Source organism: Phycisphaeraceae bacterium, assembly GCA_019636675.1.
Lineage (GTDB): Bacteria > Planctomycetota > Phycisphaerae > Phycisphaerales > UBA1924 > JAHBXC01.
Genome location: JAHBXC010000001.1, coordinates 1,147,853 through 1,205,523, shown reverse-complemented (window position 1 = coordinate 1,205,523; position 57,671 = coordinate 1,147,853). Strand labels below are relative to the sequence as shown.

The 57,671-nt window shown below is 67.8% G+C and carries 43 protein-coding genes and 1 tRNA gene (2 of these 44 running past the window's edge); 23 read left to right on the top strand and 21 right to left on the bottom strand.

Features of this window, described 5'->3' with window-relative positions; genetic code table 11:
* From KF684_05215 to KF684_05190, 6 genes are all read left to right on the top strand, one after another.
* A protein-coding gene (locus tag KF684_05215; GenBank protein MBX3352312.1) for a SpoIIE family protein phosphatase crosses the window boundary here: on the top strand, positions 1-144 show its end. 447 nt of this gene lie to the left of the window's left edge; only the last 144 of its 591 coding nucleotides appear in the window; the start codon falls outside the window, past its left edge; its stop codon occupies positions 142-144.
* Complete coding sequence (locus KF684_05210) at positions 141-1,382, top strand: SpoIIE family protein phosphatase (GenBank protein ID MBX3352311.1); 1,242 nt, start codon at positions 141-143, stop codon at positions 1,380-1,382. Before KF684_05215 ends, KF684_05210 begins: the two co-directional genes overlap by 4 nt.
* 23 nt (positions 1,383-1,405) lie before the next feature.
* A complete protein-coding gene (locus KF684_05205) occupies positions 1,406-2,173 on the top strand; it encodes an EAL domain-containing protein (GenBank protein MBX3352310.1) in 768 nt (255 codons plus the stop codon).
* Positions 2,174-2,237: 64 nt separating this feature from the next.
* On the top strand, positions 2,238-4,586 hold the full coding sequence (locus tag KF684_05200) for a copper-translocating P-type ATPase (GenBank protein MBX3352309.1): 2,349 nt from the start codon (positions 2,238-2,240) through the stop codon (positions 4,584-4,586).
* A gap of 30 nt (positions 4,587-4,616) precedes the next feature.
* Positions 4,617-5,420, top strand: coding sequence for a hypothetical protein (locus KF684_05195; protein MBX3352308.1), 804 nt, complete (start codon positions 4,617-4,619; stop codon positions 5,418-5,420).
* Positions 5,421-5,784: 364 nt separating this feature from the next.
* Positions 5,785-6,849 (top strand): formylglycine-generating enzyme family protein, encoded by a 1,065-nt coding sequence (locus KF684_05190; GenBank protein MBX3352307.1) that lies wholly within the window; start codon positions 5,785-5,787, stop codon positions 6,847-6,849.
* Between the two features lie 188 nt (positions 6,850-7,037).
* Here KF684_05190 and KF684_05185 read toward each other — a convergent pair whose 3' ends face one another.
* From KF684_05185 to KF684_05155, 7 genes are all read right to left on the bottom strand, one after another.
* Positions 7,038-7,418 (bottom strand): nuclear transport factor 2 family protein, encoded by a 381-nt coding sequence (locus tag KF684_05185; GenBank protein ID MBX3352306.1) that lies wholly within the window; start codon positions 7,416-7,418, stop codon positions 7,038-7,040.
* A 134-nt stretch (positions 7,419-7,552) separates the two neighbouring features.
* Positions 7,553-7,951 (bottom strand): tetratricopeptide repeat protein, encoded by a 399-nt coding sequence (locus KF684_05180; protein MBX3352305.1) that lies wholly within the window; start codon positions 7,949-7,951, stop codon positions 7,553-7,555.
* Positions 7,952-7,972: 21 nt separating this feature from the next.
* Complete coding sequence (locus tag KF684_05175) at positions 7,973-10,804, bottom strand: serine/threonine protein kinase (GenBank protein MBX3352304.1); 2,832 nt, start codon at positions 10,802-10,804, stop codon at positions 7,973-7,975.
* Between the two features lie 18 nt (positions 10,805-10,822).
* Positions 10,823-11,149 (bottom strand): hypothetical protein, encoded by a 327-nt coding sequence (locus KF684_05170; protein ID MBX3352303.1) that lies wholly within the window; start codon positions 11,147-11,149, stop codon positions 10,823-10,825.
* Between the two features lie 39 nt (positions 11,150-11,188).
* Positions 11,189-11,455, bottom strand: coding sequence for a hypothetical protein (locus KF684_05165; protein ID MBX3352302.1), 267 nt, complete (start codon positions 11,453-11,455; stop codon positions 11,189-11,191).
* Positions 11,456-11,816: 361 nt separating this feature from the next.
* Positions 11,817-13,550, bottom strand: a complete 1,734-nt coding sequence (locus KF684_05160; protein ID MBX3352301.1) for a hypothetical protein — start codon at positions 13,548-13,550, stop codon at positions 11,817-11,819.
* A 247-nt stretch (positions 13,551-13,797) separates the two neighbouring features.
* Positions 13,798-15,537: a hypothetical protein gene (locus KF684_05155; protein MBX3352300.1), complete on the bottom strand. Its 1,740-nt coding sequence runs from the start codon at positions 15,535-15,537 to the stop codon at positions 13,798-13,800.
* Between the two features lie 224 nt (positions 15,538-15,761).
* Here KF684_05155 and KF684_05150 point away from each other — a divergent pair, with 224 nt between their 5' ends.
* The gene (locus KF684_05150) at positions 15,762-16,103 is read left to right on the top strand and encodes a group III truncated hemoglobin (protein ID MBX3352299.1); all 342 of its coding nucleotides are present in this window, start codon (positions 15,762-15,764) and stop codon (positions 16,101-16,103) included.
* Here the strand turns inward: KF684_05150 and KF684_05145 are convergent, their stop codons facing one another.
* Positions 16,104-17,792: a DUF1338 family protein gene (locus tag KF684_05145; protein ID MBX3352298.1), complete on the bottom strand. Its 1,689-nt coding sequence runs from the start codon at positions 17,790-17,792 to the stop codon at positions 16,104-16,106. It lies immediately after the preceding gene.
* Positions 17,793-17,925: 133 nt separating this feature from the next.
* On the opposite strand from KF684_05145, the gene KF684_05140 reads away from it, so the two are divergent.
* From KF684_05140 to KF684_05105, 8 genes are all read left to right on the top strand, one after another.
* On the top strand, positions 17,926-18,318 hold the full coding sequence (locus KF684_05140; GenBank protein ID MBX3352297.1) for a hypothetical protein: 393 nt from the start codon (positions 17,926-17,928) through the stop codon (positions 18,316-18,318).
* Between the two features lie 100 nt (positions 18,319-18,418).
* Positions 18,419-19,798, top strand: a complete 1,380-nt coding sequence (locus KF684_05135) for a TolC family protein (protein MBX3352296.1) — start codon at positions 18,419-18,421, stop codon at positions 19,796-19,798.
* Complete coding sequence (locus KF684_05130; GenBank protein MBX3352295.1) at positions 19,788-21,194, top strand: efflux RND transporter periplasmic adaptor subunit; 1,407 nt, start codon at positions 19,788-19,790, stop codon at positions 21,192-21,194. Before KF684_05135 ends, KF684_05130 begins: the two co-directional genes overlap by 11 nt.
* Before the next feature lie 13 nt (positions 21,195-21,207).
* A complete protein-coding gene (locus tag KF684_05125; GenBank protein ID MBX3352294.1) occupies positions 21,208-21,918 on the top strand; it encodes an ABC transporter ATP-binding protein in 711 nt (236 codons plus the stop codon).
* Positions 21,915-23,066 carry an ABC transporter permease gene (locus KF684_05120; GenBank protein MBX3352293.1) on the top strand — a complete coding sequence of 384 codons (1,152 nt, stop codon included), beginning with the start codon at positions 21,915-21,917 and terminating at the stop codon, positions 23,064-23,066. The genes KF684_05125 and KF684_05120 overlap by 4 nt, the downstream gene beginning before the upstream one ends.
* An 8-nt stretch (positions 23,067-23,074) precedes the next feature.
* The gene (locus tag KF684_05115) at positions 23,075-24,244 is read left to right on the top strand and encodes an ABC transporter permease (GenBank protein MBX3352292.1); all 1,170 of its coding nucleotides are present in this window, start codon (positions 23,075-23,077) and stop codon (positions 24,242-24,244) included.
* 33 nt (positions 24,245-24,277) lie between these two features.
* Positions 24,278-24,823, top strand: a complete 546-nt coding sequence (locus tag KF684_05110; protein ID MBX3352291.1) for a hypothetical protein — start codon at positions 24,278-24,280, stop codon at positions 24,821-24,823.
* 70 nt (positions 24,824-24,893) lie between these two features.
* Positions 24,894-25,955: an NAD(P)-dependent alcohol dehydrogenase gene (locus tag KF684_05105; protein MBX3352290.1), complete on the top strand. Its 1,062-nt coding sequence runs from the start codon at positions 24,894-24,896 to the stop codon at positions 25,953-25,955.
* 81 nt (positions 25,956-26,036) lie between these two features.
* On the opposite strand, the gene KF684_05100 is transcribed toward KF684_05105, so the two are convergent.
* From KF684_05100 to KF684_05045, 12 genes are all read right to left on the bottom strand, one after another.
* Positions 26,037-26,729, bottom strand: coding sequence for a hypothetical protein (locus KF684_05100; GenBank protein ID MBX3352289.1), 693 nt, complete (start codon positions 26,727-26,729; stop codon positions 26,037-26,039).
* A gap of 143 nt (positions 26,730-26,872) precedes the next feature.
* Complete coding sequence (locus tag KF684_05095; GenBank protein ID MBX3352288.1) at positions 26,873-28,297, bottom strand: PP2C family protein-serine/threonine phosphatase; 1,425 nt, start codon at positions 28,295-28,297, stop codon at positions 26,873-26,875.
* A 67-nt stretch (positions 28,298-28,364) separates the two neighbouring features.
* Positions 28,365-28,874: a VOC family protein gene (locus KF684_05090; protein MBX3352287.1), complete on the bottom strand. Its 510-nt coding sequence runs from the start codon at positions 28,872-28,874 to the stop codon at positions 28,365-28,367.
* A gap of 105 nt (positions 28,875-28,979) precedes the next feature.
* Positions 28,980-29,053, bottom strand: a tRNA-Asp gene (locus KF684_05085).
* Positions 29,054-29,143: 90 nt separating this feature from the next.
* The gene (locus KF684_05080; GenBank protein ID MBX3352286.1) at positions 29,144-31,123 is read right to left on the bottom strand and encodes a polymer-forming cytoskeletal protein; all 1,980 of its coding nucleotides are present in this window, start codon (positions 31,121-31,123) and stop codon (positions 29,144-29,146) included.
* A 196-nt stretch (positions 31,124-31,319) separates the two neighbouring features.
* On the bottom strand, positions 31,320-35,108 hold the full coding sequence (locus KF684_05075) for a hypothetical protein (GenBank protein ID MBX3352285.1): 3,789 nt from the start codon (positions 35,106-35,108) through the stop codon (positions 31,320-31,322).
* 21 nt (positions 35,109-35,129) lie between these two features.
* Positions 35,130-37,094, bottom strand: a complete 1,965-nt coding sequence (locus KF684_05070; GenBank protein ID MBX3352284.1) for a hypothetical protein — start codon at positions 37,092-37,094, stop codon at positions 35,130-35,132.
* Positions 37,095-37,298: 204 nt separating this feature from the next.
* Positions 37,299-39,356 carry a hypothetical protein gene (locus KF684_05065; protein MBX3352283.1) on the bottom strand — a complete coding sequence of 686 codons (2,058 nt, stop codon included), beginning with the start codon at positions 39,354-39,356 and terminating at the stop codon, positions 37,299-37,301.
* A 34-nt stretch (positions 39,357-39,390) separates the two neighbouring features.
* Positions 39,391-41,472, bottom strand: coding sequence for a hypothetical protein (locus KF684_05060; protein ID MBX3352282.1), 2,082 nt, complete (start codon positions 41,470-41,472; stop codon positions 39,391-39,393).
* A 197-nt stretch (positions 41,473-41,669) separates the two neighbouring features.
* Positions 41,670-44,624, bottom strand: coding sequence for a DNA polymerase I (polA, locus tag KF684_05055; protein MBX3352281.1), 2,955 nt, complete (start codon positions 44,622-44,624; stop codon positions 41,670-41,672).
* A gap of 120 nt (positions 44,625-44,744) precedes the next feature.
* Positions 44,745-45,281, bottom strand: coding sequence for a hypothetical protein (locus tag KF684_05050; GenBank protein ID MBX3352280.1), 537 nt, complete (start codon positions 45,279-45,281; stop codon positions 44,745-44,747).
* 355 nt (positions 45,282-45,636) lie between these two features.
* Positions 45,637-46,797, bottom strand: a complete 1,161-nt coding sequence (locus KF684_05045; GenBank protein ID MBX3352279.1) for a hypothetical protein — start codon at positions 46,795-46,797, stop codon at positions 45,637-45,639.
* 204 nt (positions 46,798-47,001) lie between these two features.
* Here KF684_05045 and KF684_05040 point away from each other — a divergent pair, with 204 nt between their 5' ends.
* Positions 47,002-47,691: an HAD family phosphatase gene (locus tag KF684_05040; protein MBX3352278.1), complete on the top strand. Its 690-nt coding sequence runs from the start codon at positions 47,002-47,004 to the stop codon at positions 47,689-47,691.
* 135 nt (positions 47,692-47,826) lie between these two features.
* Here the strand turns inward: KF684_05040 and KF684_05035 are convergent, their stop codons facing one another.
* Entirely contained in the window at positions 47,827-48,429 is a 603-nt protein-coding gene (locus tag KF684_05035) for a biotin transporter BioY (GenBank protein ID MBX3352277.1), read from the bottom strand.
* A 174-nt stretch (positions 48,430-48,603) separates the two neighbouring features.
* Between KF684_05035 and KF684_05030 the strand changes: the two genes are divergently transcribed.
* The 7 genes from KF684_05030 to KF684_05000 all read left to right on the top strand — a co-directional run.
* Positions 48,604-49,965, top strand: coding sequence for an efflux RND transporter periplasmic adaptor subunit (locus KF684_05030; protein ID MBX3352276.1), 1,362 nt, complete (start codon positions 48,604-48,606; stop codon positions 49,963-49,965).
* Positions 49,962-53,222 (top strand): efflux RND transporter permease subunit, encoded by a 3,261-nt coding sequence (locus KF684_05025; protein MBX3352275.1) that lies wholly within the window; start codon positions 49,962-49,964, stop codon positions 53,220-53,222. Before KF684_05030 ends, KF684_05025 begins: the two co-directional genes overlap by 4 nt.
* 203 nt (positions 53,223-53,425) lie before the next feature.
* Entirely contained in the window at positions 53,426-54,553 is a 1,128-nt protein-coding gene (locus KF684_05020; protein MBX3352274.1) for an IPT/TIG domain-containing protein, read from the top strand.
* A gap of 57 nt (positions 54,554-54,610) precedes the next feature.
* Positions 54,611-55,792, top strand: a complete 1,182-nt coding sequence (locus tag KF684_05015) for an IPT/TIG domain-containing protein (protein MBX3352273.1) — start codon at positions 54,611-54,613, stop codon at positions 55,790-55,792.
* 91 nt (positions 55,793-55,883) lie between these two features.
* The gene (locus tag KF684_05010; GenBank protein ID MBX3352272.1) at positions 55,884-56,060 is read left to right on the top strand and encodes a YqaE/Pmp3 family membrane protein; all 177 of its coding nucleotides are present in this window, start codon (positions 55,884-55,886) and stop codon (positions 56,058-56,060) included.
* An 84-nt stretch (positions 56,061-56,144) separates the two neighbouring features.
* Positions 56,145-57,230, top strand: a complete 1,086-nt coding sequence (locus KF684_05005; GenBank protein MBX3352271.1) for an NADH:flavin oxidoreductase/NADH oxidase — start codon at positions 56,145-56,147, stop codon at positions 57,228-57,230.
* Between the two features lie 195 nt (positions 57,231-57,425).
* Positions 57,426-57,671, top strand: the 5' portion of a protein-coding gene (locus KF684_05000; GenBank protein MBX3352270.1) for a tryptophan 7-halogenase. Its footprint extends 1,521 nt past the window's final position; 246 of the gene's 1,767 nt are visible here — the first part of the coding sequence; its start codon is at positions 57,426-57,428; its stop codon lies beyond the right edge, outside the window.

Here is a 57,671-nt window from a genome sequence, read left to right as displayed (position 1 = left end):
GACGGTGTCACCTCGCGATTCGCGGTCGACGACTACCCGAGTCTCCGGGCCGAAGACGCGGCGGTGATCCCCCGGGAGCTGATCCGTCGTTTTGGCAAGAATCACGACGACGCCGCCTGCATCGCGCTGAGGCGGATGGGATGATCTACCTCGGCACACTCACCGTGCGAGATCGGGGATCGGTCGTCGAGATCCGCGACAAGGTCCTTTCGATGCACCGTGCGCTCGGCGCGGGCGAGATCCCCGCGACGCGAGCCGCGACGGCGCTGTCGGAAGTCGCCAGGCGCCTGCTGCTCGTCGGGCCGGGCGCGCCCATCGTGGTCTCGCTCGTGAGCGAGGGCGAGGGCGCTGGCGCAGAGATCAGGTTCGACATCGGCGCGCACGGGGCGTCGGTCGATCCGTCGGGGCTCGCTGCATTCTTCGACCGCGTGTCGTGCCGAACGGGCGATGACCGCGTGGCGGCGTCGTTTCGCCTCCCGGCGCTCGTGGTCGATCCTGCGATTCTGGACCGCGTGCGTGCGCGCCTCGCCAGCAAATCGCGATCGCAGCTGATGGAGGAACTCCGCGAGACGAACCGGCAGCTTGAGCAGTACAACGAGAGTCTCGAGGCGACGGTCGCCGCCAGGACCGCCGAGCTACGAGACGCGAACACGCGCCTGCAGCGAGACCTCGACGCGGGGGCCGAGTACATGCTCGGGCTGATCCCGCCGCCGGCCAAGGGCGCGGTCTCGACGGACTGGCGATTCATCCCCTCGACCAACCTGGGCGGCGACTCGATCGGATACCACTGGATCGACACCGGTCACTTCGCGATCTACCTCATCGATGTCACCGGGCACGGCCTGGACGCGGCGCTCCTCGCGGTCACGATCACAAGCATCCTGCGCGCCGGCTCATTGACCGGCGTCGATATGCGTCGCCCCGAACAGGTTCTGTTCGCCCTGAACAACGCGTTCCAGGGCGAGCGGCACGGCCAGAAGTACTTCACGATGTGGTACGGCGTCTACGCTGTCGCGACGCGCCGTCTCGCGTGGTCGGGTGGCGGGCATCACCCGGCGGTTCTCCTGCTCCCCGGGTCGCGCGAGCCGGCGCTGCTCGAGTCGGGTGGGCCGATCGTCGGCTGCGTCGAGGGGATGGACTACGACGCCGAGTCGCTCGAGGCGCCGGCGGGGTCGCGCCTGCTGGTGTTTAGCGACGGGGTCTTTGAGATCCTGCGCGACGGCGCGCTGGTCTGGAATCTTCGGGGCGTGCTCGAAGACCTCGCGGGGCGGGCGTCCTCGGACGATGGTGTGATGGACGATCTGCTCTCCAAGGCACGCACACTTCGTGGCGACGATCGGCTGGACGATGATTTCTCGATTATCGAAGCGGTCTTCCATTGACACTTCTCCCGGAGCACTCTGGCATGAACCAGCGCACGCCGATCGATATTCCCCAGGTCAGGATGCACTACCAGCCCATCGTGGACCTCAACACGGGCGAGGTGGTCGGCGCCGAGGCGTTGCTGCGCTTCGTCCGGGCCGACGGCTCGCTGGCGTCGCCCACCGAGGGCGGGCTTATCGAGCGCATTGAGGACGACGCGCGCGCGCTCGACCGGTTGTCCGAGTTGATTCTCGAGTCGGTCGCCCGCGACGCGATACCGCACTTCGATCGACACCCGAGGTTTTACATCAGCGTGAACGTGCCGCCGGTGACGCTTGGCGCCGGGGTGATCGCCGGCATCATGGATCGCGTTGGGTTGTCAGAGTATCGAACACGCCTCGTTGCCGAGATCACCGAGCGTCAGGCGCTGACTCAGGTGGGGCGAGACGCGCTGGCCCGTGCGCGTGCGGCGGGGATCCGCGTCGCGGTCGACGACTTCGGGACCGGCATGAGCGGGATCGGGCAACTCATGGAGCTCGAGTTCGATGTTCTGAAGATCGATCGGGGACAGGTCACGCCCCTGACAACGAGCGTGACGGCGGACCGTCTCGTTCGCGCGCTGGTGGCGCTGGCGGGCGCGCTGCGGGTGCGGCTGACCGCCGAGGGCGTGGAGACCCGCAGGCAGGCGCAGTTCCTCCGCGCCGCCGGCGTGGATTACGGGCAGGGCTGGTACTGGAGCAAGGCGCTGCCGATCGAGGGGTTCGTGGACGCGCTGGAACGCGGGTTCGCGTCGCACCAGGCGTGGGAGTGAGATTCGCCGGCCGGTGTCTCGTCGCTCGCGATAGAATCGCGATAGGAGACCCTGCGTGATGGCGATGCGATCTCACGATCCTGCAGGCCCGGGCACGCCCGAAAGAACCGGCGGCGGCGCGGTGCGGCTCGACCTGCCGATCGAGGGCATGTCGTGCGCCTCGTGCGCGAGCAGGGTGGAGAAACGGCTCGCGTCGCGGCCCGGGGTTGCCTCGGCGAGCGTGAATCTCGCGACGAAGGTGGCGACGGTGAATTTCGACCCGGGCGCGACCGACCCGGCGTCGCTCGCGAGGGCGGTGGACGAGATCGGGTACCGCGCCGTCCTCCCACGCCAGAAGGATTCCCACGCCGATCACACTCACGGTGATGACACTGACGATCACTCGGCGCACCTCGCGGTCGGGGAAGCCGAAGCGAGGGAGCTGCTCGTTCGAACGATCGTCGGCGCGGCGCTCGCGCTCCCCGTGCTCGTGATCGCGATGTCCCACGGGCGCATCCCGGCCTTCGACGCGCCGTGGGCGAACTGGCTGCAACTCGCGCTGACCACTCCGGTGATGTTCTGGTGCGGGTGGCGGTTCTTCCGGTCGGCGTGGAAGGGCCTGCTGCGCTTGTCTGCCAACATGGACACGCTCGTCGCGATGGGCACCGGCGCGGCGTATGTCTACTCGCTCGCGGCCACGCTGTGGCCCGGGTTCTTCGTGCGCGCCGGGGCTGGCGCCCATCACGGCGCCGGCGCGCCGGTGTATTTCGAGGCGGCGGCGGTGATCATCGTGCTGATCCTCCTTGGCAAATACCTGGAGGCCCGCGCGACGGGGCGAACATCTGAGGCGATCCGTCGGCTGATCGGCATGCAGGCGCGCACGGCGCGCGTCGTGCGCGACGGCGTGGAGAGCGACATCCCGATCGACCGGGTGCGTGTGGGCGATCGCGTGCTCGTGCGCCCGGGCGAGAAGATCCCGGTCGATGGGCGAGTCGAGGACGGGCGATCGGCGGTCGACGAATCGATGCTCACCGGCGAAAGCGTCCCGGTCGAGAAGTCGCCGGGCGACGAGGTCTTCGGCGCGACGATGAACACGACGGGCGCGCTGCGCGTCGAGGCCACACGCCTCGGCGAGGACAGCGCGCTCAGCCAGATCGTGCGGCTCGTGCAGGAAGCGCAAGGGAGCAAGGCGCCCATCGCGCGCCTCGCGGACAAGATCAGCGGCGTGTTCGTGCCGGTGGTGATGGTTATCGCTCTGGCGACCTTCGTCGCGTGGTGGTTCGCGGCGCCGGCGGATGCGCGCCTCACGATGGCCCTGACGACGAGCGTCTCGGTGCTGATTATCGCCTGCCCCTGCGCGCTCGGGCTCGCGACGCCGACGGCGATCATGGTCGGCACCGGGCGCGGCGCCCAGCGGGGCGTGCTCATCCGTGGAGGCGAGGCGCTCGAAACCGCGCACCGGATCAGCGCCGTCGTCCTCGACAAAACCGGCACGATCACCGAGGGCAGGCCCGCGCTGACCGATGTCGTGCCTGCGGAGGGGTTCGATTCCGACGACGTGCTGCGCCTCGCCGCGGGCGCCGAGCGTCGCAGCGAACACCCGCTTGGCGCGGCGATCGTGCGCGGCGCGGCCGAGCGTGGCGTGACGGTCGCGGAGCCGGAGGGGTTCGTCGCCGCCGTGGGCCTCGGCGCCGAGGCGACAATCGAGGGCGTCTCTGTGCTCGTGGGCAAGGCGTCGTGGCTGGAGGAACGGGGGATAGTCGTGACGATGCGTTCCATCGCCGAATCGCTGGCGACGCACGGGCGTACGCCGGTGTTCGTCGCGATCGGAGGGCGCGAAGCGGGGGTCGTCGCGGTCGCGGACCGTGTGAAGGACTCGTCGCGCGACGCGGTCACGCGCATGCACGCCCTCGGGCTGCGCGTGGTGATGATGACCGGCGACAATCGGCGCACCGCGGACGCCGTCGCGGCGCAGGTCGGCGTGGACGAGGTCTTCGCCGAGGTGCTGCCCCACGAGAAGGCGGAGCGGGTTGCGGCGCTGCGCGACCAGGGGCACACGGTCGCGATGGTTGGCGACGGCATCAACGACGCGCCGGCGCTGGTCGCGGCGGACGTTGGCATGGCGCTCGGCGCAGGGACCGATGTCGCGATCGAGGCGTCCGACATCACGCTGATGCGCAACGATCTGCGCGCGGTCCCCGAGGCGATCGCGCTCTCGCGGGAGACCATGCGCACGATCCGGCAGAACCTGTTCTGGGCCTTCGCGTACAACGCCGCGTGCATCCCGGTCGCGGCCGGCGTGCTCTACCCACTGACCGGCTGGCTGCTGTCGCCCATACTTGCCAGCGCCGCGATGGCCCTGAGCAGCGTGAGCGTCGTGCTCAACAGTCTGCGACTGCGCGGCCGTCGGGCAGGCGCCGGTGTTCTGAGTTAGACTGGCGCTCTCACGCACTCAGGACCCGCTATGCGCCCATACCCAGAGCACCCGACCATCCAGAGCGCCGGGGCCCGACTCGGTCAGGCGATCGAGCGGCAGTTCGAGTCCTTCCTCCGCTCGCACCTCCGAGGTGAACACTGCACACTCGCCCCAGGTTTCGTGCGATTCCAGACGGGCGAGATGCACCCTTTCGCAAACTTCGCGGCGATCAGGGAGTCGACCGACATCGCGTCGTTGCACGACGCCATCGCGCCGCTCTGCCGGTCCGGTGCGCCCTCCGCCGTCATCGTTCCCGGCGCGATCGACCCGCCGCTGCTGACGCTGCTGACTTCAGAGGGATACGAGGTCGCAGAGCCGATGCCCGTGATGGCGGTGGATCTCGACGGCGTCGCGGAGATCTCCCTGCCCGCTGGCTATTCGTTCGAAGAGGTCGGCCCCGATCGCGATGGACCGTGGTGCGACGCGATGGCGCGCGGGTACGGGATCCCGCGAACTTCCGCCGACCAGATGGGACCGAGCGCGATGTCCGATGCGCGAGCGGGTGAAGGATCACGCTCTTTCGCGATCGTGAAGGGTGGCGAGATCGTCGCGACTTCAGCGATGTTTCTCGAGGGCGGGCTCGCCGGGATCTATTGCGTCGCGACGCTCGAGCAAGAGCGGGGGAAAGGGCTCGGCGGCGCGGCGACAGCGCTCCCGCTCGCCCTGGCGCGCTCGCTCGGGTACCGGACCGGCATCCTGCAAGCGTCGCGGATGGGCGAATCGGTGTACAGGCGCCTGGGTTTCGAGACCTTCGGCGGGCTGACGCTGTTCGCTCGGATGCCGCAGGCCTGAGTGCGCGTCAGCTCAGGGCTCGGGCGAGGGTACGTCGTTCACGATGTCGTTCGGTGTCGGTTCGCACGGTTCGATCGAGACTGTGGGCGACCCGAGAAGCATCGGACAGGGCGGTCCGCGCCTTGGGGGGCCGGGTGCATGGTGAGCGTTTCTCTGCACACTCGTTGACTTGCTGAAGAGCGTCTTGTAGCGTGCTCGCGAAGGCGGTCGTTGAATGGCTTCGCTGCTGACAGTGTGGCTCTCGAGCGTGGCTGTTTTCCTCGCAGCGTCCCCGTGCGACGTCACAAGGGCCGTCGCGCAGGGACAGATCGGACCGGAACAAGATTCCGACACGTTGTGCTGCGCTCCCGGCGACGATCGCGCGATGAGCCGGGCGAACTCCGCTGGTTTCACCGGATCTGCTGCGCGTTCTACGACGAGTGAGGCGGCGGCGTCCCGATCGCTCGCCGGGATGGTCTGGATCCCGGGGGGAGAGTTTTTGATGGGCTCGGTCGGTCCGCTCTCGCGCCCCGACGAAGGTCCGTTGCACGCCGTGCGTGTCGACGGGTTCTGGATGGACGCGACCGAGGTGACGAACGCGCAGTTCCGCGCGTTTGTCGAGGCGACCGGGTACGTCACGGTTGCGGAGCGCCCGCTCGACTGGGACGAACTGAAGAAGCAGTTGCCCGAGGGGACGCCCAGACTTCCGGATGAGGACCTGCTGCCGGGTTCGCTGGTCTTTACTCCGCCCGATCACGCGGTGGATCTGCGCGACGCGTCGCGGTGGTGGTCGTGGGTTCCCGGCGCGAGCTGGCGTCACCCCGAGGGGCCAGCGAGCGCGCTCGACGGGCGCGACGACCACCCGGTCGTGCACATCGCGTTCGAGGACGCCATGGCCTACGCGTCGTGGGCTGGCAAGCGCCTGCCGACCGAAGCCGAGTGGGAGTTCGCGGCCAGGGGCGGGCTGTCCGGCAAGATGAACGTGTGGGGCGATGACCCGGTCGACGCGACGCGAGCGAACATCTGGGAGGGGCGATTCCCCTTTGAGAATACCCTGAACGACGGCTTCGCACGCACCGCCCCGGTGCGATCCTTCCCGCCCAACGGCTACGGGCTCTTCGACATGGCCGGGAATGTGTGGGAATGGTCCGCCGACCTGTACCACGAGAGGGCGTACGCGGCGCGCGCGCCTGGCGGCGTCGTCGTGAACCCGACCGGGCCGGATGAGTCACGCGACGCGCGCCACCGGCACGAGCCGGCGCTCCGCGCTATTCGCGGCGGCTCGTTCCTGTGCAACGATTCATACTGCGCGAGCTATCGACCCAGCGCGCGCATGTCCACTTCCCCTGACACGGCGCTCTCGCATCTTGGCTTTCGCTGTGTCGTCTCGCCGGACGCGATCGACGGCGATGGTGGTTTAGCGCCCGCTCCTGAGAAGCCATTGAAGTGATGACACGCGGCATGCTCGTTCTTCTTAGCGCGGTCTTCGTTCCTGTTCGGGTACCGAGTAGTTGGCTGGGACTACGAGCGCGGAAGCGGCCCTGACCGCGCCGTCTGGGACCTGATTCAGCACGGGCTGCTGCTCGGGCTGACGCTCCGTTTCTGAACTCGTCACGCCGCCTCTGCTGTGGGGCACGCTCAGAGCGTTGCGTAGGTGAGTTTCTCGGCGATCTTCCCGTCGCGGATCGTGAACAGGTCGGCGCCTCGGGCCGAACCTTCGCTGCCGTCGGGCTGGCGCCAGCGGAGGGTGTACTGGCACGCGGCGCGGCTCCCGGTCGCGAAGATGTCCGTCATCTCCAGCGTGTAGTCGGGGAAGTGCTGTTCGAGCGATTCGAAGACCGCGCGGACCGCCGCGCGTCCCCGGTGGCGTCCGACGCTCGCGGAGGGCGGCGCGACGTGCTCGAAGACGGGGTCATCGGTCATGCAGGCCATGATCGCGTCGAGGTCCCGGCTGTTGAACAGGCTCTCGAAGCGTGTGACGAGTTCGAGCGTGGCGTTGGACATGGCGGTTTGCGTCAAGGCGGTCTCCAGGCAAGGGGGGATCAACTACTCTACCGCGTGATCCGCAGGCCCGCGGCGGGGGATCGGGGGCGACTGCCCCGGCGCCTGATCAGCGCCGCCGGTGCGCATACGCGGGAGGAGCGGGTGATCGTTCACCTGACTGCTGCTGCGCGACGCTCGCGCCACTGCGCGGCGCGCTGGTCGTGGCCTTCGTCCGGCTCCGCCTCGTGCCACATGTCGTAGAGCGCCGAGAGGTGATCGATCGCCTGCAGCGTCCGGGGATGCGCAGAGCCCAGCGACGCGACGAGCATCGCGTGGCCCTCCTGATACCCGGTCGCGGCCTCCTGGAACCGGCGCATGAACCGCAGGGTGTACGCACGCTGGAGGATGTAATCCGCCGTCGACGGATGCCCCTCAGGCAGCGTGCGACGCGCGCGAGCGATCGTTTCGGCGTTCAGAGACTCCGCTTCGTCGAAGCGCCCCTGCGAACGACGCAGCGACGCCATCGAGTTGAGTGAACTGAGCGTGCGAGGGTGCGACTCGCCGAACACGCGACTGTTTATCGCGAGCGCCTATTCGTAATACGCCGACGCTTCGTCGTGCCGACCGAGCGAGTTGAGGATAACGCCGAGATTCGTCACGGCGTTGAGCGTGTACGCGTGCTCGTCCCCCAACACGCGACGACAGCGCTCGAGCGCGTCTCGGACCAGGATCTCCGCCTCGTCGAACTCGCGCTGCATGCGGAGCAGGATGCTCAGATTCACCGCAGAGATCAGAGTGTTCGGGTGATCGGGACCAAGGATGCGCCGCTGCGCTTCGAGCGCCCGTCGCAGCAGGGGGATCGCCTCGGGGGTTCTCCCCAGCGACTGGAGCAGGTGCGCGTAGTTGTTCATCGTCGTCAGCGTGTCGAGATGATCCTCGCGCAGTGTTCGAAGATGACCCTCCATCGCTTCCCGGAACTCGGGCTCCGCTTCCGCGACTCGCCCGAGCGCGAGGAGCACGGAGCCCATCGAGTTTCGTGCCGAGAGCGTGTCGGGGTGGGACTCTCCCAGCCCGCGCCGGCTCGCGTCGAGCACATCGCGCATAAGCGCCGACGCCTCTTCGAGCCGGCCCGCCTGTTCATACACCCGACCCAGCGTGCTGCCGATCAGGAGCGTGCTCGGATGCTCTTTTCCGAACGCCCGAACATGCGCGTCGTAGACCTCCTGGTACAGCGCTGCGCCCTCCGCATCGCGGCCGGAAGTCAGATCGATTCGCGCCTTGGATGCGAGGGCGCTGAGCCGACGGGGGTCACTGTCGCGCAGCGTTCGGCGCGCGGCGCCCGCGGCTTCGTACGCGATGGTCGTCGATTCTTCGAGGCGTCCCTGCGCGTGGCGCAGGAGTGCGAGGCGCGTCATGCTCACGATCGTGTCGGGGTGCTCGGGCCCAAGCACGCGGCGTCTGCTGTCCAGCGTCGAAATCAGCAGGGCGTCCGATTCGGGCAGCATCCCCCGTTCGCGATAGATATCCCCCAGCAGGGACCCGCTGTTGAGCGTGTCGACATGCTCTTCTCCAAGGAGCGCCGCTCGCAGCGAGACCGCGCTGCGCTGGATCTCCGAGGCGCGCTCCAGGAGGCCCAGCACGCGCATGGTCGACGCTAGCGTGTGGAGCAGGCGAGCCTGCACCAGGGGCTGGTCCGCGAATTGCGAGCCGATCGCGTCGATTGCGCGGCAGAAGATCGTTTCGTCCAGCGTGTCGAGGGCGACATCCGTGAAGTTCACGCCGACCAGCGCGGACTCGAGTTCCCGCAGACGCTCCGCGCTCGCTTCGGGATCACTCGCGTCGTCACCGAGAGCGCTCCTGCGTCGATCGCCGATCATCTCACGCAGCCGAATGCCCATGCGCGGGACATCGATCCCCGACAACTGACTCGCCTGGAACTCCACGACCTGCTCGAGTTCCGCGGCGCGATGAGACGCGACCGCTTCGGCCCGGCGCGCGAGACCCGCCTCCGACTCGGCCCGCTCCGCCTCGCGCTCGGCGCGCTGGGCTTCCTCCACAGCGCGGCGCTCGCTCGCTTCGGCTCGCGCGCGTTCACGATTCGCGTTGACCAGCCCGATGCTCGTCCCGACCACGCCGAGGACAAGACTCGCCGCCACGGCGCCCGCCACGATCACGCCGACGCGATGACGCGTGACAAACTTGCGAACTCGATACGTCCTCCCCGGCGGCGCCGCGATAACCGGCTCCCCAGCGATGAAACGCAGCACATCGAACGCCAGACCGTTGGCGCTGTCGTAACGCCTGTACCGGTCCTTCTCGAGCGCCTTCATCACGATCCAGTCGAGTTCCCCCCGCACGATCAGGCCGAGTTTCTTCGGCTCGGCGCGCCGTCGCGCCGCGATCCCAGCGATGCGCTCTGCGCTCTGCGACAGACGCGTGCTCGGGTTCGGCGGGTCCACCTCGCGGATGATGCGCTGGATCTCTCCATACGCGGCCGATCGCAGGGACCGCCCCTCGAAGGGCGTCGAACCCGTCAGCAGTTCGTACAGCAGCACCCCGAGCGAGTACACATCGGTTCGCGTATCGATGTCGAGCGAGCCCTCCGCCTGTTCGGGGCTCATGTACTCGGGTGTGCCGATGAGTTGCTTGTGCTCCGTGAACAGCGTCTTCTCGGTCAATCGGCTCGACGTCGCCTTGGCGATGCCGAAGTCGATTATCTTGGCGTGGGCCCGCCCGTCCTGCGTCGAGACGAGCACATTGCTTGGCTTGATGTCGCGATGGATGACACCCTTGTGGTGCGCGTGCTGCACCGCGTGGCACACCTGCACGAACAGATCGAGGCGTTCCTGGATCGTCAGCGAGTTCTTGTCGCAGTACTCGGTGATCGGATCGCCTGCGCACAACTCCATCACGAAGAAGGGGCGACCAGACTCGGTGACGCCTGCGTCGAAGACCTTCGCGATGTTCGGATGGTCCATGATCGCCAGAGCCTGACGCTCCTGCTCGAAGCGCGCGACGACCTGGCGCGTGTCCATCCCCAGCTTGATGATCTTGAGCGCGACCTTGCGCCGCACCGGCTTGTCCTGGTCGGCCATGAACACGGCGCCGAACCCGCCCTCGCCGATCTGCTGCAGCAGTTTGTACGGGCCGATCGTGGTCCCGGGCCCTTCTGTTCTCACGCCAACCACGCCCCCCGGCGCTCCGGACGGCTCTTCGAGAGCCATCGTGGCCTCGACCACCCCGGTCGGCGACGCCAGGAACGCGGGCGAGCCCTCCAGAGCCGCGAGCAGCGACTCGACCTGCGCCCGCACCGCGCCGTCTCCCTCGCACACGCGATCAAGAAACGCGCTTCGCTCAGACGCAGGCAACTCGGCCGCGACGTCAAAGATATGGCGTACACGCTTCTGGTCGGGGGTGCTCATCGGGTCCTCGTCATGCGCTCATTCTGGCGAGACATCCTCGCCCAGCTCTCTCGCGAGCCACGCTCGGGCATACGTCCACTCCCTGATCACCGTGCGTTCGGACACTTCCAGCACGAGCGCCACATTCGCGACGCTGAGGCCCGCGTAGAACCGCAGCCGAACCACGGCCGCGGCGTCGGGCATCACCCCCTCCATGCGTTTGATCGCCGAGTCGAGTGACAGGATTTCCGATTCGCTCGCGTCGGACACCAGGTCGGCCACGCCCGTGAGACTCAACAGGGGGCGTCCTGCGCCCCGTTTGGCCGCCCCACGCTTGCGCGCGTGTTCGATCAGGATCCGACGCATCGCCTCGGCCGCCGCACCGTAGAAGTGCCTCCGGTTGCCTCAGGCGACCTTGCCAGACTCGGGCCCGAGCAGGCGAAGGTACGCCTCGTTCACCAGCGCCGTTGGCTGGAGCGTGTGCCCGGCGCGCTCCTGCCGCATCTGCCCGCGCGCCAGCTGGTGGAGTTCCTGATACACCAGCGGCAGCAGTTCATCGACGGCTCCATTGCGCCCCCCGGCCGCCTCGTCGAGCAGTCGGGTGATGCGCGAGCACGCGGGCGCATCCTCGGCAGATCCGTTCGAGACACCCGCGTCGTGGTCCTCAGTCATATCCCCATGGTAAAGCATGGTCCCCTGAGACGCCAGAGTGAATAAATCTGCCTCACGGACTCTTGCGGTGATCACGGCATACTGAGTGAGACGCCGCTGTGTATGGTTCCCGACAGGGCGCGTCCGATGGCGTTCGCTCGTCGTTCGCTCGCGGCGTCCGGTCCTGCCGCGTGTGTCTCTGACTCGCTTTCTCGGGAGTCGCGTGACGACACGGGATGCTCATCGGCCATGCGTCAGACTCCGCATACGTCGAGCAGACCGATCGCTTCATCGACGGTGTGAGACCCGCTGATGTAACAACGCCGCGGGCGAAGACCACCCACGGCGTCGTGATGCGCTGGACCCGTTGTCGGCTGATTCGTCAGTTGCCGCAGTCGACGCCGAAGTTCGAGAGCACCTGGTTGAGGTCGGCGAAGTCGACGTCGCCGTCGAGGTCGAGGTCGCCGGGGATGACGTCGCCGAGGTGGCCGAACGCGCCGAGGACGGCGTTGAGGTCGGCGAAGTTGACGACGCCGTCGCCGTTGACGTCGCCGGGGCATGTGCCCAGCGGGGAGGCGACGATGATGGCCTGCGTGCCGTCGGTGAAGACGACCTGCATGGCCACCTGGCCGAGTTCGCTGACGCCAGACGGGGTTCCCGATTCCGAGCCGGCGCTCATCGTGGTGACGAAGTGCTCGACGGTCTTGACTTGGCCACCCACCGTCATGCTCTGCCCCGTGCGGAGGAGCATCGCCGGCGGGGCGCCCTCGCGCGAGATCCAGACAGAGTCGTTGTTTCCGGCGTGGACACCCGGCCCGGCGAGTTGCGAGCGGAAGGCGATGCGTCCGTCGTCGAGTATCTGGCTGAAGCCGTACCCCGGGTGCAGGAAGGCCACGCCGTTGAACAGCCCGGGGGCCTGATCGCCCTCGCGCACGATGAGGGTTTCGTTCCCGTTGGGAAGTCTTCGGATCAGAACGGTGTCCTCATCGTGGGCCGCGCCGTCCAGAACCCCGATGTACGCGATGACGCCGTTCGCGTTGACCGAAGGGCTGTAGGTAGTCGGTCGGTTATAGGTCATGCCGCTCGGCGCCGGCATGCCCTCGAAGCACACGGCCTGGATCGGCGCGTTGCTGTTGATCCAGAGACCATCGCGCTGGTCACCCTGATTGTCCTCGACGATCTGCACGAAGACGGCGTCGCCGGCGTTGTTGAACGCCATCTCACCGTAATTGAAGAACTGCCCGAAGAACAAGCCCCCGACGGGCGCAAGCATGTTCTCGGCTGCGACGAGCGACACGGCGCCGGGCTGTCCGCGCCATACGCTCCAGTAGGTGTGGTTGGAGTTGAGATCGCGCACGAAGTTACGGGCGAGGATCTCGCCCTCGTCGTTCAGGTGGATGCGCGTATAGATCGTCGAGCCGAACTCGACGCCGAAGGTTCCTGGCGGGATGTCGCCCTCTCGCAGCGCGACCTGCGTGGTGTTCCCGTCGCTCACGATCAGGAGGTGATCGTTGTCCGAGTTGACGCCGGTCCCGTCGATCGTGGTCCTGAACCCGACCTGACCCGCGGCGTTGAACGCGAACAGACTCGTTCCGATGTCCGCGAGCCAGCGCTGGCATACGACCCCGCCGCAGGGCAGCGAAACGAGCTGGCCCGGGACAGCGATGCTCTTCACGCCGTTCGCGTCGTGCACGAGGATCGCGTAGTCGCCGTACTGCGTCTGCGTGCCCGAGATCGCCACGGAGAACGCGATCTCCCCGGAACTGTTCATCACGATCCCGGCGCTCGGGATGATCGAGTCGATGAAGTTACCCATCGCGCCGGGGATCGGGTCGTTCCTGCGCACAACGGGCTCGAGGTTGTTCATCCCCGAGACGCCCTCGGACCACACGCCGTGATTGGCGAGCACGCCAACGACCGACGCCTTGAACGCGACGCGCCCGGTCGAGGAGATCACCGGCGAGCCGAAGGAAGAGAAGAACCCGCCCCCGGGCGCGAACTGGCCGCTGCGAGCGACGACGCGGTAGGTCGCTTCTTGGGCGAACACTGAGGAGGAAAGACCCGCCGCGAGAACCATCGCGACGGAGGGGACGATGCGAGCGCTGAATCGAGGCATGACGAAACTCCTGTGATGAAACAGTCGGGTTTGACGGCGCGTGGTGCGCACACGCCGGTTATCCCTTCCCGCGGAAAGCCAGCCGGGATCGCGTCATGATTTGTTCGATTGCGCCCACGGATTCTCCCGCGTGGGCTTTGCTTCAGCCCTGACCCTCCCGAGCAACATAGTGACCGTTTCTCCAATGCAACAGGGCCGCGGGAGTGCGCCCGCGGCCCTGCAAGGAAGGGAGCGTCTGTCCGTCGCGTCAGATCCCGCAGTCGACTCCGAAGTTGCTCAGGACCTGGTTGAGGTCGGCGAAGTCGACATCGCCGTCGAGGTCGAGATCGCCGGGGATGACGTCGCCGAGGTGTCCGAACACTCCGAGGACTGCGTTGAGGTCGGCGAAGTTGACGACGCCGTCGCCGTTCACGTCGCCCGGGCATGCGCTCTCGGGCGAGGCGACGATGATGGCCTGCGTCGCGTCGGTGAAGGTCACGCGCATCACGACCTGGCCGAGTTCGCTGACCGCGGTTCGGCCGCCTGTTTCCGGGCCGGCGCCGAACGAGGCTCCGAAGTCCTGCACACTCTTCAGCTGTCCACCGATGACCATCGTCTGACCCGTGCGGAGGAGGAGCGCAGGCGCTGCGCCGTGGCGCGTGATCCACATCGCTTGGTCGTTGCCGGCGTGGACGCCGGGCCCGGACAGCCCCGATTGGAAGACGATGCGCCCGTCGTTGAGGACCCGCTCGCCAGACCACGCGGGGTTCGAGAAGACCACGCCGTTGAGGAATCCAGGGACCTGGTTTCCCTCGCGAACGATGAGAGTTTCGGCGCCGTTGGGCATGCGTCGGATCAGCACCCTGTCGTTGCTGAAGTTGACGCCGGGCCCCTGGACGGTCGCGTTATAGGCGATCACGCCGCTGGCGTTGATGGACCCCGTGAAGGAGTCGGGGTAGTTGTAGGTCAGGCCGGTCGGGGCGGGCATGCCGTTCAACGACACGGCCTGTGTCTGCGCGTTCTGGTTGAGCCACAGGCCGCTGTTGAGGTCGCCCTGGTTGTTCAAGACGGACTGTACGAACAGCGCCTGGCCGGCGTTGTTGAAGCCCATGGTGCCGAAGCCGATGAAGTTGCCGGAGAATGTTCCGCCGACGGGCGCGAGCCAGTTCTGTGCCGCGACGATCGACATCGACCCCGGCCCGCCGCGCCAGACGCTCCAGTACGACGTGTTGGTGTTGACGCTTTGGAGGTAGTTGCGGACGAGGATCTCGCCGTTGCCGTTGAGTTGCGGCATGGTGATGGCCATCCCTCCGAAGACGACGCCGAAGGTCCCCGGGGGCGTGTCGCCCTCGCGGATGACGACCTGGATCGCGTTGCCGGTGCGGAGGAGAAGGAGGTCGTCGTTGTCGTCGTTGATCGCGGTTCCGGCGACTTTCGCGAGGAACGCGACCTGGCCAGCGGCGTTGAACGCGTAGCCGAGCCCGGGGAGGTCGGTTATCCAGCGCTGGCAGCCGATGCCGCCGCAGGGCAGCGAGACGAGCTGGCCCGGCATGGCGACGGATTGCAGACCCTGGGCCGTGTGGCGGAGGATGGCGTGTTCGCCGAACTGTGCTTGCGCGCCCACGATGGGCGTGTGGAACACGATCTCACCGGAGGCGTTGATGATCGGGCTCGCGCTCTGCGAGACGGCGCCGATTCTGGTGTTGTTGACGCCCGGGATCGCGTTGCCCTGCTTGGCGGCGAGTTGCAGGTTGTTCATGCCCGAGACGCCCTCGGACCACACGCCGCGCAGGGAGAGGATGCCCGAGAGGGACGCGGTGAACGCGACGCGTCCTTCGGGGGTGATGACTGGGCTGCTGAACGACAGGAACGTGCCGCCTCCCGGGGCGGCCTGCCCGGTGCGTGCGACGACTCGGTAGGTGGCGTCGGCTGCCGAAACGGTCGTCGACAGCCCCGCTGCGAGGACGAGCGCGGCGGCTGGGATCATGCGGGCGATGGTGCGAGGCATGGGAACTCCTGTGGTTCGGCTTCAGTGAAATGGCCCCCACGTCGTGCGCACGAGGCCTTTCACCCACCACGCGGAAACGCCCATCGCTTCGCGCCACGACTTGCGAGGGGGCCCTATCGTCCCGCATGGCCGAGCGACCCCCGTGAAAGGACCTGCCCCTGCCGCTGACGGAAGCGGCGTCCAAGGGCCGCACCGAGGGCATCACGCCCCAGGTTATCGCGAGCGTGGTCGACGACTTCTACGCCCGCTGCCGGCGCGACCCGGTTCTCGGGCCGGTTTTCGAAGCGGAGGTTGACGACTGGGACGAGCACCTCTCGCGCATCCGCGCCTTCTGGGGCGCGGCGATGCTGCGCGACGGGGGCTACTCGGGTCGCCCGCTCGAGGCGCACCTCGCGATCCACGGGCTGTCGCCGGCGCACTTCTCGGTGTGGCTCCGCCTTTTCGCGCTCACGGTCGAATCGCACAGCCCGCCGCTGACCGAGTCCGATGTCGCGCTGTTCAAGACGCGCGCCGGGCGCATGGCCAACCGCCTGATGGCGGCGGCGAAGGACGCCGGGACGCGCTGATCACGCCACCCGGCCGACGCCCGCGGCGCGTTCGAGGCGCGTGCGCTCGGCGGCGGGCAGTTGCGCGAGCAGGCTGAGCGCCTCGTAGGTCTCGAGGCGCGAGCGCGCGTCGACCGCGGCGTACGCCGCGTCCGTATCCACGATGCGCTTGCCCATGATCTCCTCGAGTTGCTCACGCGTGTACTCGGGGCGTTTCGCGGCGGTCGACGCGGTGCCGTACTGGTTCAGGTTCGACGCGAAGATGCCCGCGGCGCTGACGGGGAGAAAGTCCTCGTAGCGCTGGCCCTCGCGCCGGACGAAGCCGAGCCGCGCGAGTTCGTTCAGGTCGGTGGTGGCGATCGAGCCCTTCGCGCCCAGACCCTTCTGCGTGGGCTCCCACGACGCGTACACCAGGTTGCGCGCCAGCAGCGCGTCGAGCGTCTTGGGGAAGGGCGCGAAGCACTCCATCTGGAGACGCTCGAAGGCGACCTCGTCGCGCTTCGCCAGCGAGGGGTCCTTGGCACGCGCCTCCTCGAACGCGGCCAGGCACTGGTCGTACAGCGCGCGACCCGCCAGCGTCGTCGCGTAGAACCGCTGCTCGATCTCGCCGAACCGCGCCGTGTGCTCGGACTTGATCTCGCGACCGTCGCTCTCGGTGAAGGTCACGGGCTCGGTCAGCGCCTTGTACGCGTCCTGGCGCAGCAGCACGGGCGTGTCGGCGCTGGGGCCCTCGGTGAAGTCCTTGAAGCCCGCGTGGGGGAGTTTCGAGAGATTCAGCGACGGCTCGCTCAGCCGGTCGGCGAGCGCCTTCACGCCCGACGCGACCTGCGCGTCGGTGACGGCGGCGTCCTTGTACGACAGGACCTCGTCGTGCGAGAGGTGCTTGAAGTGCAGGGCGAGCCAGTCGGCGCCGGTCATGGAGAGCAGGCGTTTCAGCGCGCGCGTCGCGCGTTTCTCGAAGGTCTCGCGGTCGGACTCGCCCATGCAGAACTTCATGGCCGCGGTGTAGAGGTCCATGCACAGCGTATTGGGCGTGAGGTGGTTGAGGTGGTGGCGCTCGAAGCAGGCGATGTCGGCGGCGATCTTGAAGCCGCCCTTGCACAGCTCGTCGTAGAGGCGGTGGTCGCGGGCGCGCCCGGTCCACTTGAAGATGCGCGAGGTCGCCTCATGGATGAGGGCATTGGCGTCGTCCCACGACAGGCCCCCCTCGCGCTCGGACTTCTCGATGAGGCGGACGGCTTCCTCAGAGAAGACGGTTCGCTGGGCGACCAGCCCCTCGATGCGCGCGCGGGTGGCGTCGTCGAAGTAGTCGGTGACCAGCAGCGAGGTGAACACGCGGTGCTCGGGCCGGCGGACGGAGCGGAACGCCGTCGCGATGACGGGCTGGCTCTTGGCGCCGATCGCGGTCATGTCGTAGAAGTTGTGGGGCTCCATCGCGAAGCACGCGAAGAAGCGGGCGATGAGGCGGTACTCGTCGGGGCGCCCGATGCGGATGGCGCCGTGGCGCTCGCCGCTGGTGCGCTCGATCTGCTCGTCGCTGATGGAGAAGCCGGGGTGGCGCAGGGCGAGCAGGTCGCACACCTCCCGGTTGCACGCCGCGTTGACGGCGAGCGCCTTATCGTACAGGGGGACCTCCTTGCCGAACATCGAGGAGAGTTCAGCGAAGAGGCGGTTCTGCATGTCGATGCGATCGGCGAACTGGCGGGCCATTGTGGTTCTCTCCGAGGCGGGCGAGGGCTTCCCTGAGGGGCAGATGGCTCAGGGGCGACTCCTTGTATGGTATCGGTGGGGGGGCGGGGAAAGGTGTTCAGACCTGGGCACACTTTGCCGACTATACTGGGCTATGAGCCGCGTGCTGGTGGTTCTCTGGGTGACCTCTGCGATCCTGTGCGGGCTGCTGGGCAGCTCCGTGCGGGGCGGTGTCATGTGTGTTGCGATCGAGGGCGCAGCGTGCGAGGTTCTCGAGATCGATTCGTGCTGCAGTGGGCCTGCGGAAGAACCGTGCGCGCCCGACGACGGCTGCTGCATCGATATCCCTGACCCCGTTGTTGTTGATCCGCAGTTGGTGCGAACCGGTGTTTCCCGGGACACTGGCGTCGAGGCGCCGGGGCCGGTTCATGTCCTGTACACGCTGCCCCCACCGGTGCATTTTGATGCTCGGCTCAGGGGAGCGGCGCGGATCGGGCCCCCCCGCCAGGTCGATTCGATCGTCCGTTCATCTCGTCTTCTGCTCTGAACTCCCGCTCCGGAACGCGATCGCATGGATCGCCTGACGGCTGTGGTGCGTGCCTATCTGGCGCGCGGGAGTGCGTTGTCGAGCAGGAGACACGGACAGCATGGAACGACGAAGTGCCGCGCATCGCGTCGCGCTGGGGTTGGTCCTCATCGCCGGCGCTCTGGCTGGCTGTCAGACATATGAACCGGCTCCGCTGGATGCGACGGCGCATCGAGTGGTATGGTCTGGCCGGAGCCCGATCGCGACGGAGGTGCTCGACGCGGCGGTGAGGCTGGGCGGGGCGCAGGGTGCTGGCGATTTCTCGCTGGCTGACGGGCTTTCGCTGTTCGAGGCGGAAGCGGTCGCGCTGGCGTTCAACCCTGAACTGCGCGCGGCGCGAGCCCGGGCCGGGGTTGCAGGCGCACTGGCGGAGTATGCCGGGATGGTTCCGGACCCGGAGTTGGGAGTGGACATCGGCCGGATCCTGGCGAATGTCAGCGACCGGTGGCTGGGTTCGGTGGTCGTGGGGTTCACGGTTCCTATCAGCGGGCGGCTCGACGCGGAGCGGGCGCTGGCCGGCGCCGGGCGCGACGCGGAACTCCTGCGTGTGTACGCGGCCGAGTGGCGGGTCCGCCTTGCGCTGCGTGAGGCATGGGCGGAGTGGTCAATCTGGTCTCGGAAGGCGGATCTACTGGGGCACTTCGTCGAGGAGTTGTCCTCGCTGCTGGGCACGATCGACGCTGTGGAGCGCGCCGGGGAGATCGCGCCGGTGGATGCACGGCTGTTCGCTCTGGAGCACGCGACGCGAGTCGCGCAGCGGGTGACGACATCAGGCGAGGCGGAGCGTGCGCGCGCGAGGATTTTCCGGCTGCTCGGGCTGGAGCCGCGCGACGAGATATCGCTTGTCGAGGGCGTCGCGGTGCGCGGGATCGAGCCGACATCGGACGGAGCTGCGTGGGCGTCGCTGGAGCACCCAGATGTGCTCGTGGCGGAGGCCGAATACGCGGAGGCGGAGCGAGCTCTGGCGCTTGAGGTGCGCAAGCAGTATCCGGATCTGGTGATCGGTCCCGGCTACGGGCGAGAGGACGGGGACGATCGAGTGCTGCTGGGGGTGTCGGCGCCGATACCGCTGTTCAACCGGAACCGGCAGGGGGTGGAGGCCGCCCGGGCGCAGCGGGAGGCGGCGCGGGTTGTGTACGAGACCACGCTAGAGCGTCTGGAGGCGGATCTCCTTGTGTCGTCTGTGGAGTCGGCGTCAGCCAGAGCGACCCGAGAGACGCTCGAGCGGGACGTTTCGCCCCTGGCGGATCGACAGCACCGCGAAGCGTTGCTGATCGCGAGGTCGGGTGAGGTGGACACGCTCCTGCTGCTGGAGTCGCTGAAGCGCCGGTTCGAGACCCGGCTGGCGGTTTTGGATGCGCTGAGACACGAGTTTCTCGCGTCGATCGGGGTCGATAGGGCGCTCGGTCCGGCGCAGAGAGGACAGATGCATGTCGAGTAAACACGTGGATATCACCTCGTTGTCTCGTGCCGGCGGGGACGCCTCTGGGAGCGGCGGCGTCGTCGCGCGCGACAGCGTGCCTTCTCCGTCTCGCCGGTTGTTGACGCGTCTTGGCGTGCCGGTGGGCGTGGCCCTTGTCACGCTGTGTCTGCTCGCGTACTCGGCGCGGGACGCGCTGCAGCGAGCGATCGAGGTCGATGTTGCGCCGGTGGTATTCAGGGATTCGTCGTCGGAAGAGGACGGCGACTCCTCGAGCGTGTTGGCAGCGTCGGAGACGGTGATCGCGCAGGGGCCGGGGTGGATCGAGCCGGCGCCGTACGCGATCTCAGTCCAGGCGCTGGCAGAGGGGGTGGTTTCTGAGGTGCTGGCGCTGGAGGGCGATCGCGTCTCGAAGGGCCAGGTGGTCGCACGGATGATCGACGACGATGCGCGACTGGGAGCGGCGCGTGCGCGTGCCGAGGTGACTCTCGCGCGTGCTGAAGCGTCGCGTGCAGGCGCGGCGTCGCTGGCCGCCCGAGCGCGAGCCGAAGAACTTCGAGACGAGGTGGAGCGCAAACACTCGCTGGTGGCGGCCGGTGGTCTTTCGGAGGGTCAGTTCGCGCGGCTCGGGCTGCGTCTGGTCGCCGCGGAGCATGAGGAGCAGGCGGCGCTCGCGGCGGGGCTTGCCGCGGACGCGCTGATCGCGCGCGCGGAAGCCGCGCTGCACGAGGCGGAACTGCGTCTGTCGCGGATGGAGGTTCGCAGCCCGGCGGATGGCGTGGTGCTCACTCGATCCGTGGAGCCCGGCACGCGGGTCGTGATGTCGGGCGGGGGGCCTGGCGAGAACTCCAGCCCGAGTCTGTTCCGGCTTTACGACCCTGAGCGTCTGCAGGTGCGGGTCGACGTGCCTCTTGCGGAGTCGGCGAAGGTGGTCGTGGGGGCCAGGGCCGAGATGACGACGGAGGCGCTGGCTGACAGGGTGTTTCGCGGCGAAGTCGTGCGCGTGCTGCATCAGGCGGATATCCAGAGGAACACCGTCGAAGTGAAGGTGTCGATCCTGGAACCCTCGCCAGCGCTCCGGCCCGAGATGCTGGCGCGCGTGCGATTCTTCCCGCGACAGTCGGACGACCCCGGCGCCGGGGAGCACGTCGCGCGCCGTGGGATGGCCGGCGTGCTGCTGGCGCCCGCGGAGACGCTGTTCGACGCCGCTGGCGACACGGCGATGGTCTGGGTCGTGGACCGCTCGTCCGGTCGCGGCGCGGCGAGGGCGACGGCTCGCCGGGTGACGATCGGGGGGCGCGAGGGCGAGTGGGTGCTTGTCCGCGAGGGTTTGCGGCTGGGGGATCGGCTGATCCTCAGGCCGCCCTCGGGGCTCAGGGAAAGCGCGCGGGTGCGGGTTGCATCATCGACTGACTAAATGGAGATTCTCGATGACGTTCATCGAATGTCGGCGGCTGACGAAGAGTTACAAGAAGGGCGACGCGCTGATCACCCCCCTGGAGGCGCTCGATCTGCAGATCGAGCGTGGCGAGTTTCTCGCGTTGATGGGGCCTTCCGGCAGCGGCAAGACGACGCTGCTGAACTTGATCGCGGGGATCGATCGTCCGACATCGGGGAGCATCCTTGTGGATGGCGTTGATATCGCGCCGCTGTCGCGGTCTCGACTGGCGGCGTGGCGCAGCGAGACGGTCGGGTACATCTTCCAGTTGTACAACCTCGTGCCGGTGCTCACGGCCTACGAGAATGTCGAGTTGCCGCTCTTGCTGCACGCGCTGTCGAGGCGGGATCGCCATCGGCGGGTGCGTGCTGCGCTCGAGTTGGTGGGTATCGCGGATCGGCACGATCATTACCCTCGGCAACTCTCGGGCGGGCAGGAGCAGCGTGTCGCGATCGCGCGTGCGATCGTGTCGGACCCCGGGATCATCGTGGCTGACGAGCCGACAGGGGATCTGGACGCGTCGTCGGCGCTCGAGGTGATGGGGCTGCTGCGCCGGCTGACGGTTGAGATGGGCAAGACGCTCATCATGGTCACGCACGATCGGAAGACAGCGCGGTTCGCGAGCAGGACGCTGCACCTTGAGAAGGGGCGGCTGATCGGGCGTGCGGAGCGGTTGCAGCCCGAGGAAGGGGTGACTGCGTGATCGGCCCGAGACTGTCCCCGTATGTCGTGCGACAGGCGCTGCGCCGCCCGACACGCACGATCCTGACGCTTTCGAGCGTGTGCGTCGCGATGTTCCTGTTCGTGGTGGTGCAGGCGCTTCAGCAGGGCGTTGCCGCGGCGACGCGACAGACGGCGTCGGACACCACGCTGGTGGTCTTTCGCGAGAACCGGTTCTGCCCCTCGACCAGCCGCTTGCCGGAGCGGTACGAGCGCGAGATCGCGAGGATCGACGGGGTGGAGTCCGTGGTCCCGCTCAAGATCGTGGTGAACAACTGCGGCGCGTCGCTCGATGTGGTGACCTTTCGGGGCGTCCCGGAGGAGTCGGTCGGCGCGGTCGCGCGTGACTGGTCGTTCCTGGATGGTTCGCTCGACGCGTGGCGGGCGCGGTCGGACGCGGCGATCGTGGGGGAGCGGCTCGCGGAGCGCCGTCGCCTGCGTGTTGGGCAGTCGTTCGACGCGGCCGGGGTGACGGTGGTTGTCGCCGCGATCGTCCGATCGGGCTCGGCGCAGGACCAGAACGTCGCGTACACGCACATGGCGTTCCTCCAGCGCGCCGCGACGCGCGGCGGCGTGGGCGAGGTCACGCAGTTCGAGGTGCGCGTGACCGATCCGTCGCGGCTCGAGGAGGTCGGCGCGAAGATCGATGATCTTTTCAGGACCGACGCGGCCCCGACGACGACGCGTCCGGAGAAGGCGTTCGTCGCGCAGGCGGGCGCCGACATCGTGGAGATCGTGCGGTTCACGCGCCTGCTGGGGTGGGCGTGCCTCGCCGCGGTGCTGGCGCTGGTGACCAACGCGATCGTGCTGAGCGTGCGCGACAGGATCAAGGAGCACGCCGTGCTGCAGACGCTCGGGTTCCGCGGGGCGCTTATCGGGCGCATGGTGATCGCGGAGGGCGCGCTGCTCGGGCTGTGCGGCGGGGTGATCGGCGCGACGGCGGCGTATCTGTTCGTCCGGTTCGGGCGGTTCAGTCTTTCGAACGAGGGCCTGAGCATCAATGTCGCGACGGATCTGACGGCGGTGGTCATCGGCGTGATCGTGTCTGCGGGCGTAGGCGCGCTGGCGGGGCTGACGCCCGCGATCCAGGCGTCTCGCCGACCGATCGCGGAGTGTTTCAGAGCGGTGTAAGGAGAGCGATGAAGGTGCTTCCACTGGAGTATGCGGTTCGAAACCTCGCGCGTTCGCGGCAGCGGATGTCGCTCGCGGTGCTTGGGAGCACGCTCGTCGTGCTGCTGGTGCTGACCGCGGCGTCGTTCGTCCGGGGGATGACCTCGGCGCTGGCGGCGAGCGGGGGGGAGCACAATGTGATGCTCGTCGGCACGGGAAGCGAGGATTCGATCGAGCGGAGCGAGATCCCGTCGAACACTGCGGGCATCGTCGGCTCGACCATCCGGGGCATCCGGGAACACGCCGGCGCGGCGTTCGTCTCGCCGGAGGTGCATCTGCAGCTGCCGCTGCGCGTGGGAGAAAGTTCCGGCGGGTCGCTCGTGTTTGTCCGGGGCGTGACGCCAGCTGCGATGCTGGTGCACGACAGGGTGCAGATCGTCGAGGGTCGCTTTCCCCGGCCTGGCGTCGACGAGGTGATGGTCGGGGTTCGCGCGTCGGACAAGCTCGGGGTTGCGGGCTCATTGCTGGGCGTCGGGTCTTCGGTGCGGATCGACGCGCGGGAGTGGACCGTCGTCGGGCGGTTCGTCGCGCCCGGGACCGTTGCCGAGTCTGAGGTGTGGGCCCCGCTCAACGACCTGAAGGAAGCGACCAGGCGTGAGAGCGACTCCGTGGTCGTGGTCACGATCGATCCGGAGCGAGCCGAGTTCGCCGATGTCGAGGCGTTCGCGCGGACGCGGCTCGACCTGCGCGTGAGCGCACTGCCCGAGCGTGCGTACTACGCAGGGCTCTCCGAGTTCTTCGGCCCGATACGCGTGGTCGCGTGGGTGACGGCCGGGCTGATCGCGATCGGCGGCGTGTTCGGGGGGCTCAACACGATGCACGCCGCGTTCGCGTCGCGCGTGCGAGAGATCGGGATGCTGCAGGCGCTGGGGTTCCGTCGGCGCACGATCGCGCTGAGTCTGACGCAGGAGTCGCTGCTGGCGACGATGATCGGCGCGCTGCTGGCGTGCGCCCTCGCGGCGTTGCTGCTCGACGGGGTGGCGGTGCGGTTCTCGATGGGCGTTTTCGGGCTGGTAGTGGACGCGGGCGTGCTCGCGCTGGGGCTGTGCGCCGGGGTGGCGCTGGGCCTGGTGGGAGCGATGCCGCCCGCGGCGCAGTGCTTTCGGCTCCCTATCCCTGTCGCGTTGAAATCGGTTTGATTCGTTTCCCCTTGGCATGAGAGGATTGATGCGATGATGAAGCACACGGTTCTGGTCGTTTCGCTGCTTGGGTCTCTGGGGTTGGCGGCGGGGTGCGAGCGATCGTCCCCTTCGGAGAGCGGCGTGCCGTCTGCGCCGGTCGCGTCGGCGCCCGCGGGGTTGTTCGCGTCGCTGCCGACCGACGGCGCAAAGTCGGTGGTCGAGGCGAAGTCCGCGGCGCGCGAGGGCGAGACGGTCCTCGTGCGCGGCCGGATCGGGGGCAGCGTGTCGCCTTTCGTCGAGGGGCGGGCCATGTTCACGATCGTCGACGCCGCGATGCCCGCGTGCTCCGACACGCCCGGCGACGGTTGCAAGACCCCGTGGGATTATTGCTGCGATGATCCGGCCGACATCGCGCGTCACGCGGCGACCATCGCGGTGAACGGCCCGGACGGCGGCGTGCTGCGCGCCTCGTTGAAAGGGCAGGGCGGCCTGCGCGAGCTTGCGACCGTCGTGGTGCGCGGGACGGTCGCGCAGTCGGATGGTTCGGTCCTCGTGATCCACGCGGATACGATCAGCGTCGTCGAGCCGGGCCAGTAACCGGCGTGCGGTCCGCGCGGGCGCGCGTACGCTGTCTACCCGCCCTTGCTTCCCCGAACCGGAGCCTCCCATGTACACCACCCCCGCCTTCGCCGCCGCCAGCGCGACCTCGCCGCTCGCCGCGTCCTCCATCCCTCGCCGCGATCCCACCGAGCGGGATGTGCAGATCGAGATCCTCTACTGCGGCATCTGCCATTCCGACCTGCACTACGCGCGGAATGAGTGGCGCGAGGTCATGCCGGCGGTGTATCCGTGCGTGCCGGGGCACGAGATCGTCGGGCGGGTCGTCAAGGTCGGGGGCGCGGTGACGCGGTTCAAGGCGGGGGACACGGTGGGGGTGGGGTGTCTGGTGGATTCGGACCGCACCTGCCCCAACTGCCGCGCCGGGGAGGAGCAGTTCTGCCCGGGGATGGTGCTGACCTACGGCTCGCCCGACCGGCACGGGACGGCGCCGGTGACCTACGGCGGGTACTCGTCGAGCATCGTGGTGGACGAGGGGTTCGTGGTGCGGATCCCGTCGAATCTGGATCTGGCGGGGGCGGCGCCGCTGCTGTGCGCCGGGATCACGACCTATTCGCCGCTGCGTCACTGGGAGGTGGGCAAGGGCAAGAAGGTGGGCGTGGTGGGGCTGGGTGGGCTCGGGCACATGGGGGTGAAGTTCGCGCACGCGCTGGGCGCGCACACGGTGGTGTTCACGACCTCGCCGGGCAAGCGCGAGGACGCGCTGCGCCTGGGGGCGGACGAGGTGGTCGTGTCGCGGAATGCGGACGAGATGAAGAAGCACGCGGGGAGTTTCGACTTCATCCTCGACTGCGTGTCGGCCGATCACGACATCAACGCGTACATCGCGATGCTGAAGCGCGACGGCAACCTGACGCTGGTGGGCGCGCCGGAGAAGCCCCTGCCGGTGGCGGCGTTCGGCCTGATCTTCGGCCGGAAGAGTCTGTCGGGCTCGCCGATCGGCGGGCTGGCCGAGACGCAGGAGATGCTCGACTTCTGCGGCGAGCACAACATCACGGCGGATGTCGAGGTGATCCCGATCCAGAAGGTGAACGAGGCGTACGAGCGGATGGTGCGCTCGGATGTGAAGTACCGCTTCTGCATCGACATGGCGTCGCTGAAAGGCGCGTGAGGCGTCGAGCCGAGCGAGCGGTGCGAAAGCCCCCGCACGGGCGGGGGCTGGGGGATGCGCGAGGATTGGCGTTCGTCGTGATCAGCGTCTGCGACGGGTCGCGGCGAGGCCGGCGAGAGCAAGCGCGGACGGCGCTGCCGGAGCGGGGATGATGCGGACGGAGAAGTGGGAGATTTCGGCGTGGGCGTTGGCGGTGCCGGTGCCGTCGCCGAGGGTGATGTAGTTCGCGTTGAACGCGCGGAGGTTGCGTGTGGCGATGAGTTCGCCGTTGATGTGGAGGGTGTAGGTCCCGGCGTCCCAGTCGCCGCGCCACACGAACTCGTTCCAGTCGGTGTTGTCTCGGAAGATGTTCTGGAGCGCGTCGAGACTGAGAGCGTTGGTGGCGAAGCCAGCGCTCATGCCGAGCCCGTCGCCGTAGACGGAGACGGAGAAGCCGTAGAAGAACTGGGCGACCTGCGAGGCGACGATGCGCGCGTTGAGGCGCATCTCGACGATGGAGTCGGACTGGATGACACCCGGTGCGAGGTCGTAGACGGCGAACATGCTGCCGGGTCGTCCCGAGCCGAAGGGCAGGCCCATGGTGTTGGAAGTGAGGATCGTGCCGTCGGTGGAGAAGATGCGTGTCTCGGGCGTGCCGGCGTCGTTGGCGGATGCCTCATACCGCCAGCCCGGCTGGGTGGAGGGCATCGCGCCGGTGTTCAGCTGGACAAGAACGCTGGCGAGTGCGGGGCTGGCGGCCAAAGCCGTTGCGGCGACGCTGATCGATCGGACCATGTATTGCGCTCTCCTCGTGCGAGCAACGGCGGCATGCCGTCGCAAGGCCGGATTATGCCGCGACTTAGGTGTCGATCAAGGGTTTGCGTGGGGGTCCGAGAACATCGTGGCGGGGGCGTTGCGCGAGGGGGCGCATGGCGTGTTCAGCGGCGCTGGATGACGACGAGTGTCATGTCGTCGCCCTGTGGGGCCCCGCTGGCGAAGGACTCGACCGCGCGGTCGATGGCGTGGACGATGTCGTCGGCCTTCCTGGCGGAGTTCTGCGCGACGAGGCGCGTGAGGCGCTCCATGCCGTACTTCTCGTTCTTGCTGTTGAACCGCTCGAGGTAGCCGTCGGTGAGCAGGACGAGGACATCGCCCTTGTCGAGGGAGAGGCGGTTAATGGGGCCGAAGTCTTCGTCGTGCATGATTCCGAGGGGGAGGGCGTCACCACCGAAGGACCGGACCTCGCGGCTGGCGGCTCGGTAGAGGAATGTCGGGCCGTGGCCTGCGGAGACGAGGTCGATGGCGCCGTCGGGGTTGAGCACAGCGACCGCCATGGTGACGAATCGCTGACCTTTGACATCGTCCACGATGAGTGAGTTGAGGCGTTTGAGGAGTTCGTCGGGTCCGGTGGAGGTCGGCGCGGTGGCGCGTGCGTACGCCCGGCAGACGGCCATGACGAGCGCTGGCCCGATGCCGTGGCCGGTGACATCGGCGATGGCGACGACGAGTTGCCCGTTGGGGAGGGGCTGCCAGTCGTAGTAATCGCCTCCGGCTTTGGTGGCGGAGCGTGCGATGGCGGCGATGTCGAAGGCGGGGTGCTCGGGCGGTTCAGAGGGGAGCAGGCCGCGCTGGATCTCCTGCGCGATGTCGAGGTCTCGCTCGATCTCCTTGAGTGCGCGGGCCTGTCGCTCGGCGGTGAGGGCCTCTTCGGTGGCGCCCTGGATGTATCGCCGGACGAAGTGTGAGACGAGCGAGGCGGCTGCGCCGGCGCAGAGGAGGAGGAGGCCGTAGGACGCGAGCATCGGCAGCATCGTGTGGGTCACGCCCCCTCTGCGGAGCGTGTCGTAGACGAGCACCCAGTAGGCGATGGCCGCGATGACGCCGGTGGTGAGGGAGAAGAGCGGGCGGAGGCGCAGGACCGAGAGCATGATGACGATCGGCACGATGAGCAGCGCCGGGGGCGACAGCGTGACGAAGGGGTCGCTTGCGGAATTGAAGTGGAGGATCAGCAGGACGGCGTAGGGGACGCCGAGGTCGATGGAGAGCCCGAGGTTGACGCGCCAGCGGGGCATGGGCTGCCCTCGCGCGAGCCGGCGCGAGGCGTCGATGAGGCCGAAGCACACGAGCGCGATGCCGATGACGAACACGAGCACTTCGGGCAGGAAGACGTCATTTTCCTGCATGACGCCGCCCCCGAATGCGCGACGGGCGACGATGGTGGCGAGGATGACCACGAAGCAGGCGAGCAGGATGGCGAGGCGCCACCGTTCGGCTCGGAGGAGTTGCTGCCTGAAGGATTCAGTGGAGGTAATGGAATGCTGGCGCGACATGGCGTGCCCTTGGGCGGCCAGGTCGGGGCTCATCGACTCGTCGCCTTATCGCCTGGGCTGGCGGATGGTACGGCGCCTCGACGGCGGCCGCGAGGGGCGGTTATTCCGTGGGCAGGTTGAGTTGCCACGAGACGCCGTAGCGGTCCTGGATGAACGCGAATTTCCTTGAGAAGCCGTAGTTGTCGGGTGGCATCATGACGAAGCCGCCCTCGGACAGCGCGGCGAAGACGCGGTCGAGATCGCGTTCGGAGTCGAAGTCGACGAAGAGCGAGACGGCGGGCGTGAAGTCGAAGGCGTGCTTGATGGGGCTCTCGGTAACGCCGATGCGCTGGCCGTAGATCTCGAAGAGGGCGTGCTTGATCGAGAGTTCCTTGGCGCCGACGGCGTTCTGGCCGTAGCGTTCGAGGGAGACGAGGCGTGCGTCGCGGAAGACCTCGATGTAGCGGTTGATGGCTTCTTCTGCGCGCCCGTCCTGGAACATGAGGAAGGGGGTGACGCGTGTGGTCATGGAGGTGTCTTGCGCGGAGGGTGCTGGCGTGGTCTGGCAGCCGGTGGTCGCGAGGAGGAGGATGCCAGCCGCGGCGGTGACGAGTGCTGGTGTGTTTCGCATGGCGGCAGTGTACGGAGTGTTGAGTCCGTATTGATCGCGGCGGCCATGGGGTAGTTCGGACGATTGGGAAAAACGAAAACCCCCGCCGGAGCGGGGGTTAAGAAGCGAGGCGGACGGGACTCGAACCCGCAACCACCGGATCGACAGTCCGGTACTCTAACCAATTGAGCTACCGCCCCTTCTGAGGTTGTCGTGCCTGCTCGACTAGATCGCCCGGGGGCGGGCCGGCCGGTCAGGGACGCGGAAATGTAGCCCCCGGGGGGCTGGTGTCAAGACTGCGCGAGCTTTCGCTTCCTCTCGGACGCCCCTGCGCCGCCCGGGAGGGCGTTTCCCGCTCTGCGCCGGGGGAGAAGGCCCATCGCCCCGGCGATCGCCGCGGCCCACGCGGCGCCGGGCGCCGGGATGACCAGCAGCGTGACCCCGGTCGAGTCGTACACGAGCTGGAGCGAGAGGTCGCCGGCGAGCCCGGGGAGCGTGGCGGTCATGAACTCGCCCTCGCGGCTGTGCGCGTCGAACAGACGCCAGCGCTGGCCCACGCACAGGAGCGACGCGTCGCCCGAGAGCGTGACGGCGAAGAGGCCCCCGAGCGTGAGGTCGCCCTCGACGACGACCGAGTCGGCGTGCGCGGCGCGGGGGGCGTCGACGGCGAGGTCGAAACGCGTGGTGAGCAACGGGTTGTCGGACAGGGTGAGGTCGCCGACGAAGCGGGCTTCGCCGACCTGGTTCAGGAGGCCGGGCGCGAAGACGCCGCGCTGGATGGTGGTTCCGTTCTGCGTGGCGATCTCGCCGCGGACCCCGAAGGGGCCGATCGCGAGGACCTGCCGTGCCGAGAGGTTCGCGTCGACATCGGTGGAGTTGAGCGAGGCGGCGCCGGTGATCGTGGCGTCGAAGTCGAGGGTGCGCTGCCCGACGGTGAAGGACGCGTTGCCCCCGACGAAGAGCGCGCCGTCGTCGATGGAGATGCGCTGGGCCCCGGTGTGGGTGAGCGAACCGAGGACGGTGAGGTCGCCTGCGGTGTGCGTGTAGGCGACATTCTGGATGGAGAGGTTGCCTTCGACGCGGGCGTCGGCGCCGACGATGGTCGGGACGCTGAGGGTGGCGTTTCCATCGACGAAGAGCCCGCCGTCGAAGGTGAGCGAACCGTTCGGGGTTGTTCTCGTCGCGACGAGCGAGCCGCCGGCATGGAAGAGGCCGCCGGAGGAGACGACGCGGTTCGTGAACGACACATCGTTGCGGAAGGTTGTGGCGCCGGCGACGGTGAGCAAGCCTGTCGGGGAGGAGGCGAGGAGCTCGTAGGTGTCGGCGGTGAAGGCGCCGTTGATGGTGAGGTTGGTCGGGACTCGGACGCGTAGCCCCGGGCTCGCGATGAAGTCGCCGTTGATGGTCGGGTTGAAGCCATCGAGATTGAGCAGGCCTGTGCCGGTGAAGGCGGCGCCTTCCAGCAGATTGATGTGGGAGGGCATGTCAAGCGTGAGTGTCGCACCGGCGTTGATGGCGAACTCCCCTGCGTGGGAACTGTTGGCGCAGAGGGTAATGCGTCGCGATCCCTCGATGACGGAGACGATCCCATGATTGGCGACGAGGCTTCGGGTGGGATTCTGTTGCGGAAAGGGGCTTGGGTCGACGCCGACGAATCGCAGCTCGCCGTTGTTCTCGATCGAGCCGAGATGGATGTATGCCTTAGCATGGAGGACGATGACGCCATCGTTGCGGAGAAACCCATTCGCGAACCCCGTCTGCGTCAGCGCCAGTTCCGAGTTGTCGAAGAGCGTGATGGTTCCTTTGTTGTGGACGGGACCCTCGACTCGGAGATAGCTGAAGGTCCGCGGTCCGCTGAGCGCCACTTCAACCAGCGCGTCCTTCTCAAACACGATCTGGGAAGCGGCGATCCAGTTTGTCTGCGCCCGATAGTTTCCCCGCACCAGTCTGAAGGTATCGGTGGCGGCGAGATTGGGGTGAAAGATGGTCGTATCAGATGAATCGATGGTGATGTTGCGCGCAACCGCCTGCACGATCGACCCACGACGGACCGTGTACGGCGCCCCAACCGCGTCGATGACGACATCGTACAGCACGCCCCCCGCGTTGATGGGCGGGACTCCCGTGGACCAGTTGGCGCCATCGGACCAGAGCCCGTCGGTGGGCGCGAGCCAGCGCGCCTCGACGACGGTCCCCGCGCTCGCGGCGACAGCGAACGCGCAGGTGGCGAAAGCGGCAGAGGACAGGCGCGCCGTTCGGCGTGTGTGCATTTCCGGCTCCGCGGTGCTGACCGTAGGCCCTGCGGATACTCCTCCGACCGGGCCCCGGGAACTGTGCGACGCCAGTATGGTGAGAATGTTGCGCGATTGCAAGAGAAATAGGCGTTCCTGCGCGGGAGAAAAGCGGGCGCGCTCCCTGTCGTAAGCGCGGCCGGCGTGTCGTGAGAATCTGGGAAGTCTGGACCGTTCAGCGGCGTGGGCGACGGGCGCCGGCGAGTGCCGCGAGGGCGAGGGGCATCGCGCTGCCCGGCCCCGGGACGGAGGACCCGAAGAAGGTTCGGCCGAAGTTCGCGAGGACGATGTTGAGGTCGTTGAAGTCCACGACGCCGTCCGCGTTGGCGTCCCCTGCGAGGAGCGAGCCGGAGGCGCCGTAGCCGTTCAGGACGAGGTTGAGGTCGCTCATGTCGACGACCATGTCGGCGTTGAGGTCGGCGATGTGGCGCACGAGGACTTCGAGACTCGGATCGGACGGGACATCCGAGGCGCGGAGCATCAGGCGCAGCTCGGGGTTGGCGAGTGTGTCGAAGAGGACTGCGTCGAAGGCCCCGTGTACCTGGTTGGTGTGGAGGAGGTCCCAGCGCTGTCCGAGCGCGATGGTCGTGTCGTCGGTGATGGCGATCTCGAGGACGCCGTCGAGGTAGGCGTTCCCGGTGGCGACGAGGCCGGGTGAGGAGGTGTTGGGCTCTCCGAGCTCGAAACGGATCGAGGAGTCCTCGCCGAGCACGAGGTCGCCACGGATCTCGACCCTGGTTCTGCTGTTGAGCCGGATGTCGCCGAAGTTGAAGACGCTCATGTCTTCGAGGTAGAGCGACGCGAACTGCTCGATGGCGAAGAGTCCGTGGTTCTCGAGTCGCGAGACGCCGTAGGAGTCCATGCGACCGGCGCGCTTCACGACGATCTCGCCGTGGTTCCGGAGAGTGTCGACGCCGGTGGGGGCGAGAATCTGGAGGTTTCGGGATGTGGTCCCGGTCGGGTTGCCGGTCGCGGTGATGCCGCCGGATTCGGAGATCGTGACGACGCCGCTGGCCGGGGTTTCGAGGCGGATGTCGACGAAGCGATTCTCCTGCTGGACGAGCATGCCGTTGAGACGCGCGTTGCTTTCAAGAATGATCTCATCATCGGTGGTCATCGAGCGGAATCGGACCCCATCACCGAGTCGCACGATGGAGGACGCGACGACATCCCCGGTGAACTCGATGTTCGCGAGTCTGGTGAACGGTTGGAACGATGAGGAAGACCCGAACACGAGGAACGCCTGCCCGTCGCGGTTGTCGACGACGCCGTTCGTGAGGGACTGGCGCGAGCCGAGCCCCCACTGGCCGTCGCTCGCGCCGAGCGCGAGGGTCTGGCCGTTGAGATCGATGGAGCGGTTGACGATGACGCGCCCGGTCGAAAGGTCGTTGCGATCGTTGAGGAGTTCGCTGAACTGGAACGGGTTGGCGATGCTCAGCATGCCGCCGTTCAGGGTGATGGAGCCGGGGTTCGTGAACGGGAGCGCGCCGAGGATGGTGAGCGAAGCGGTCGGGGCGAGCGTGATGTCGGCTTCGTTGACGACGGCGGCGGAGCTGAGCGTGAGGTTCGAGCCGGGGGAGAGCGTCCAGTCCGTCCGGTTGATGAGCGATCCCGTGAAGGTCGACTCGACGGTGAGGCGGCTTGTGGGATCGAAGGTGACCTGCCCGGCCTGCGCCACCCCGGCGCTGGACGAGGCGAGCCGGATGGTTCGGTTGGCGCCGCCGGGGAGCATGAGGTGTCCGAGTTCGGCGAGATCGGTCGCGGTGATCGTGCCGCGAGCGAAGCGTGTCTCGGCGATCGCGCTGCCGACGACGCTGACGTTTCCGTCGAGGATATCGACTCGGTCGGCGAGCACGTTGAGGAGCGTCGCGTTGGCGTTGGGGTTGATGGTCACGCCGCCGGTGATGGTGAGATCGCGGAGCGCGATCGGGCCTCTGTCGAGCGTCAGCGAGGCGCCCTCGCCGATATGGATCTCGCCGTTGCGCGCCTCGGCGGAGAGGTTGGGGAAGAAGTTGCTCCCGAGGCGGATATCGCCGTGCTCGGCGCTGAGCGTGATGGACTGGCCCTGCAGGTCGAGCGTGGCGCCGATGGCGATGACGCCCTGGTTCATGATGCCGCCGCTGAAGAACGACGCGTCGAGAGGGCGCCCTGCGCCGAGTCGGACGACGCTCAGCTTGCCTCCCGGCGCGATGTTGAGCTGGCCTTGGGCGAGGTCGAGCCCGGTGGTGGTGACGAGTTCGCCGTTGGGATCGATGGTGATGGTCCCGCGATTGACGAGGTTAGCTGCGGTCTGCAGCTGCCAGTAGTACCCGCCCCGGACGTTCCACCCGCCTTCGTTCACGAGCGTCTCGAACGGCACGCCGGCGGCCCAGCGCGGGCCGTTTGCAAGGCCGGTCCCGTTCACAAATGTGTTCGGCCCGAAGGTCAGCGTCTGCCCGGCGATCTCGCTGGAGAGCCAGTGCTGCGTCCCGCCCATCATGATCCCGATGGTGTTGAGCGTCGTCGATCCGTCGAAGCGGAGCTCGGGCGAGCCCGTGACCATGTCGACGAGGCCTTCGATCGTTGATCCGTTGTGGACGCGGAGGAACGCGTTGCCCTGATCGAGCGCGATGCGGCCGGAGTACGCGACCCCGTCGAGCGTGTTGCTCAGGTTCGACGAGACGCTGAGCGACGCGTCCCAGGCGACGACGCTGCCGCCCCGGAGTATGCCCCCGTCGAGCGAGATTCGGTCGGGCAGCGAAGCGAGGTCCAGCGTCTGGTTCTCGTTGAGAAGCGTCCCGGCGATGGCGACGGTGGAGTTGCTCCGGGTGATCTGGCTGAGGTCGGCGAGCGTGAACTCGCCTGCGACGCGGAGGGTGGAGTCGACGAGGTCGAAGCGTCCGGTGGAGTTGAGGCGCGACGCGTCGATGAAGACCGTCGAGCGCAGCGCGTCGATCGTGCCGGTGTTGATCACGCCGTTGCCGATGTTGAGCGTCGAATCGACGGCGGTGATCGCGCCGGAGTTCTGGATCCCGAGCGAGGAGAACGGGTCGTTGGAGGCGGCGGTGAAGACGCCGTTGTGAACATCGATGCTCGAGGTGTTGACGAACGCGGCGCTGGTGGTGATAAACGACGCGTTGTGCGCCTGGATCACGCCGTTGTTGGTGATGGTCGACGCGCCGAGGTTGATGCTGCCGGACAGCGCGGAGATGCGCCCGTCGTTTACGATCGATTCGTTCGTGTACCCGACCGTCCCGATGAAGCCCCGCCCGGCGAAATCGGCGGCAGTCTCGACGACGGCGGCGCTGGCGAAGTGGATGACCCCGTCGTCGGCGGTGGTGCGCACGATGCGCAGCAGCGTGCCCGGGCCTTCGAACAGGAGGGACCCGTGGAGGGGGGCGCTGTCCTCGAACTCGAGCACGCTGGAGTTGCCGGTCATCCTCACGCTTTCGAGCGACGAGTTCGCGACGCGCAGGAAACCGCCGGTGTCGATCCGCACGTCGCCGAGGACGGTGGCGCCTTCGATGCGGCTGGGCTGGTTTCCCTGGACGCGCAGCGCGCCTGCGCCGAGGATGGACCATGTCCCGCCGCGGATCGTCCCGTTGTTGAGGAGGAGCACGCCGCCGACCGAGGGGTCGGCGTGGTCGCCGATCGTCGCTGAGCCGGCGAGCTCGAGAACGCCCCCGCTGACGACGGAGACGGTCGCGTCGGTCGAGGTGAGCGCGAAGGTGTTGAGGGCGGCGAGCGTGTTGAGGGTGATCGTGTAGGGCGACCCGGTCGCGGCGATGCGCGCGTCGGCGTTGATCGCGCCGGGGAGTCCGGGCGCGACGCCCAGCGACCATCGCGTCGGGTTGGTCCAGGCGCCGGACTCCGCGAGGAGCCATTCGTTGGTAGGCGGTCCGGCGAGCGCGGCGCTGCCTGCGTATGCGACGAGGAACGCGGCGAGCGACGCGCGTCGGCGGCGGGAGTTGATCGGCTCTTGCATGTTGCCTCCGGGGGAAAGTGGTCAGAGGGTCGGGGTGCTTCGACGGTCGCGACGGGCGTGCGCGAGCGCGACGAGCGCGAGGAGCGTGCCCGCGCCCGGCGACGGGATCACGCGCAGGCCCAGGGCGGTGTCGGTCTGGAAGTAGTCCCACGACAGGGCGCCGGTCAGCGTGGGGAGATTCATGGCGAGGAATGCGCCGTCGATCGACGCCGCGGTGAGGAGGGTGAACTCGTCGCCGGCGCGCAGGGAGGCGGGGTTTCCGACGAGGTCGACGTTGAGGACGCCGTAGAGCTGTGCGCTGCCGGTGATGGTGAGGAGATCGGAGGCGGGGCCGCGTTCGCCGTCGGCGCCGACATCGAAGAGCCAGGACTGGTTGAGCGCGAAGGTGGTGGCGACATCGGCGTCGATGGTGGCGTGGGTGAACTCGCCGCGTGCGCCGAGGGAGAGGGCCGTGCCGGCGATGATGACGGTCGTGTTCGAGGTGATGTCGGCGGCGAGCTCCATCGTGCCGGCGCCGAGACGGATGAAGTTGGCGGTGACTTCCGCCTCGACACGGCGCGCGCCGATGATGGCCTGGCCCCCAGCGACGATGGGGACGTCGAGGAGCGAGCCCGGGTTGGACCAGGTGATGTTGCCCGTTGCGCGGAGCGCGGCGCCGTCAGCGAACTTCATCGAGGCGCCCTGCTGCACGACCAGCGACCCGTCGACGACGAACGAGTTGTCGAACAGCGCGTCGGCCTCGCGGATGGTGAGCGAGCCGGTGAAGGAGTTGTGGCCGGTCGCGTGGATGGAGGCGGCGCGCAGGGTGGTGACGCCGTTGGCGGCGATATCGCCCTCGAAACGCAGGTCGCCCTGGGCGTTGAGGGTGAGGGGCCCACTGGAGGTGATGCTCTCGGCGAAGGTCGCGGTCTGCGCGGCGAGGTTGAAGTTCGAGGTGGTCAGCGCGGCGCGGAAGTCGGCGTGCTGCTCGACGACGAACGACGTGGCGGCGCGGAAGCGGAGCTCGTCGTGGGCGACAAGCGACTCGGCCCGCCCGACGATCTGCGCGCCGGTGTCGAGAGCGCCGTTGAGGGTCATCGGCGCCACGCCCTGGCCCTGGAGCTCGACCCGGAGCGTGTTGACGAACGGGTCGGGGTTGATGAAGTAGTGGTGGCTGCCGATCAGTTCGAAGACCGCTCCGGAGGACTCGCCCTGGAAGACGCCCTCGTGGATGAACCGAGTCGCGCTGAATCTCGCGGTTGCGTTGGCGGGAAAGAGGCGGACGCGACCGCGGTTGGTGAAGTCCTCGTCGATGATGGCGCCGCTCGTGCTGTCGAAGATATTGATATCGCCGGTGTTCAGGAGATCGCGGAAGAGGAGCGTGGAGTCTGAACCGCTTGTGCTGAGCACTCCTGTGTTTTCAAAGAACCCGGCGGTGAGGGTGTTGAACCGCGCGGAGCCGTGGTTGGCGTCGCGTGTCTGGAGCGTGTTGTTGCGGTTGAGCGTGGCGGACCTCGCCGAGAAATTATGGGAATCGTTGCGGAAGACGCCCCGGACATCGAGAACGCCCCAGATGGCGTTGAATCGAGTCCCGGACTCGAAGGACGCGTTCCCGTGGACGGCGAAGACGCCGGACTGAAAGGCGCCGTCTTCGTCGACTTCGATCCATGCGGAGTCCGAGACGAGAAGATCGCCGCTGAGCGTGAGCGGCGCGTTGCGGAGCAGGACGGCGTTGCCCCCGAGCGTGAGCGTGCTCAGGGAGACAGCCGAGCCGAGCGTGACGACATAGGGCGTGGCGCCGAGCGCGTCGATGCGCGCCTCGGCGCCCGTGAACGCGCCGACGCCCGGCACGCCCTGCGGCGACCAGTTGCCGGCGGCGCTCCAGAGCCCGTCGACGGGGTTGGTCCAGAGGAAGAGCGGCGGCGTGTCGCCGGCGCGCGTGGTTGATGCGGCGAAGGAAGCTGCCGCCACGAACGCGGCGGTGACGGTGACGGAACGGGTGTGCATAAGCGCCTCCGAAACTGCGATACGGTCTGGCCCTGTGGAAACTCCTCCGACCGGGCCCCGGGAACTGTGCGTGCGCAGTATCGCGCATCTCGGTGGGCAACGCAAGAGAAATGTTCGGGGCGTGGGAAAAAAATTATCGGCGGCGCGCAGGACACACTCGCGCGTGCATGAAGGCGGTGTGTGAGTCTGGAGAAGCCGGGCCGGTCAGGCGCGACGCCTGCGGGTCGCGGCGATGCCGGTGAGGGCGAGGAGGGCGGCCGGGCCGGGGGCTGGGATGACGCGGAGTGTGAGGGAGTGGGCGTCGTAGACGAGTTCGAGCGAGAGGCCGCCGGCGAGCGTGGGGAGCGAGAGCGGGTCGAACTGCCCTGTGAGGCCCTCGGTGGCGTGGATGAGGGTGAAGGACTGGCCGAATGCGGCGTCGCTGAGGTTGAAGTAGGTGAGCGCAAGGCGACCGGCGAGAGACATCTGGCCTTCGACTTCGAGGGTGCGCGCGAGGTCGGATGCGAAAAGAACGGAGGACTGGAATGAGGGCACGACCTGGTTCGCCGGGCGCGTGAGCGTGACATCCGCGTGGATGCGGCTGGTGAAGTCGGTGGAGGATCCGGGGAGCGGTGCGAGGATGATGCGTGAGGTTGTGAGGGAGGTGTCGGCGGTGAGCGTGAGTTCCCCGTCGAGGGTGATCGTGGTGCTGGGCGCGGTAGTGAAGGAGCCGATCGCGACGCTTCCCTGAATGGATGTTGAGGACGCTGTGAGGGTGCCCCCGATGGCTGAGCCATCGTTGAGAGTGGTCGTGCCTTGCGTTGTGGTGAGGTTGCCGGAGACGGTGGTGAGGCCGTCGACGCGCCATTGCCGGACGCGAGCGGAGCCATCGACCTGCGCGTCGCCGGAGACGATGAACGCCACGGAGTTGTCGAGGGCGTTGGAGTTGAGGTTGCCGCCGACGGTGATGTCTCTGGTGGAGTTGACGGAGGCGGCCGGTGCGATCGTCAGATCGGCGCCGGTTGTGAGCGATGTTGCGGAGAGGTCGATGGCTCCGCCGAGGTGTGTGTTTCCGCCGACGTTGATGGATGTCGAGGTCGTGACGCCAGCGAGAAGGATCTCGAGCCCGCCGGTTGGCGCGAAGTCGTCCTGGATGGTGATGCCGGACGAGTTGAGAACGAGGGAGAGTCGCCCGCCCGAGGCGAGCGTGGCGAGCTGGCTCTGGGTGGGACCAGACCCTGAAAAGCCGCGGAGCGTGGTCGTGCCGGCATTGACGATGGAGCCGACATGGGTTCCGTGAATGCGGAGGTCGTTGTCGGCGAGGATGTCGCCGGTGATGTCGTTGGACTGGATGGTGACCGTGCCGCCGCCCTCGAAGCGCGTGCCGGGGTTGAGGCGGATGTAGCCGAGCACGTTGCTGGATGAGGTGCGCGTGGTGAGTGTGAGGGAGGATGTTGCGTCGATGGTGAAGAGGCCGGCGCTCTCGGAGGAGCCGACTATCTCGACGGCGGCGTCGTGGAGGGTGATCGAGCCGGAGTGATGGAACCCGGTGCGAGGCACGTCGGATGCGATGCTCTCGCCCTCGATGACCGTGACCGGCTGGTTCGGGAAGCTCGAATCGGGTCGTTCCGTGAACACCATGGCGCCCTCATTGATGATCGTGCCGGCGTAGATCCCGGCGGCGGCATCGGCATGGATGCGTCCGGTGTGGGCGTTGGTGAGGGTTGTTGTTTGGGAGGTGATGAAGTTGCGAAGCGCGACGAGTTCGGTGTTGCGCCCGAGTTCGACGAGGCCTTCGTTCGAGAAGAGCGACATTCCATTCCTGATAGTGAGCCGGTTGGCGGAGAAGCCCGACATGCCGTTGGTGGGGATTCGGAGCGTGCCGCGTTCTCCGATGAGCAACGAGCGGTCGGGCGCGCTGTGGAGCGTCGTGCTCGAGAACTCCAGCACGCCTGCGCGGACGTCAATGTCGCCGGTCGCCCAGGAGAAGTTCGGTAAGAACGAGCTGCCGCCGATGCGGAGCGTTGCGTCGGCGCTGTTGAGCGTGAGCAGCGGGATCACGGGCATGGTGAGGCCGACGTTCTGAATCGTGTACGGGGCGCCGACGGCGTCGATGAGGGCTGGGGTCATCGAGTTTGGCAGAAGGTTGCCGACCCAGCGGTTCGGGTCGACGAACGCGCCGCCGACCGGGGCGGCCCAGCGCGCGACGGTGGGCGTGCCTGCGTGGGCTGCGGCGGTGACGACCGCGGTGCAGGTGAGCGCGACGGAGTGTGCGGTGCGCATGGGGTGCTCCTGGAAAGGGCGAGGCGTTTGTGGTTCAGCGCGAGCGGCGGCGGGTTGCGGCGAGGCCGGCGAGGGCGAGGAGGGCGGCGGTCGCGGGGGTGGGGACGACGACGAGGCGGACGGAGTTGGCGTCGTAGACGACGTCGAAGGAGAGGCCGCGGGTGAGGTTGGGGAGGAAGAGGAGGTCGAACTCGCCGGTGAGTGTGGCGTTGGAAGCGGGGGTTGCTGCGAAGAGGGTGAAGGAGTCGCCGAAGGAGAGGTTGGCGGCGTCGCCGAGGAGGCGGATGTCGAGCGTTCCGGCGAGGAGGGAGTCGGCGCCGAAGCGGATCTGCTCGTTGGTGAGGGTGTCGGCGTCGATGAGGAGGCGGAAGCCGGAGCGTGTGGCGGGCGTCAACGGGACATAGCGGATCTCGAAGCCGTTGTCGAAGGTCACGAAGCGGAGCGGATCGGGGTTGATGCGCTGCGTGAGCGAGACTTCGACTCTGTCGATGATTGCGCGCTGGTCGCGCGCGTCGATCGTTGCGCCGTAGCGGAGTCTGACGGTCCCGCCGCCGACGCCGCCGACGCCGTCGAAAGCGATGGTGTCTGCGGTGACGCTGTCGTAGATGCCGGCGGTGGCGCGGAAGGAGCTTTCGGAGAAAATCGGGAGGCGGGCCTCGAAGGCGGCGGAGCGGATGTCGACGCTGCCCCCGAAGTAGATCGCGTCGTTGCTGAGGTTTCTCTCGAAGAGGGAGGTGTCGCCGACGATCTGGGTGAAGTCTCCGTCGACGACTACGGTCCCTCGGAGCTCGTTGCTGGCGCGGAGATTCCCGTTGATGCGGCCGCCGCGGTTGAGGGTGACATTCCGGGCGTCGCCCTGGATGAGCGCGTCGGCGTGGAAGGTGGCTCGTTCGAACGCGGCCATGTTCCCGCGGATGATGGCGCTGGCGTGGAAGACGGCGTTGTTGGGCTCGCCGCCGGTCGAGTTGGGGGCGAACGCGCCGTCGAACTGTCCGTGGAAGGTGAGGTCTCGTCTGCGAGCGATGAGTGTTTCGCCGACGGTGACGGGCGCCATGAAGACGGCGTCGGTTCTCGGGGCCTGGGCGAAGATCAGGGAGCCGCCGATGGTGAGGGCGCCGGCGAAGACGCCGCCCTGCGTGATCTCGAGGTCGCTCTCGATGTTGACGGGGCTGATGATGAGTTCGCCTCGCACGGCGCGGGTGAGGCCGGGCCCGGTGATGCGTGAGCCGGGGAGGAAGGTCTGTGCGGAGGCGAGGGTCAGGCGTGCGCCCTCGGCGATCTGGAATTCGCCGGTGTGCGTGCCTGCGGAGTCGAGGGTGAGGTTGCTGCGGGCGATGCTGACGAGGCCGTGGTTGTTGAACACGGTCTGGAAGTCGGGGTTGGTGGTGGTGGAGTTCTCACCGATCAGAGCGCCGACGAAATTCTGCCCCGGGCTGGGGTTGATCGAGGGGTCGTTCGCGACATGGATCGTGCCGCGGTTGGTGATGACGCCCCCGAAGAGGACGTTCTGGCCCTGGAGCGTGAGGGCGCCGGTTTCCCCGATGTTGACGCGAGGGGTAGGGAAGCCGTTCATGACGCTGTCGGGCGCGAAGACGAGCATGGCTCGGCCCTCGATGCGTCCCGTGCCGTTGAGCGTGAGATCGCGTCCGAGTCGCGCGCTGCGCAAGGTGTTGACGGGTGATGCCTCGACGCTGAAGCGTGCGTTCTGTTCGATGGTGATGGGGGAGAGGTCGCGTCCGCGCGATCCGGAGGCGAGACGCAGTTCGCCGCGGCGGACGGTGATATGCGCGTCGGACAGAGGTGCGTTGATCGATTCAATCACGCTGAAGAGCACGGTGGCGTCGTCGCTGTCGAGCAGCAGGGGGAACATCCGCGCGGCGGTGGTGAAGTTCACTGTGTACGGCGTGCCGACGGCGTCGATGAGCGCGGGCATGGCGCTGGTGGGGAGCGCGCCGGTGTCCCAGTTGGCGGGGTCGAGGAATGAGCCGCTGACGGGCGCGGACCAGCGTGTGAACTGCTGGGGGCCGGCGTGGGCCGCGGCGGCGAGGGCGAGGGTTGCGAGCGTGGTGATCGCGCCGGCGCGGGTGGCGCCCTGGCGGGGATTGGTTGTCGGCATCTGACTGCTCCCTTGTGCGCCCTTCGGCCTCCGGAAGGGCTCGGCCTCGTCGTGCGCGCGCTTCACGGATGCGCGACGCAGGGCGATACACGTTCAGTTCACAGGAAGATTCGCGTCTTGTCAAGCAGAAAATGAAAAAATCGTTCGTTGCGGCCCGCCGGACGATAGATCGGGCTCGTGGCGTGGGGCGGGGCTGTCTACTTGCCCTCGAACCAGTTCTGCGCGATCGACGCGTCGGCCTTCAGCGGCACGCGCAGGGACATTGCGCGCTCCATGCGCTGCACGATCAGCGCACGCGTGTCTTCGGCGCGATCATCCGGCGCTTCGAAGACGAGTTCGTCGTGGATCTGCAGCAGCATTCTCACCCCGGGGATCGCGGGCTGCGCGGGGAGGTCCTTCGCGGCGCGCAGGTGGGGGGCGTGCTCGCTGAGGCGCGTGTGCAGGTCGAGCATCGCGACCTTGATGAGGTCGGCGGCGGAGCCCTGCACGACGGAGTTGATCGCCATGCGTTCACCCAGCGAGCGCTCGTTAGGGCGCTTCGAGTGGATCTGAGGTATGGGTCGGCGGCGCCCGAGCATGGTCTCGACATAGCCGTGGCGCTGCGCGAAGGCGATGCACTCTTCGAGGAAGGTGGAGATGCCGGCGAAGCGCTGTTTGTACTGCGCGATGATGTCGGCGGCCTGCTTGTCGGTGAAGCCCTCGCCCAGGCGGCGCGAGAGGCCGTAGGCGGTGATGCCGTAGACGATGCCGAAGTTGACCATCTTGGCGGCGTCGCGCTGCTGGCGCGTGACGGCGTCGGGCTCGGTGTTGTTGATCTGCGCCGCGACGGCGCGGTGGATGTCCTGGCCTTTGTTGAAGGCGTCGATGAGCGCCGGGTCTTGCGAGAGGTGCGCGAGGATGCGCAGTTCGATCTGCGAGTAGTCGGCGGAGACGAGCGAGCGCCCGGGCGGGGCGTAGAACGCGCGCCGGATCTCGCGCCCGATCTCGGAGCGGATGGGGATGTTCTGCAGGTTGGGGTCAGAGGAGGAGAGGCGCCCGGTGGCGGCGACGGTCTGGTTGAATGAGGCGTGGATGCGCTTCGTGTTGGGGTTGATCGCGTCCTTGAGCGCGACGAGGTAGGTGCTGACGAGTTTCGTGAGTTGGCGGTACTCGACGATGAGCGCCGGGACGGGCGACGCGACCGACGGGTCGGACGCGAGTTTCTCGAGGACTTCGATGTCGGTGGAATAGCCGGTCTTCGTGCGTTTGAGCGCCTTGATGCCCAGCCCGGGGGGCTCGGCGTCGGGCTTGTTGAAGAGGATCTCGGAGAGTTGCTTGGGCGAATCGGGGTTGAAGGGGCGCGGCGCGTGCTGGGCGATCTGGGCGCGCAGTTCGTCGATGCGCGTCGCGAGGCGGGCGGCCTGGCGGTCGAGTTCGGCGGGGTCGCAGGCGATGCCGTTCCACTCGAGTTCGGCGAGGACCTCGACGAGGGGCGTCTCGAGGTCGCTCATCAGCGCTTCGAGTTTCATCTCGCGGATCTGCGGCAGGAGCGCGTCGCGCAGGCGCAGCGAGACATCGGCGTCCTCGGCGGCGTAGATCGTCGCGAGTTCGAGCGGAACGGTGTCGAAGGTGCGCTGATCCTTTCCTGATCCAATCAGATCGGTGATCGGCACGCACTCGTGCTTGAGGAGGTCGAGGGAGAGGAAGTCGAGTTTGTGGGAGGAGCGGGAGGGATCGACGAGGTACGAGGCGACCATGGAGTCGAAGGCGATGCCTCGGAGTTCGGCGCCGGATTGGCGGAGGACGAGGAGGTCGTACTTGAGGTTGTGGCCGCACTTGGCGATGGAGGGGTCTTCGAGGACGGGGCGGAGCGCGTCGAGGACGGTCTTCTCGTCGAGGTGCTGTGAAGGATCGGGCGAGCGGACGGGGATGTAGAGGGCGTGTCCTGGGGAGGTGGCGATGCTTATGCCGCAGAGCGAGCAGAGGAGTGGTGAGAGGCCGGTGGTCTCGGTGTCGATCGCGAAGCAGCGGTTCGTGTTGGCGAGGGCGCGGAGTTCGGCGACGAGGGCGTCGAGGTCTTTCTTCGTGGTGATGGCGCGGTAGTGGTCGCGTGCAAGGGTGGCGCCTTCGGCGTGCGCCGCGAGGGTGTCGGCGACGGAGGGCGCGCCGAAGAGGGAGTCCTCGAAGAGCGTGCCGACGGAGGAGGTGGAGGCGGCGCGTTTCGGTGCGGGCTTGGGTTGCGCGTGTTCGGTTGATGGGGGCGTTGTATCGCCAGCGCCCGCGGGGTCGCGCTGTCCGAGGAGTTCTTTGACTTCGTCGTGGTAGCGGTTGAAGCCGAGTTCCTTGAGGATGGGCGGGAGCGCGCCGAGGTCGATGTCGCTGGTGCGCGCGGCGGCGAGGTCGAACTCGACGGGGACATCGCGGACGAGCGTGACGAGTTTCTGGGAGAGGGGGAGTTTGTCGGCTGCTTCGCGCAGGCGCTCGCCGCGTTTGCCCTTGATCTCGCTCGCGTGGGCGAGGAGGTTGTCGATGCTGCCGTACTGGGCGATGAGGTCGGAGGCGGTTTTGGGGCCGACGCCCTCGACGCCGGGGACATTGTCGACGCTGTCGCCCATGAGGGCGAGCATGTCGACGACCTGGGCGGGGGTGATCTTTTTCTCGTCGAGGAGTCGCGCGACATCGAAGACCTCGTCGGTGTGGATGTCGTACATCTCGACGCGGCTGTCTTCGAGGACCTGCTGGAGATCCTTGTCCTTGGAGACGAGGCGGATGTGGAGCGGCTCGCCGGACGGGTCTTCGCGCAGGCGCGTGGCGAGGGTGGCGAGGACATCGTCGGCCTCGACGCCGGCGACGCCCAGCACGGGGATGTTCATCGCGCGCAGGAGCGAGATGCAGCGTTCGATCTGCGGCGAGAGGTCCTGCGGCGGGGGCGGGCGCGTCGCTTTGTACGCGGGGTACAACTCGGAGCGGAAGGTCTCGCGGTCTCCGGAAACATCGACGACGACGGCGAGGTAGTCGGGCCTGTTCTGGCGGAGGAGTTTGAGGAGCATCCCGACGAACGCGAAGGTAGCGTTGGTGGGTTCGCGGGTGACGGGCGAGGACATGGGGGTGCGGATCGCGTGGAAGCCGCGGAAGAACTGGGCGTGGCCGTCGATGAGGTAGAGGGTTTTCATGGGGGAAGGCATGAGGCACGGGGCACGAGGCATCAGGGGGGAAGAGGGGGAAGGAGTAGGGTGAAGGTAGCAAGCCGAGTCCGTCGCAAGGCAAGATGCACCCAGCATCGAAACTGACGGTCAGACTAGATTGTTCTGCGCCAGAACTTCATCCTCGCCACCAACATGGCTGACTACGAAGGCTGCTTGTCCCGCATCTTCTAGCTCGTACGCGCACCTCGTCAATTCCTGTGTCATCTGTCGGATGGTCGAGCGTGACGCGTTGCTGATATCGATGCACATCCGCGCAAGCCAAACTCCTGTGCCGCTGGGGACGATGGTATCTACTCGGGTGAGGCGGTTTATCTGCGACCCATAGTCTTCGAAAAAGGACGTAGCTCGCAAAAGACCACCCCGGTCCCCTTCGGCAACGCTTATCACGATCGCTAAGTATGGGCGACCGTCGGGTTTAGTCTGCGAAGATCGCGTAGCTTGTTCCCACTGATCATTCAGCCAGTTCACGCCCCTCGCGGTTGCGTGCATAGTCTTCTGAGTCTGGGTGCGGAATGACTCTTGCCTCAGTCGTTCCGATCCTGTTGCGGCGGCAGCAGCCTGCTTGCTCACCCAGATCACAAATGCGATGATAGCAATGATGCCGAGAAAGATGAGACGAATCATGGCGTGTCTCCTGGAGATGTTAGATTGTCACCAATAGGAACCTTTGCGGCAGTTGATCGTGCGGGGATTACCCAATGGTTAGGATTGGGCCTTGGTGCACTCGTGCTATATCTTGTGCTCTCGAACACTTTGTATCTACTACTTGGCGCACGGCTTTTGCAGTTACTTCCCGGGGTCAATGTAAAAGGGTTTCGGGGAACATTTCGCCTGGCTCTGTTGTTGGTGGTGACAATCGCTTCTACGGCATGGTGGTTGCTCAAGTGGCCAATGCTTCAGGTGTTGAGGCGAAGATCAAATGCTTGGCGTGATGATCTGGCATCTCGCATTCAGGCCGTTTCGAGATTGTCAGATCGGCTTACTGTCCGGCGCAGGTTGCGCGTTCGAGGTCGTGGAGGTACTTGAGGCGTGCGATGTAGGCGTCGTCGGGTGTGGTGTGGCGGCGGGCCATGACGGTCTTCGCGACAGCGAGGAACTTGTCGAAGCGGTAGAGGGAGTCGCGGTCGTCGGTGATCCAGCGGAAGCGTCCGGTGGATTTCATCACGCCTTGTGACGATGCGATCATGGAGCCCGTGCCGATCACGGCGCCGGTCATGATGCGTGTGTTGATCGCGAACTTGGCGTGGTCGCCGATAATGGCGCCGAGGTAGCGGATGCCGGTGCGCTCGTTGGGATGGCGGGGCGAGACGCGGGTGATGACCTCGTCGTAGGTGTTGAGGAGGTTGGAGTTGGTCGTGCCGGCGCCGAGGTTGGCCCATTCGCCGACGAAGGAGTCGCCCAGGTGGCCGTCGTGGACCTTGTTGGCGAGTCCCTGGAAGATCGTGCCGCCGACCTCGCCGCCGACTTTGCAGGTGGGGCCGAGGACGGTGTTGGCCTTGATGAACGAGCGCGCGGTGATGACGCAGTGGTCGTGGATGACGACGGGCCCGGCGATGACGCTGGCGCCCTGGATCTCGGACTTGCCGACGATGATGGGGCCTTGGCGGGTGTCGAAGACGACGCCGGGGGCGATGTGGGCGTCGGGGTGGATGCGGAGGAGGGCGGGGTCGCCGTCGACGAGGAGATTGGCGCGCTGGTTGTGCGGCGCATGGGCGAGAAGGTGCGCGAGGTCGTGGGCGATGCAGGCGTCGCGGAAGCGGATGATGTCCCAGGGGCGGTGGAGGAGCGTTGGGGCGTGGTGTTCGACGCTGGAGTTGGCGGCGGCGCCGGGGTCGAAGGAGGCGGCGCGTCCGGGCTCAACGAGTGCGGCGATGACCTGGTTTGAGGAGGATTCGACGAGGGCCTGGCCTTGGGTGAGGGAAAGGGCGTCGTCGGGGAGGATGGCGCAGCGCGCGTTGATGTAGAGGGCGAGATTGGGCGCCTTCGACGCGTCGGGGAGCAGGGTGATTCGGTCGTCGGTGACGAGGCGTTCGCGCGTGGTGTGTGCGCCGGTGCGCAGATCGGCGGCGTTGCGCAGGTCGGTGAGGGGCGCGAGATCGGTGGTCGAGTCGTCGAAGAGGAGGGCGGGGATCGGGGGCATGGGGGGAGTGTAAGGGAAGGGGGGAAGGCACGAGGCACGGGGCACAAGGCACAGGGGAAGAAGGGAGTAGGGAATAGGGAGTGGGGAGCGGGAAGAGGGCAAGAGGCACGGGGCACAAGGCACAAGGGAGAGGAAGAGAGAGCCCGGGTCACTGCTTCGCAGATGCCCCGGGGCACCGAGCGTCGGAGGGGAGTAGTGTTGGGCATGCAAGCAGTGATTTTCGATATGGACGGCGTGCTGGTGGACTCGGAGCCGATGCACGAGGGGGCGATCCGCGCGGCGTGTGAGGCGGTCGGGGGACCGGGGGCGCCGCGGCCGTTGGCGGACTGGCAGGAGTATGTGGGGCTGGGGGATAAGGAGGCGTTCGCGAAGGTGTACGCGGACGCGGGGCGTGCGCACGAGTTCGATGATGCGCTGCGCGATCGGTTGATGGAGGAGAAGGCGCGTCAGACGACGCGGATGATCGCGGAGGGCGTGTGGACGGCGCAGGACGGCGCGCCGGAACTGGTGCGCGGGGCGTCGGCGCAGTTGGCGACGGCGGTGTGCTCGGGGTCGCGCGCGTTCGAGGTGCTGGCGATGCTCGACGCGATGCGCGTGCTGCGGGTGCTGCGCGAGGTGGTGACGGCGGACATCTGCGCGCGCACGAAGCCGGACCCGCTGCCCTATCTGATCACGGCGGAGAAACTGGGCGTCGAGCCGCGCGACTGCGTGGTGATCGAGGACACGGCGATCGGGGTGCGTGCGGCGAAGGGCGCGGGGATGGTGTGCGTGGGTGTGGAGCACACCTCGGCGCGCGAGAAACTGCTCGGGGCCGGGGCGGACGAGGTGGTGGCGCGGATCTCGCGGATCACGGTGGATGGGTTGCGCGCGGCGTGGATGGGTGCGCGGGGGTGAGGCGCGTCACTCGCCAAGCCGCTCCCGCGGGGAGCGTCTTGGTGTCCCCCTCACCCGACTCGCCCGCTGCGCGGGCTCGTCGACCTCTCCCCCAAGGGGGCGAGGTGGGGGAGAGTTACTCAATCTATTCCTTGCTCAGCGCTTGCCGAGGAGGCGCCATGCCTTGGGGAGGATGGCGGCGGCGAGGAGGGTCTTGAGGGCGCAGCCGGGGAGGAAGATCGCGAAGCCGGTGACGAAGGCGTTCTCGCCCGGGAAGAAGAGCGAGAGCCAGAGGGCGCCCATCGAGAGGATGAGCAGCGTGCCGACGAACATCACGAGGGCGGTGCGCGCGAAGGTGCGCGTGAAGCCGAGTTGGGCGAGGTAGCCGACGAGCAGGGCGGCGACGGGGAAGGCGAGGAGGTATCCGCCGGTGGTTCCGAGGAACTTGTGCGCGCCGCCGCTGAGGTGGGCGAAGACGGGGAAGCCCATCGCGCCCTCGATCAGATAGAGGATGGCGGCGGCGAGGCCGAGTTTCGGGCCCAGCAGCGCGGCGACGAGGAGGACGCCGAAGGTCTGCATCGTCGCGGGGACGGGCCACATGGGGACGGCGATCTGGGCGCTGGCGGCGATGACGAGCGAGCCGGCGAAGACCAGCGCCGGGGTGCGCAGTCGGGAGCGCTGCGCGAGCCCGAAGTGCGCGAGGGCGGCTTCGGCGAGGGTCAGGTTGGCAAGGGTCGGGTTCGCGGCGGTGGTCGTCATGGGGGTAAGGGTCCGCGGGGGCGATGAGGTTGTCAAGACGGGAAGGGGGCGCCGGGGTCCGGATGTCGCTGGCCGACGTGCTTTGACGCTCCTTGGGGGAGTGGAACGGCAGGGGGGGTGTGAAGGTTGGCCTATCGTTGGGCGTGCGCAGGGGTTGGAGTGGAAAGGCGCTGCATGGCTGAGAAGACGCGTGCTGGTCGTTCGAGAGTGATCGCGGCGGTGGCGCGCGGTGTGATCGGTGTGGTTGCGCTCGCGATCGGCGTCGCGGTGTTCTCCGGGCTCGTGGCGACCAAGCCGCAGGCGCCCAGGAAGCCCCGGAGCGACGCGGCGGTGCCGGTCGAGGTGGTGACGGTGCGACTGACGGAATCGGCGCGCCCCTGGGAGGCGTTCGGGACGGCGAGGGCGATGCAGGCCGCGGAGGTTCGGGCCGAGGTGGCTGGCGTGGTCGTCCGTCGTCCGGCGGCGATCGAGCCGGGCGTTCGCGTCGCGAAGGGGGAGACGCTGCTGGAGCTTGACCGGACGGACGCGGAGGCGGCGTTGGCGCGTTCGCGCGGGCTCGTCGAGGCGATCGGCGCTCAGCTGGACGGGCTCGCGGTGGAGGAGGAGTCGCTGCGCCGTCAGGTGGCGCTGGCGAGCCAGGCGTCGGAGCTTGCGGAACGGGATATCGAGCGCGCACGCGAGGCGGCGCGGGCCGGGGCGGCGGTGGAGCGCGAGATCGATGTGCTGCTCACGGCGCTGACGCGCACGCTGCGCGAGGAGGCCCAGTTGTCGAGAGCGCTGTCGGAGGTTCCCTCGCGGCGTGCGGCGCTGGAGGCCCAGCGCGACGCGGAGCGTGCCAACCTGCGCCTTGCTGAAGAGAATCTTCGAAGGTCGACGATCGTTGCGCCTTTCGACGGGGTGCTGCAGCGGGTCGATCTGCGCGAGGGCGATCGGGTCGGGATCGGGGAACTCGCGGCGCGGGTGGTGTCGTTGTCTCGGATCGAGACGCCGCTGCGTGCGCCGCTGGGCGCGAGCGCCGAGGTGCGAGTGGGCGACCCGGTCGTGCTGATCGCCGAGGGCAGCGTGCGACGTGAGTGGCGTGCGACGGTGGAGCGGATCGCGCCCGAAGCCGACGCGCAGTCGCGGACCGTGACGGTGTTCGTGGTGGTCGAGCAGGACGACGCGACGGGATCGACGGGGAACCTGCTGCCCGGTCAGTTCGTGCGTGGAGAGCTCCGCTCGTCGAGCGCGCAGCGCGTGGCGATGGTGCCCCGGGTGTCGCTGAGCGGGGACCGCGTGATGGTTCTGGGCGAAGGGGGGCGGGTGGAGTTCCGGGATGTGGTGGTGGCGTTCTTCGTCAGCGGCGAGCGGCCCGAGATCGATCCGGGCGAGCGCGAGTGGGCTGCGGTGTCGAGCGGGCTGCGCGAGGGGGACCGGGTGGTGGTTTCGAATCTGGATGACCTGCGCGCCGGCGCGCTCGTGAACGCGGTGGACGCCGCGACGGGCGAGTCGTTCCTGGCGAAGGGCGCGCCTGGCGAGAACGGGGGCGTGAAGTGAACCCCGTCGAGTTCGGCGTCAGGAAGCCGGTGGCCGCGAATCTGGTGATGATCGCGATCGTGGCGGCGGGGCTGGTGCTGGGGCTGAACCTTCGGCGCGAGTTCTTCCCGGAGACGCGCCCGAACGAGGTGCTGGTGGTGGCGCCCTATCCGGGCGCGGCGCCGGAGGAGGTCGAGCGTTCGCTGGCGATCAAGATCGAGGACCGCGTCGCGGACATCGACGACGTGAAGGAAGTGAACACGACGATCGTCGAGGGCGCGGCGACGGTGCGTATCGAGTTTCGCTCCGGCGTGGATATCGGCGACGCGACGGCGCGGGTGAAGCGGGAGATCGATGCGCTGCAGGACCTGCCCGAGCTGTCGGAGCGGATCACGGTGCAGGACTTCGAGCCGCAGATCCCGGTGATCGACCTGACGCTGTACGGGGACGCCGACGAGCGGACGATGAAGGAGGCGGTGAAGCGGATGCGCGACGACCTGCGCACGCTGCCCGGGATGGGGGACGTGACGATCGGGGGCGTGCGCGTCGACGAGATCACGGTCGAGGTGTATCCCGATCGGCTGATCGAGCACGGGATCGGGCTGCTCACGCTGACGGAGCGCATCCGGCAGGCGATGGGCGAGTCGCCGGGCGGGACGGTGCGCTCGAGCGGCGCGAACGTGGCGATCCGCACGCTGGGGGCTGACGACGCGGCGGAGGCGGTGCGCGAGATCATCGTGAAGGCGTCGGGCGACGGCGGCGTGGTGCGTGTGCGCGACATCGCGCAGGTGCGCGACGGCTTCGCGGACGTGGATGTTCGGCTGCGGTTCAACGGGAAGCCGGCGGCGTCGCTGACGGTGTTTGCGCAGAAGAAGCAGGACATCGTGGAGATCGCCGGGCTGGTGAAGGCGTACGCGGCGGGTCGCGTGGGCGATCCGCTGGAGCTGAGCGCTTCGGAGCGCGCCGCTGTCGCCAGGGCCGAGCGGGGCTCGGGTCGCGTGCCGGCGCGGGTGGCGGCGTACGAGCTGGGGTTGTCGAGGCCCGACCCGCCTCCGGGCGAGCTGGCGACGGGGCAGGACCTGTCGCGGTTCGTGACGCAGCGCCTGGAATTGCTCAGCCGCAACGCGCTGACGGGCGCGGCGCTGGTGCTGCTGACGCTGGTGGTGTTCCTCCCCCCGACGGTGGCGTTCTGGGTGACGGCGGGGCTGGCGATCAGCGTGCTGGGAACGCTGGCGACGATGTCGATGTTCGACATCACGCTGAACCTGCTGACGATGTTCGGGCTGATCATCGTGCTGGGTCTGTTGGTGGACGACGCGATCGTGGTCGCGGAGAACATCGTGGCGCGCCACGAGACGGGCGAGCCGGCGCTGCAGGCGGCGATCAACGGGGGCAGGCAGGTTTTCTGGCCGGTGATCGCGACGATCCTGACGACGATCTGCGCGTTCCTCCCGCTGCGTCTGATCGAAGGGCGGGTGGGAGACCTGATGGGCGCGCTGCCCCTGGTGGTGGCGGTGGCGCTGCTGGTGTCGCTGCTGGAGGCGCTGCTGATTTTGCCGAGCCACATGGCGCACACGCTGCACAGGGCGGAGAAGAACAAGTCGACCGGGCCCGTGAAGCGGTTCGGCGACTGGGCGGAGCGTCAGCGCGACCGTGTCTTCCACGGGTGGCTGATGGACCGGTATCAGGCGACGCTGCGCGCGGCGCTGCGCGCGAGGTACCTGACGATCGCGCTGTTCGTCGCGGTGCTGACGGGCAGCGTCGGTCTCGTCGCGGGCGGGCGCGTGCCATTCGAGTTCCTCGCGTCGGCGGACAGCGAGACGATCATCGCGAACCTTCGGATGCCGGTGGGGACGCCGGCCGGTCAGACCGACGCGATCGTGCGCCGGATCGAGCGTGCGGCGCTGGACATGCCCGAGGTGAAGAGCGTGACGGCGTTCGTGGGCGCGACGAACGACCTCGACGCCGGGACTTCGACGCAGCAGAGCAACCGAGGGCAGGTTTTCATTCAGTTGCAGCCGGTGGAGCAGCGCGACCGGGACAGCCAGTCGATCCGCGTGGCGATCCAGCGTGAGCTGGGCGAGATCCCGGGTGTGAAGAGCCTGCGCTTCGAGGAGATCCAGGGCGGGCCGGGCGGGCCGCCGCTGAGCTACACGATCCTCGGGGACAACATCGCGTCGATGCAGGGCGCGGTGAGCGCGCTGAAAGACCGGCTCGCGGAGTTCGACGGCGTGTTCGGCGTGGCGGACGACAGCGACGCCGGGCAGCGCGAGCTGCGCATCGCGCTCTTGCCCGGGGCGAGGGAGCTCGGGTTCACGACGGACTCGGTGGCGCGCCAGGTGCGCGGGGCGGTGTTCGGGCTCGAGGCGCGGACCTTCGCTGGTGATCGCGAGGACATCGATGTGCGCGTGATGTTCGACGAAGCGACGAGGCGGAGTCTGGCGGATCTGGAGCGGATGCGCGTCTTCACGCCGGATGGGGTCGCGGTCCCGCTGCGCGAGGTGGCGGACATCCGCGAAGAGCGCGGGTACGCGTCGATCAACCGTCTGAACCGCCAGCGCGCGATCAATGTCTCGGCGGATGTCGATCGCGCCGTGGTGACGCCCGAGCAGGTCTCGGCGGAGCTTGGTCCGGTCTTCCGCGAGTTGCAGTCGCGGTATCCCGGGGTGACGATCGTGCCTCGCGGGCGACAGGAGGACCTGGCCGACTCGTTCCGCACGCTGCCCCTGGGGTTCGCGGCGGCGATGGCGATGATCTATGTCATCCTCGCGTGGCTCTTCGGCAGTTACACGCAGCCCTTCGCGATCCTGACGGCGGTGCCCTTCGCGGCGGTCGGGGCGATCTTCGGGCACATGATCCTCGGGTTCGAGATGACGATCCTGTCGTTGATCGGGTTCGTGGCGCTGACGGGCATCGTGGTGAACGACGGGATCGTGCTGACGCAGTTTTACAACGAGCGACGGCGCGACGGCCTCGATGTCGTGCCGGCGCTGACCGACGCCGGACGCGCGCGCCTGCGCGCGATCATCCTGACGACGCTGACGACGGTCCTCGGGCTGGCGCCGCTCATGCTGGAACAGAGCTTCCAGGCGCGGTTCCTGATCCCGATGGCGATCACGATCAGTTTCGGGCTGATGGCGGCGACGGTGGTGACGCTCATCGCGCTGCCTTGCCTGATCGCGATCCTGACGGACGCGCGCAAGGCGGTCCGCTGGGCGTGGACTGGCGGGGCGGTTTCGTGGGACACGCCGCTGCGTCCGGCTGGGACGATCGACTGAGCTGCATCCCGCGTTGGGGAAGTGCGGGCCGGGTCCGGGATCTTTCTCGACGGGATCGTGTCGGGTCCGGGCCGGGGCTGTCGGACTGTCCTTTGGTTGCGGCGCCTCGGGGCGGCGCTGGCTGTCACACGTTCAACAGACGGAGTTCGACGATGCGTGCATGCACACGATGGGTCAGGACGCGGATCGCGGGAGCGTTTCTCGTGGCGCTCGGCCTCTCGCTCAGCGGCATGCGCGCCGATGGGCAGTGCGGTCTGAGCGGCGTGGTCCCCAACACCGGCCCGACGCAGGGCGGCGGAGAGGTGGTGTTCAACACCTCGAGTCTGGTGTTCGTCGGGGGAGTGTTGTGGGACGGCGCGCCGGCGCAGATCCTCTCGAGCTCCCCGACATCGGTGCGGGTCCGCGTGCCGCAGGGACAGGGAACGCCTGCGATCACCTTCCAGTATCTGACCGGCGGTTCGTGTACGGCGCAGGGCGTTTTCTCGTACAGCGCTCCGGTCATCTCGCAGGTTCACCCTCAGTCTGTGAACCCGGGCGACGAGGTGGTTCTGACGGGGTCGAACTTCGGTCTGACGCCGAGCGTGCGTGTGGGCGGTGTCGAGGCGGAACTGGTCGGGCCGACGACGCATCAGCAGATCCGGTTCCTCGCGCCGCAGTCGGCGAGCGGCACGCAATCGGTGGTGGTCGAGGTCGGCGGTGCGGTGAGCCAGCCGGAGAGTCTGAACATCCTCCCGCCGCCGGTGATCATCAGCACGATCGCGCCGGTGCGGCGCACGGCGGGGGGTGACCTGATCATCGCGCGAGGGATCAACTTCGGGTCGAACACCGGGCTGCTGGTGGGGGATAGTCTCGCGACGGTGCTCGAGTCCACGCCCACGGAGATCATCGCGTTGCTGCCCGAGACCGACGGCCGAAGGCAGACGCTTCGCGTGGTGCGCGACGGCGCCGCGGGTCCTGTGTCGGCGCTGCTGTTCCCCTCTTCGCCGCGGATCACGGGGTTCTCGCCCCCGAGCATCCCGGCCGGTGTCGCGACGGAACTGAGGATTCTCGGAGAGAACTTCGGGACGCTGAACACTCCGGTGCTTGGTGGCGTCCTGGTGGATGAGGTGCTCTCGGTCACGCATACCGAGATCGTCGTGCGCACGAGAGTGCTGCAGCCCGGCAGCGCGAATGTGTTGCTGCTCGTGGGGGGCACTTCGACCGTGAGCGGCGCGGTGGAGGTTCACGAGGTCTGTTCGGGCGACACCAATGGCGACGGCGTGGTGAACTTCGCGGACCTGAACGCGGTCCTGTCGGCCTTCGGTCTGGCGTGTGATTCGATGTGGCGGTAAACGAGCGGCGGGCGCCCTCTCGCGCGAGGGGGCGCCGCACGCAGGAAGGAACGAGTGATGATTGACCGTATTCTTTCGAAGTGGGCGGCGCTGTTCGCGCTGATCGCGGCGATGTGCATGGGCGCCGGCGCCGGCGCGCAATGCTTCACGACGAGCGTGATCCCGTCGCTGATTCCGACGGCCGGCGGGACGAGCGTGGAGTTCACGCTCTCACAGTCGCCGGCCTTCCCGATCCAGCGTGTGCTCTGGAACGGGCAGCCGGCGCAGTTTCAGCAGGTCGCCTCGAACAGGTTCCTCGCGGTGTCGCGTCCGGGTCAGGGCGTTCCGACGGTCGTGGTCGAGTACGGGTTCTCGTCGTGCGAGGTGATCTCGATGCTCCGCCACTCGCCGCCCTTCATCAGTTCCTTTAGCCCGGCGCGCGTGCAGGCGGGTGATGTCGTGACGATCGACGGCTCGAACTTCGGCCTGCAGCCGGCGGTGCTTGTCGACGGGATGCCTGTCCCGACGAACATCGTGACACCCCACTCCCGGCTGAGTTTCGTGGTTCCGGCGGGCGAGACCGGGCAGTACGCGATGCGCGTCGTCGTCGCCGGTCAGCAGAGCAACACCGTGACCCTGGACCTGGTGAACCCGCCCGTGCTGGCGTCGTGGATCGCGACGAGGCGTGCGACCGGGGGCGGCGACATCATCGTGGCGACAGGGAGCGACTTCGGGAGCAGCCCTGCGCTCGCGTTCGGGGGCATCAACGCGCAGATCATCCGTTCGTCCGACACCGAGATCATCGCGATCATCCCGGCGGGCGATGGGGCCTCGAACGATCTCTTTGTCTGGAACGGAGGACTTCAGGGGAACATCCTGAACTTCGAGTACTTCCCTCCGCTGGTGAGCGTGCTCTCGCCCCGACGCGTCAACGCGGGTGAGCCGGGGCAACTGGTGATCCACGGTCGCAACCTGTGGGGCCTCGGCGCATTTCCTCAGGTGTTCGTGGGCGATGTCGCCGCGCCGGTGATCGAGGTGCGCGAGGACAGGATCACCGTTCTCGTGCCGGGGCTCCCGCCCGGGGCGGCCCAGGTCAGCGTCACGCTCGCGGGCCAGACCTCGCAGTCGACTCCCGATTCCTCGCTCGAGGTGGTGGTCGGGTGTCCGGCGGACACCAACGGCGACGGGGTGGTGAATTTCACCGACCTCAACGCGGTGCTTTCGGCGTTCGGGCAGGCGTGCCAGGCGCTGCTGCGGTAATCGCGGGGTCCGGACATCCTTGGTGTGGTGGCGGCGGGCGATGTCGGTGATGGCGTCGCCCGCTGTCTTACCTTTGCAAGGGGAACCGACCATGGCAGACACCGGAACTCAGAAACTGCTCCTCGTGATCATCGCGATCCTGCTGCCGCCGCTCGCTGTTGGGCTGAAGGCGGGGCTCGGCGGGGTATTCGTGCTGAACCTGATCCTGACGCTGATCTTCTGGATCCCCGGAGTGCTGCACGCGCTGTATGTGGTGCTGTCGAGCTGAGCGGACGCGTCCGGGCGTCTCGATCTGGCGAACAATGTCGGCGCGCCTGCGCCGTCTGTCTGTCGCCACGAGGAGTCCCGCCGCATGCCATCGCTGTTTGAGCCGATCACGCTCCGTTCCGTCACGATCCGAAACCGTGTCGGCGTCTCGCCGATGTGCATGTATTCGAGCGACGACGGGTTCGCGACGGACTTTCACCTGGCGCATCTGGGCTCGTTCGCGATGGGGGGCGCCGGGCTGGTGATGGCGGAAGCGACGGCGGTGAGCCCCGAGGGGCGGATCACGCCGCGCTGCGCCGGGATCTGGAGCGACGATCATGTGGATGGCTGGGCGAGGGCGGTGCGCTTCGCGAAATCGCACGGCGCGACGGTCGGGCTCCAGCTCGCGCACGCGGGACGGAAGGCCGGGATGGCCCCGCCGCATTCGTGGGAAGGCCCGCGCGGCGCTGTCGCGCCGGCGCGCGGCGGCTGGGAGCCGATCGGCCCCACGGACCAGCGCTTCGACGAGCACCACGCGCGGCCACGCGCCATGACCGGCGAGGACATCGAGCGCGTGAAGGGCGCGTTCGCCGATGCGGCTGCGCGAGCGCTGGCGGCGGGCTTCGACACGGTCGAGATCCACGCGGCGCACGGGTATCTGATGCACCAGTTCTTCTCGCCCCTGTCGAACACGAGGGCCGACGCGTACGGCGCCGGGTCGTTCGACTCGCGCGTGCGCCTGCTCGTCGAGACGGCGCGCGAGGTGCGACGGGTGTGGCCCGAGCGTCTTCCCCTGCTGGTGCGGCTGAGTTGCTCGGACTGGGTGGAGGGCGCGTGGGACATCGAGCAGTCGGTGGAGGTCTGCCGGCGGCTGCGGGACGAGGGGGTCGATCTGATCGACTGTTCGAGCGGGTTCGTGGCGCCGGGGATCGAGCATCCGTTTGCGCCGGGGTGGCAGGTCCCGTTCGCGGAGCGGATCCGGCGCGACTCGGGCGTGCCGACGGCGGCGGTCGGGGAGATCACGACCCCGGCGCAGGCGGCGGCGATCGTCGAGGAGGGGCGCGCCGACCTGGTCTTTCTGGGTCGCGCGATGCTGCGCGACCCGCGCTTCGCGTGGCGGGCAGCGAAAGAAATCACAGAGCGGGGCGCCGGCGCACCGCTGGCGGCTCAGTACAACTACGCCGTGGGCTGACCGATTCGGCCTGGGTTCGCACGAATCGAAGCCGAACGCAGGGGGAACCCCGGGTTCCCTGAATCGATCCGGATATCCGTTCGCATTTTGCTTGTATTGCCGCGAGGGCGCGGTACATTGGCGCACCCGCCGGGTTCAGGAAGGGTCTGAAGGCGCCCGGCGGGGCGCACCCCGAGAATGAACAGGAGGCCTGCGATGCGGGCCGAGAGCGTGGCGTCTTTTGATGTCGCAATCGTTGGCGGCGGGCCGGCCGGCTCGACGGCGGCGTCGTTGCTTCGCAAGTACAACCCCGAGCTTCGCGTGATCGTGCTGGAGAAGGAAGTCTTCCCGCGCGACCACATCGGCGAGAGCCAGTTACCCTCGATCAGCTCCGTGCTGCACGAGATGGGCGCGTGGGAGAAGGTGGAGGCCGCGGGCTTCCCGATCAAGATCGGGGCGTCG

Excerpts from the sequence above, each read along its gene's own strand:
- KF684_05210 (MBX3352311.1), top strand. The coding sequence starts at position 141 with ATGATCTACCTCGGCACACTCACCGTGCGAGATCGGGGATCGGTCGTC.
- KF684_05205 (MBX3352310.1), top strand. The coding sequence starts at position 1,406 with ATGAACCAGCGCACGCCGATCGATATTCCCCAGGTCAGGATGCACTAC.
- KF684_05200 (MBX3352309.1), top strand. The coding sequence starts at position 2,238 with ATGCGATCTCACGATCCTGCAGGCCCGGGCACGCCCGAAAGAACCGGC.
- KF684_05195 (MBX3352308.1), top strand. The coding sequence starts at position 4,617 with ATGCGCCCATACCCAGAGCACCCGACCATCCAGAGCGCCGGGGCCCGA.
- KF684_05190 (MBX3352307.1), top strand. The coding sequence starts at position 5,785 with ATGAGCCGGGCGAACTCCGCTGGTTTCACCGGATCTGCTGCGCGTTCT.
- KF684_05175 (MBX3352304.1), bottom strand. The coding sequence starts at position 10,804 with ATGAGCACCCCCGACCAGAAGCGTGTACGCCATATCTTTGACGTCGCG.
- KF684_05170 (MBX3352303.1), bottom strand. The coding sequence starts at position 11,149 with ATGCGTCGGATCCTGATCGAACACGCGCGCAAGCGTGGGGCGGCCAAA.
- KF684_05165 (MBX3352302.1), bottom strand. The coding sequence starts at position 11,455 with ATGACTGAGGACCACGACGCGGGTGTCTCGAACGGATCTGCCGAGGAT.
- KF684_05160 (MBX3352301.1), bottom strand. The coding sequence starts at position 13,550 with ATGCCTCGATTCAGCGCTCGCATCGTCCCCTCCGTCGCGATGGTTCTC.
- KF684_05155 (MBX3352300.1), bottom strand. The coding sequence starts at position 15,537 with ATGCCTCGCACCATCGCCCGCATGATCCCAGCCGCCGCGCTCGTCCTC.
- KF684_05145 (MBX3352298.1), bottom strand. The coding sequence starts at position 17,792 with ATGGCCCGCCAGTTCGCCGATCGCATCGACATGCAGAACCGCCTCTTC.
- KF684_05140 (MBX3352297.1), top strand. The coding sequence starts at position 17,926 with ATGAGCCGCGTGCTGGTGGTTCTCTGGGTGACCTCTGCGATCCTGTGC.
- KF684_05135 (MBX3352296.1), top strand. The coding sequence starts at position 18,419 with ATGGAACGACGAAGTGCCGCGCATCGCGTCGCGCTGGGGTTGGTCCTC.
- KF684_05130 (MBX3352295.1), top strand. The coding sequence starts at position 19,788 with ATGTCGAGTAAACACGTGGATATCACCTCGTTGTCTCGTGCCGGCGGG.
- KF684_05125 (MBX3352294.1), top strand. The coding sequence starts at position 21,208 with ATGACGTTCATCGAATGTCGGCGGCTGACGAAGAGTTACAAGAAGGGC.
- KF684_05115 (MBX3352292.1), top strand. The coding sequence starts at position 23,075 with ATGAAGGTGCTTCCACTGGAGTATGCGGTTCGAAACCTCGCGCGTTCG.
- KF684_05110 (MBX3352291.1), top strand. The coding sequence starts at position 24,278 with ATGATGAAGCACACGGTTCTGGTCGTTTCGCTGCTTGGGTCTCTGGGG.
- KF684_05105 (MBX3352290.1), top strand. The coding sequence starts at position 24,894 with ATGTACACCACCCCCGCCTTCGCCGCCGCCAGCGCGACCTCGCCGCTC.
- KF684_05100 (MBX3352289.1), bottom strand. The coding sequence starts at position 26,729 with ATGGTCCGATCGATCAGCGTCGCCGCAACGGCTTTGGCCGCCAGCCCC.
- KF684_05095 (MBX3352288.1), bottom strand. The coding sequence starts at position 28,297 with ATGAGCCCCGACCTGGCCGCCCAAGGGCACGCCATGTCGCGCCAGCAT.
- KF684_05090 (MBX3352287.1), bottom strand. The coding sequence starts at position 28,874 with ATGCGAAACACACCAGCACTCGTCACCGCCGCGGCTGGCATCCTCCTC.
- KF684_05080 (MBX3352286.1), bottom strand. The coding sequence starts at position 31,123 with ATGCACACACGCCGAACGGCGCGCCTGTCCTCTGCCGCTTTCGCCACC.
- KF684_05075 (MBX3352285.1), bottom strand. The coding sequence starts at position 35,108 with ATGCAAGAGCCGATCAACTCCCGCCGCCGACGCGCGTCGCTCGCCGCG.
- KF684_05070 (MBX3352284.1), bottom strand. The coding sequence starts at position 37,094 with ATGCACACCCGTTCCGTCACCGTCACCGCCGCGTTCGTGGCGGCAGCT.
- KF684_05065 (MBX3352283.1), bottom strand. The coding sequence starts at position 39,356 with ATGCGCACCGCACACTCCGTCGCGCTCACCTGCACCGCGGTCGTCACC.
- KF684_05060 (MBX3352282.1), bottom strand. The coding sequence starts at position 41,472 with ATGCCGACAACCAATCCCCGCCAGGGCGCCACCCGCGCCGGCGCGATC.
- polA (MBX3352281.1), bottom strand. The coding sequence starts at position 44,624 with ATGAAAACCCTCTACCTCATCGACGGCCACGCCCAGTTCTTCCGCGGC.
- KF684_05050 (MBX3352280.1), bottom strand. The coding sequence starts at position 45,281 with ATGATTCGTCTCATCTTTCTCGGCATCATTGCTATCATCGCATTTGTG.
- KF684_05045 (MBX3352279.1), bottom strand. The coding sequence starts at position 46,797 with ATGCCCCCGATCCCCGCCCTCCTCTTCGACGACTCGACCACCGATCTC.
- KF684_05040 (MBX3352278.1), top strand. The coding sequence starts at position 47,002 with ATGCAAGCAGTGATTTTCGATATGGACGGCGTGCTGGTGGACTCGGAG.
- KF684_05035 (MBX3352277.1), bottom strand. The coding sequence starts at position 48,429 with ATGACGACCACCGCCGCGAACCCGACCCTTGCCAACCTGACCCTCGCC.
- KF684_05030 (MBX3352276.1), top strand. The coding sequence starts at position 48,604 with ATGGCTGAGAAGACGCGTGCTGGTCGTTCGAGAGTGATCGCGGCGGTG.
- KF684_05015 (MBX3352273.1), top strand. The coding sequence starts at position 54,611 with ATGATTGACCGTATTCTTTCGAAGTGGGCGGCGCTGTTCGCGCTGATC.
- KF684_05010 (MBX3352272.1), top strand. The coding sequence starts at position 55,884 with ATGGCAGACACCGGAACTCAGAAACTGCTCCTCGTGATCATCGCGATC.
- KF684_05005 (MBX3352271.1), top strand. The coding sequence starts at position 56,145 with ATGCCATCGCTGTTTGAGCCGATCACGCTCCGTTCCGTCACGATCCGA.